The sequence below is a fragment of the Paenibacillus sp. USDA918EY genome, assembly GCF_009870825.1.
Taxonomy (GTDB): Bacteria; Bacillota; Bacilli; order Paenibacillales; family Paenibacillaceae; genus Paenibacillus_AQ; species Paenibacillus_AQ albilobatus.
On the sequence record NZ_WTWY01000025.1, the window covers coordinates 1 to 55,581 of the forward strand.

General features: G+C 50.8%; 69 protein-coding genes, 1 rRNA gene and 1 other annotated feature (1 of these 71 only partly in view). Of the genes, 68 read left to right on the plus strand and 2 right to left on the minus strand.

Annotation, left to right across the window (positions count from 1 at the left end; all coding sequences use genetic code 11):
• Positions 1-140 precede the first annotated feature (140 nt).
• Positions 141-257 (plus strand): 5S ribosomal RNA (gene rrf / locus GQY55_RS28645).
• 118 nt (positions 258-375) lie between these two features.
• Here the strand turns inward: rrf and GQY55_RS31680 are convergent.
• Complete coding sequence (locus tag GQY55_RS31680; RefSeq protein WP_236575940.1) at positions 376-654, minus strand: hypothetical protein; 279 nt, start codon at positions 652-654, stop codon at positions 376-378.
• 92 nt (positions 655-746) lie between these two features.
• Here GQY55_RS31680 and GQY55_RS28650 point away from each other — a divergent pair, with 92 nt between their 5' ends.
• The 8 genes from GQY55_RS28650 (at position 747) to pssA (ending at position 10,579) form a co-directional block, all read left to right on the plus strand.
• Complete coding sequence (locus tag GQY55_RS28650) at positions 747-1,919, plus strand: GNAT family N-acetyltransferase (protein WP_160045348.1); 1,173 nt, start codon at positions 747-749, stop codon at positions 1,917-1,919.
• Between the two features lie 539 nt (positions 1,920-2,458).
• Positions 2,459-2,920 carry a CtsR family transcriptional regulator gene (locus GQY55_RS28655; protein WP_160045349.1) on the plus strand — a complete coding sequence of 154 codons (462 nt, stop codon included), beginning with the start codon at positions 2,459-2,461 and terminating at the stop codon, positions 2,918-2,920.
• A gap of 28 nt (positions 2,921-2,948) precedes the next feature.
• On the plus strand, positions 2,949-3,473 hold the full coding sequence (locus GQY55_RS28660; protein WP_160045350.1) for a UvrB/UvrC motif-containing protein: 525 nt from the start codon (positions 2,949-2,951) through the stop codon (positions 3,471-3,473).
• 24 nt (positions 3,474-3,497) lie between these two features.
• The gene (locus GQY55_RS28665) at positions 3,498-4,559 is read left to right on the plus strand and encodes a protein arginine kinase (protein ID WP_160045351.1); all 1,062 of its coding nucleotides are present in this window, start codon (positions 3,498-3,500) and stop codon (positions 4,557-4,559) included.
• Positions 4,560-4,626: 67 nt separating this feature from the next.
• Entirely contained in the window at positions 4,627-7,071 is a 2,445-nt protein-coding gene (gene clpC / locus GQY55_RS28670) for an ATP-dependent protease ATP-binding subunit ClpC (protein ID WP_160045352.1), read from the plus strand.
• Positions 7,072-7,338: 267 nt separating this feature from the next.
• Positions 7,339-8,706, plus strand: coding sequence for a DNA repair protein RadA (gene radA / locus GQY55_RS28675; RefSeq protein WP_160045353.1), 1,368 nt, complete (start codon positions 7,339-7,341; stop codon positions 8,704-8,706).
• A gap of 13 nt (positions 8,707-8,719) precedes the next feature.
• Positions 8,720-9,796, plus strand: coding sequence for a DNA integrity scanning diadenylate cyclase DisA (gene disA, locus GQY55_RS28680; RefSeq protein ID WP_160045354.1), 1,077 nt, complete (start codon positions 8,720-8,722; stop codon positions 9,794-9,796).
• A 54-nt stretch (positions 9,797-9,850) separates the two neighbouring features.
• Positions 9,851-10,579: a CDP-diacylglycerol--serine O-phosphatidyltransferase gene (pssA, locus tag GQY55_RS28685; protein WP_160045355.1), complete on the plus strand. Its 729-nt coding sequence runs from the start codon at positions 9,851-9,853 to the stop codon at positions 10,577-10,579.
• A gap of 94 nt (positions 10,580-10,673) precedes the next feature.
• On the opposite strand, the gene GQY55_RS28690 is transcribed toward pssA, so the two are convergent.
• Positions 10,674-11,069: a DUF1573 domain-containing protein gene (locus tag GQY55_RS28690; RefSeq protein WP_160045356.1), complete on the minus strand. Its 396-nt coding sequence runs from the start codon at positions 11,067-11,069 to the stop codon at positions 10,674-10,676.
• Between the two features lie 207 nt (positions 11,070-11,276).
• Between GQY55_RS28690 and GQY55_RS28695 the strand changes: the two genes are divergently transcribed.
• From GQY55_RS28695 to rpsI, 59 genes are all read left to right on the plus strand, one after another.
• Positions 11,277-12,353, plus strand: coding sequence for a PIN/TRAM domain-containing protein (locus GQY55_RS28695; RefSeq protein WP_160045357.1), 1,077 nt, complete (start codon positions 11,277-11,279; stop codon positions 12,351-12,353).
• A 60-nt stretch (positions 12,354-12,413) separates the two neighbouring features.
• The gene (ispD, locus tag GQY55_RS28700; protein WP_268895085.1) at positions 12,414-13,115 is read left to right on the plus strand and encodes a 2-C-methyl-D-erythritol 4-phosphate cytidylyltransferase; all 702 of its coding nucleotides are present in this window, start codon (positions 12,414-12,416) and stop codon (positions 13,113-13,115) included.
• A complete protein-coding gene (gene ispF / locus GQY55_RS28705) occupies positions 13,116-13,604 on the plus strand; it encodes a 2-C-methyl-D-erythritol 2,4-cyclodiphosphate synthase (RefSeq protein WP_160045358.1) in 489 nt (162 codons plus the stop codon).
• 349 nt (positions 13,605-13,953) lie between these two features.
• Entirely contained in the window at positions 13,954-15,417 is a 1,464-nt protein-coding gene (gltX, locus tag GQY55_RS28710) for a glutamate--tRNA ligase (RefSeq protein WP_160045359.1), read from the plus strand.
• A gap of 538 nt (positions 15,418-15,955) precedes the next feature.
• Positions 15,956-16,639 carry a serine O-acetyltransferase gene (gene cysE, locus GQY55_RS28715; protein ID WP_160045360.1) on the plus strand — a complete coding sequence of 228 codons (684 nt, stop codon included), beginning with the start codon at positions 15,956-15,958 and terminating at the stop codon, positions 16,637-16,639.
• A 167-nt stretch (positions 16,640-16,806) separates the two neighbouring features.
• A complete protein-coding gene (gene cysS / locus GQY55_RS28720) occupies positions 16,807-18,213 on the plus strand; it encodes a cysteine--tRNA ligase (RefSeq protein ID WP_160045361.1) in 1,407 nt (468 codons plus the stop codon).
• Positions 18,210-18,680: a Mini-ribonuclease 3 gene (locus GQY55_RS28725; protein ID WP_160045362.1), complete on the plus strand. Its 471-nt coding sequence runs from the start codon at positions 18,210-18,212 to the stop codon at positions 18,678-18,680. The genes cysS and GQY55_RS28725 overlap by 4 nt, the downstream gene beginning before the upstream one ends.
• A gap of 17 nt (positions 18,681-18,697) precedes the next feature.
• Complete coding sequence (gene rlmB / locus GQY55_RS28730; RefSeq protein WP_160045363.1) at positions 18,698-19,441, plus strand: 23S rRNA (guanosine(2251)-2'-O)-methyltransferase RlmB; 744 nt, start codon at positions 18,698-18,700, stop codon at positions 19,439-19,441.
• 6 nt (positions 19,442-19,447) lie between these two features.
• Positions 19,448-19,969 (plus strand): NYN domain-containing protein, encoded by a 522-nt coding sequence (locus GQY55_RS28735; protein ID WP_160045364.1) that lies wholly within the window; start codon positions 19,448-19,450, stop codon positions 19,967-19,969.
• 162 nt (positions 19,970-20,131) lie between these two features.
• Positions 20,132-20,776: an RNA polymerase sporulation sigma factor SigH gene (gene sigH, locus GQY55_RS28740; RefSeq protein ID WP_036712530.1), complete on the plus strand. Its 645-nt coding sequence runs from the start codon at positions 20,132-20,134 to the stop codon at positions 20,774-20,776.
• A gap of 395 nt (positions 20,777-21,171) precedes the next feature.
• On the plus strand, positions 21,172-21,321 hold the full coding sequence (gene rpmG, locus GQY55_RS28745; RefSeq protein ID WP_076176720.1) for a 50S ribosomal protein L33: 150 nt from the start codon (positions 21,172-21,174) through the stop codon (positions 21,319-21,321).
• A gap of 21 nt (positions 21,322-21,342) precedes the next feature.
• Positions 21,343-21,534 (plus strand): preprotein translocase subunit SecE, encoded by a 192-nt coding sequence (gene secE / locus GQY55_RS28750; protein ID WP_036712533.1) that lies wholly within the window; start codon positions 21,343-21,345, stop codon positions 21,532-21,534.
• Between the two features lie 30 nt (positions 21,535-21,564).
• A complete protein-coding gene (gene nusG / locus GQY55_RS28755) occupies positions 21,565-22,098 on the plus strand; it encodes a transcription termination/antitermination protein NusG (RefSeq protein WP_160045411.1) in 534 nt (177 codons plus the stop codon).
• Between the two features lie 69 nt (positions 22,099-22,167).
• The gene (gene rplK, locus GQY55_RS28760) at positions 22,168-22,593 is read left to right on the plus strand and encodes a 50S ribosomal protein L11 (protein ID WP_036712539.1); all 426 of its coding nucleotides are present in this window, start codon (positions 22,168-22,170) and stop codon (positions 22,591-22,593) included.
• An 89-nt stretch (positions 22,594-22,682) separates the two neighbouring features.
• A complete protein-coding gene (gene rplA / locus GQY55_RS28765; protein WP_160045365.1) occupies positions 22,683-23,375 on the plus strand; it encodes a 50S ribosomal protein L1 in 693 nt (230 codons plus the stop codon).
• A gap of 70 nt (positions 23,376-23,445) precedes the next feature.
• Positions 23,446-23,606 (plus strand) — a sequence feature (ribosomal protein L10 leader region).
• A gap of 107 nt (positions 23,607-23,713) precedes the next feature.
• Complete coding sequence (gene rplJ / locus GQY55_RS28770; RefSeq protein ID WP_160045366.1) at positions 23,714-24,217, plus strand: 50S ribosomal protein L10; 504 nt, start codon at positions 23,714-23,716, stop codon at positions 24,215-24,217.
• A gap of 68 nt (positions 24,218-24,285) precedes the next feature.
• Complete coding sequence (gene rplL / locus GQY55_RS28775; protein ID WP_160045367.1) at positions 24,286-24,651, plus strand: 50S ribosomal protein L7/L12; 366 nt, start codon at positions 24,286-24,288, stop codon at positions 24,649-24,651.
• 141 nt (positions 24,652-24,792) lie between these two features.
• Entirely contained in the window at positions 24,793-25,398 is a 606-nt protein-coding gene (locus GQY55_RS28780; RefSeq protein WP_160045368.1) for a class I SAM-dependent methyltransferase, read from the plus strand.
• A 357-nt stretch (positions 25,399-25,755) separates the two neighbouring features.
• Positions 25,756-29,301 carry a DNA-directed RNA polymerase subunit beta gene (rpoB, locus tag GQY55_RS28785; protein ID WP_160045369.1) on the plus strand — a complete coding sequence of 1,182 codons (3,546 nt, stop codon included), beginning with the start codon at positions 25,756-25,758 and terminating at the stop codon, positions 29,299-29,301.
• Between the two features lie 80 nt (positions 29,302-29,381).
• Positions 29,382-32,996 carry a DNA-directed RNA polymerase subunit beta' gene (rpoC, locus tag GQY55_RS28790; protein WP_160045370.1) on the plus strand — a complete coding sequence of 1,205 codons (3,615 nt, stop codon included), beginning with the start codon at positions 29,382-29,384 and terminating at the stop codon, positions 32,994-32,996.
• A gap of 186 nt (positions 32,997-33,182) precedes the next feature.
• Positions 33,183-33,434: a ribosomal L7Ae/L30e/S12e/Gadd45 family protein gene (locus GQY55_RS28795; RefSeq protein WP_160045371.1), complete on the plus strand. Its 252-nt coding sequence runs from the start codon at positions 33,183-33,185 to the stop codon at positions 33,432-33,434.
• Positions 33,435-33,597: 163 nt separating this feature from the next.
• A complete protein-coding gene (gene rpsL / locus GQY55_RS28800) occupies positions 33,598-34,017 on the plus strand; it encodes a 30S ribosomal protein S12 (protein WP_036712553.1) in 420 nt (139 codons plus the stop codon).
• Between the two features lie 48 nt (positions 34,018-34,065).
• Complete coding sequence (rpsG, locus tag GQY55_RS28805; RefSeq protein WP_160045372.1) at positions 34,066-34,536, plus strand: 30S ribosomal protein S7; 471 nt, start codon at positions 34,066-34,068, stop codon at positions 34,534-34,536.
• Positions 34,537-34,586: 50 nt separating this feature from the next.
• Entirely contained in the window at positions 34,587-36,668 is a 2,082-nt protein-coding gene (fusA, locus tag GQY55_RS28810) for an elongation factor G (RefSeq protein WP_160045373.1), read from the plus strand.
• 112 nt (positions 36,669-36,780) lie between these two features.
• Positions 36,781-37,971, plus strand: coding sequence for an elongation factor Tu (gene tuf, locus GQY55_RS28815; RefSeq protein WP_160045374.1), 1,191 nt, complete (start codon positions 36,781-36,783; stop codon positions 37,969-37,971).
• Positions 37,972-38,317: 346 nt separating this feature from the next.
• Entirely contained in the window at positions 38,318-38,626 is a 309-nt protein-coding gene (gene rpsJ / locus GQY55_RS28820; protein WP_005544556.1) for a 30S ribosomal protein S10, read from the plus strand.
• Positions 38,627-38,668: 42 nt separating this feature from the next.
• Positions 38,669-39,292 (plus strand): 50S ribosomal protein L3, encoded by a 624-nt coding sequence (gene rplC / locus GQY55_RS28825; RefSeq protein WP_160045375.1) that lies wholly within the window; start codon positions 38,669-38,671, stop codon positions 39,290-39,292.
• 26 nt (positions 39,293-39,318) lie between these two features.
• Positions 39,319-39,942, plus strand: a complete 624-nt coding sequence (gene rplD / locus GQY55_RS28830; RefSeq protein ID WP_160045376.1) for a 50S ribosomal protein L4 — start codon at positions 39,319-39,321, stop codon at positions 39,940-39,942.
• The gene (gene rplW / locus GQY55_RS28835; protein ID WP_160045377.1) at positions 39,942-40,235 is read left to right on the plus strand and encodes a 50S ribosomal protein L23; all 294 of its coding nucleotides are present in this window, start codon (positions 39,942-39,944) and stop codon (positions 40,233-40,235) included. The genes rplD and rplW overlap by 1 nt, the downstream gene beginning before the upstream one ends.
• Before the next feature lie 12 nt (positions 40,236-40,247).
• Positions 40,248-41,078 (plus strand): 50S ribosomal protein L2, encoded by an 831-nt coding sequence (rplB, locus tag GQY55_RS28840; protein ID WP_160045378.1) that lies wholly within the window; start codon positions 40,248-40,250, stop codon positions 41,076-41,078.
• A 69-nt stretch (positions 41,079-41,147) separates the two neighbouring features.
• Positions 41,148-41,426 (plus strand): 30S ribosomal protein S19, encoded by a 279-nt coding sequence (gene rpsS / locus GQY55_RS28845; protein ID WP_160045379.1) that lies wholly within the window; start codon positions 41,148-41,150, stop codon positions 41,424-41,426.
• 35 nt (positions 41,427-41,461) lie between these two features.
• Complete coding sequence (rplV, locus tag GQY55_RS28850) at positions 41,462-41,794, plus strand: 50S ribosomal protein L22 (protein ID WP_076176740.1); 333 nt, start codon at positions 41,462-41,464, stop codon at positions 41,792-41,794.
• Between the two features lie 13 nt (positions 41,795-41,807).
• Entirely contained in the window at positions 41,808-42,473 is a 666-nt protein-coding gene (gene rpsC, locus GQY55_RS28855) for a 30S ribosomal protein S3 (protein WP_036712579.1), read from the plus strand.
• 2 nt (positions 42,474-42,475) lie between these two features.
• Entirely contained in the window at positions 42,476-42,910 is a 435-nt protein-coding gene (gene rplP / locus GQY55_RS28860; RefSeq protein ID WP_036712583.1) for a 50S ribosomal protein L16, read from the plus strand.
• Positions 42,900-43,097, plus strand: coding sequence for a 50S ribosomal protein L29 (gene rpmC / locus GQY55_RS28865; RefSeq protein ID WP_036712586.1), 198 nt, complete (start codon positions 42,900-42,902; stop codon positions 43,095-43,097). Before rplP ends, rpmC begins: the two co-directional genes overlap by 11 nt.
• Positions 43,098-43,140: 43 nt before the next feature.
• Positions 43,141-43,407 carry a 30S ribosomal protein S17 gene (gene rpsQ / locus GQY55_RS28870; RefSeq protein ID WP_160045380.1) on the plus strand — a complete coding sequence of 89 codons (267 nt, stop codon included), beginning with the start codon at positions 43,141-43,143 and terminating at the stop codon, positions 43,405-43,407.
• Between the two features lie 38 nt (positions 43,408-43,445).
• A complete protein-coding gene (gene rplN, locus GQY55_RS28875) occupies positions 43,446-43,814 on the plus strand; it encodes a 50S ribosomal protein L14 (protein ID WP_160045381.1) in 369 nt (122 codons plus the stop codon).
• 81 nt (positions 43,815-43,895) lie between these two features.
• Positions 43,896-44,249 (plus strand): 50S ribosomal protein L24, encoded by a 354-nt coding sequence (rplX, locus tag GQY55_RS28880; protein WP_160045382.1) that lies wholly within the window; start codon positions 43,896-43,898, stop codon positions 44,247-44,249.
• Positions 44,250-44,280: 31 nt separating this feature from the next.
• Positions 44,281-44,823, plus strand: a complete 543-nt coding sequence (gene rplE, locus GQY55_RS28885) for a 50S ribosomal protein L5 (protein WP_160045383.1) — start codon at positions 44,281-44,283, stop codon at positions 44,821-44,823.
• 45 nt (positions 44,824-44,868) lie between these two features.
• Positions 44,869-45,054: a type Z 30S ribosomal protein S14 gene (locus GQY55_RS28890; protein WP_013312154.1), complete on the plus strand. Its 186-nt coding sequence runs from the start codon at positions 44,869-44,871 to the stop codon at positions 45,052-45,054.
• Between the two features lie 32 nt (positions 45,055-45,086).
• A complete protein-coding gene (gene rpsH, locus GQY55_RS28895; RefSeq protein WP_160045384.1) occupies positions 45,087-45,485 on the plus strand; it encodes a 30S ribosomal protein S8 in 399 nt (132 codons plus the stop codon).
• A 30-nt stretch (positions 45,486-45,515) separates the two neighbouring features.
• Positions 45,516-46,058: a 50S ribosomal protein L6 gene (gene rplF, locus GQY55_RS28900; RefSeq protein WP_160045385.1), complete on the plus strand. Its 543-nt coding sequence runs from the start codon at positions 45,516-45,518 to the stop codon at positions 46,056-46,058.
• Positions 46,059-46,141: 83 nt separating this feature from the next.
• Positions 46,142-46,510 carry a 50S ribosomal protein L18 gene (gene rplR, locus GQY55_RS28905; RefSeq protein ID WP_160045386.1) on the plus strand — a complete coding sequence of 123 codons (369 nt, stop codon included), beginning with the start codon at positions 46,142-46,144 and terminating at the stop codon, positions 46,508-46,510.
• A gap of 26 nt (positions 46,511-46,536) precedes the next feature.
• Complete coding sequence (gene rpsE, locus GQY55_RS28910) at positions 46,537-47,034, plus strand: 30S ribosomal protein S5 (RefSeq protein ID WP_036712609.1); 498 nt, start codon at positions 46,537-46,539, stop codon at positions 47,032-47,034.
• A 12-nt stretch (positions 47,035-47,046) separates the two neighbouring features.
• Entirely contained in the window at positions 47,047-47,232 is a 186-nt protein-coding gene (gene rpmD, locus GQY55_RS28915) for a 50S ribosomal protein L30 (RefSeq protein WP_160045387.1), read from the plus strand.
• Positions 47,233-47,279: 47 nt separating this feature from the next.
• Positions 47,280-47,720: a 50S ribosomal protein L15 gene (rplO, locus tag GQY55_RS28920; RefSeq protein ID WP_036712615.1), complete on the plus strand. Its 441-nt coding sequence runs from the start codon at positions 47,280-47,282 to the stop codon at positions 47,718-47,720.
• Positions 47,720-49,018, plus strand: coding sequence for a preprotein translocase subunit SecY (secY, locus tag GQY55_RS28925; protein WP_160045388.1), 1,299 nt, complete (start codon positions 47,720-47,722; stop codon positions 49,016-49,018). The genes rplO and secY overlap by 1 nt, the downstream gene beginning before the upstream one ends.
• A gap of 89 nt (positions 49,019-49,107) precedes the next feature.
• Positions 49,108-49,752 (plus strand): adenylate kinase, encoded by a 645-nt coding sequence (locus GQY55_RS28930; RefSeq protein ID WP_160045389.1) that lies wholly within the window; start codon positions 49,108-49,110, stop codon positions 49,750-49,752.
• 5 nt (positions 49,753-49,757) lie between these two features.
• The gene (map, locus tag GQY55_RS28935) at positions 49,758-50,504 is read left to right on the plus strand and encodes a type I methionyl aminopeptidase (RefSeq protein ID WP_160045390.1); all 747 of its coding nucleotides are present in this window, start codon (positions 49,758-49,760) and stop codon (positions 50,502-50,504) included.
• A gap of 11 nt (positions 50,505-50,515) precedes the next feature.
• A complete protein-coding gene (locus GQY55_RS28940) occupies positions 50,516-50,830 on the plus strand; it encodes a KOW motif-containing protein (protein WP_373309307.1) in 315 nt (104 codons plus the stop codon).
• Positions 50,831-50,832: 2 nt separating this feature from the next.
• Positions 50,833-51,048 (plus strand): translation initiation factor IF-1, encoded by a 216-nt coding sequence (gene infA, locus GQY55_RS28945; protein WP_006212898.1) that lies wholly within the window; start codon positions 50,833-50,835, stop codon positions 51,046-51,048.
• A gap of 229 nt (positions 51,049-51,277) precedes the next feature.
• Entirely contained in the window at positions 51,278-51,391 is a 114-nt protein-coding gene (gene rpmJ / locus GQY55_RS28950; RefSeq protein WP_003322638.1) for a 50S ribosomal protein L36, read from the plus strand.
• 21 nt (positions 51,392-51,412) lie between these two features.
• On the plus strand, positions 51,413-51,781 hold the full coding sequence (rpsM, locus tag GQY55_RS28955; protein ID WP_160045392.1) for a 30S ribosomal protein S13: 369 nt from the start codon (positions 51,413-51,415) through the stop codon (positions 51,779-51,781).
• Between the two features lie 19 nt (positions 51,782-51,800).
• Positions 51,801-52,196 carry a 30S ribosomal protein S11 gene (gene rpsK / locus GQY55_RS28960; RefSeq protein ID WP_127606489.1) on the plus strand — a complete coding sequence of 132 codons (396 nt, stop codon included), beginning with the start codon at positions 51,801-51,803 and terminating at the stop codon, positions 52,194-52,196.
• A gap of 136 nt (positions 52,197-52,332) precedes the next feature.
• Entirely contained in the window at positions 52,333-53,277 is a 945-nt protein-coding gene (locus GQY55_RS28965; protein WP_127606487.1) for a DNA-directed RNA polymerase subunit alpha, read from the plus strand.
• A 33-nt stretch (positions 53,278-53,310) separates the two neighbouring features.
• Positions 53,311-53,676 (plus strand): 50S ribosomal protein L17, encoded by a 366-nt coding sequence (rplQ, locus tag GQY55_RS28970; RefSeq protein ID WP_036712632.1) that lies wholly within the window; start codon positions 53,311-53,313, stop codon positions 53,674-53,676.
• A gap of 243 nt (positions 53,677-53,919) precedes the next feature.
• Positions 53,920-54,696 (plus strand): tRNA pseudouridine(38-40) synthase TruA, encoded by a 777-nt coding sequence (gene truA, locus GQY55_RS28975; RefSeq protein WP_160045393.1) that lies wholly within the window; start codon positions 53,920-53,922, stop codon positions 54,694-54,696.
• A 185-nt stretch (positions 54,697-54,881) separates the two neighbouring features.
• The gene (rplM, locus tag GQY55_RS28980) at positions 54,882-55,319 is read left to right on the plus strand and encodes a 50S ribosomal protein L13 (RefSeq protein WP_160045394.1); all 438 of its coding nucleotides are present in this window, start codon (positions 54,882-54,884) and stop codon (positions 55,317-55,319) included.
• A gap of 20 nt (positions 55,320-55,339) precedes the next feature.
• Positions 55,340-55,581 carry the 5' portion of a 30S ribosomal protein S9 gene (gene rpsI / locus GQY55_RS28985; protein ID WP_160045395.1) on the plus strand. Its footprint extends 151 nt past the window's final position, so only the first 242 of its 393 coding nucleotides appear in the window; the start codon lies at positions 55,340-55,342; its stop codon lies beyond the right edge, outside the window.

Sequence of the window (55,581 nt, forward strand, 5' to 3'; positions counted from 1 at the left end):
AAATATTAAAACGCAAAACGTTTCGTATCTAGTTTTCAGGTGATCAAACATCTGAACGATTTTGAAGCTGCATGTCCCTTCTAAGGATGGATATTTTGCCGGTGAGTAATCATCGAAGCAAAGGCAGCGCAAAAATCCCGTTTGGTGGCGATGGCGGAGGGGTTCCACGCGTACCCATCCCGAACACGACCGTTAAGCCCTCCAGCGCCGATGGTACTTGGACCGAAGGGTCCTGGGAGAGTAGGACGTTGCCAAGCGAAGGACCACTGTTGATGTATAATCGACGGTGGTTTTTTTATTTTGCTGTGAATAATAAAATTGCATGATTAAGTAACAGTGGATAACACGCCGCAAGATCGCACAAAACTAGCAATTTCAAACGCGTTTTCGTTCACATTGTCCAGGGTTGGCTGTGGATGAACGCGGATCATGCCGGATCATCCACAGCATGATTGGCAATGCCGCCGCAATTTCAATTTTGTACACAAACTTATCCCATCCGTGCACATGTATCCTCCATTTCGCTCGAAATTCCGTCCACAAATTCACAAATTCATCCCCAACATTCACAGGTGTAGCTTCGGTTTTGACCATTAAAGACCGTTTTTGCATTTTGCATCCCAAATCTTGTGGGCAATTCATTGACTTTGCCATGCCCGTTTGACATACTCGATGTGTAATCCACAGGTATTTGCTAATGATTTGTTCATTAAAGTTTTTCGAATACATAGGCGAGGTGAAATGGGATGGAAATCAGAACATTGAAACCCGAGGAATTCGATGCCTCGATGGAACTGGGCGAATATGCCTTCCAATACCGGGTGACCGCGGAGGAAAAGGAAAAAGCCAGAAAACGGTTTAGACCCGAAAATACATGGGGCATATTCGACGAGGATGGACGTTTAAGCGCCAAGCTGGGCTTGCTGAACGTGGACATTTTCGTCAATGGCCGAAAAATGCCGATGTCGGGGGTTGCGGGTGTAGCTACATGGCCGGAAAACCGCAGGCAAGGGCTGGTCAAACAACTGCTTACGCACTCTCTTAAGTTCATGAACGAATCGGGCAAGCTGGTGTCCATGCTGCATCCGTTTTCGTTTGCGTTTTACCGTAAATACGGCTGGGAAATGTTCAACGATTATAAAAAGTACGTCATTCCGACCGAGAAACTCCCCGCCAAGCAGGTGACCGAAGGAACCGTTCGCCGCGACGTCAAGGATATTCCCGTTTTGAACCGGATTTATGAAGCGTACGCGAGCCGGTATAACGGCATGATGGTTCGGAGCGAGGACCGGTGGAAGCATGCGATTTTGGGTGACGAGGACCATACCGCCGTCTTTTACGATGCATCGGGAGAACCGCAAGGTTTTCTGTTGTATAAAGTCGAAAAGCAGGAAATGGAAGTGCATGAGTTTGTCTGGCTGACGGAAGAATCCAGAAGGGCCTTATGGACGTTTATCTGCAATCATGATTCGATGATCAAACAAGCCGTGCTCGCTCAAATGCCGATGGACGACGGATTGACGTATATGCTGGCGGATCCCCGGATTACGCAGGAAATCATTCCTTTCGGAATGGCCCGAATCGTGAATGTTGCCGGCTTTATCGAGGCGTATGCATTCCAGGGCACCGGGGAGGAGCAGACATGGACGGTTCGGCTCCAGGATCCTTACGCCCCATGGAACGAAGGGAATTGGCGTATTACCGTCTCTCCTGAGGGAAATGCTGCCGTATCGAAAGAAGACGAAGGGGAACCGGCCCAGCTGAGCTGCGACATTCAAACGCTGACAACGCTGATGTTTGGCTACAAGCGTCCCGGGGAATTGGTGAACATGGGCAGATTAGCCGGTGATCCGGAGGCCGCTGCGATGTTGGAACGGGTCATCCCTGCCGGCCGGACGTTTTTGCTGGACTTTTTCTAAAAAATAGTTACTGATCAAGACTTTCCCGCAGGAGCGCGGGGGAGTTTTTTTATACAATCCGCTCGATTTGAAACGCCCAACGCTGAATTTCTTCAGCACCCAAGGGATGGAATGGAGCAAAAAGGTCAAAAATGATATCAGATGATTAAACGATGTTCGAAAAGTCAAAGGCGAAAAATACCGTTTGCGGCGTAATTTAAGGCTTGCCCCTTGGCAAAACGCGAGAATGTGTTATAATATAGTCAAAGAAAGTCAAAGTCAATTGCTGATCAAATTTGCATATCCTGTTGGAATCGCACAGTTTATGTATGATCTGAATTGTCTGAAGTTACACTAACCATGCCGCGCTGCATCATATGCAGCCATGGTTGGCCGTTCATTTTATGCGGTTCGCATACCGATCCTTTGGTTAATTTGGTTGTATATCCCAAAGGGATCGGACGCGCATCTGTAACCGGCTTTCTAATAGCAGTACGGGGATTTTGCCCGTGAACCGGTTTGGGTTTGGCAAAATCCTGAACTAAAGTGGAGGATGAACGATGCGTAATATCTCTGATGTTATTGAACAATATCTGAAGAGTATTTTGCATGAGAGTCCCGACGGGTTGATCGAAATACAGCGCAACGATTTGGCGGACCATTTTTCCTGCGTACCTTCCCAAATCAACTATGTCATAAGCACACGGTTTACGCTGGAAAAAGGTTATCTCGTGGAAAGCAAGCGCGGAGGCGGCGGTTACATCCGGATCAGGCGTATCAGTCTGCCGCAATATTCGGCGCTTCATACTCATCTGCATCAGACGATTGGCGATACCATAGACCAGACGGTCGCGGAAGGGCTCATTTACCAGCTGGAGGAGGCCCGGTTACTGACCAAACGGGAAGCAAACATGATGCGGGCGGCCGTTTCCAGAGAGGCGTTGATGATCAAACTTCCGTACAGGGATGAATTGCGTGCAAGAATCATGAAGGCGATGCTGATTTCTTTGTTAGGCAAATGAGTCTACGGAGAAAAGGAGGTACAGCGATATGTTATGCCAAGAATGCGGCAAAAGACCCGCAACGCTCCATTTCACCAAAATCGTAAACGGCGAAAAAAATGAATTCCACATTTGCGAAACTTGCGCAAGGGAAAAAGGAGAGATGCTCCCCGGCACGTCGGGTGGGTTCTCGATACACAGCTTGCTATCAGGGCTGCTCGATTTTGATTCCGCGGGCAAAGGGATGACCAGCAGCGTCAAGACGCCCCAATCCCTGCGGTGCGAGGAATGCGGCATGACGTATTCCCAGTTCAGCAAAATCGGCCGGTTCGGCTGCAGCTCCTGTTATAAATATTTTGGCGACCGCCTCGATCCTTTGTTCAAAAGGGTGCACGGGAACACCGTCCATGTCGGCAAGGTACCGAAAAGAAGCGGCAGCCGGATTCAATTGAAACGTCAAATCGACGATCTGAAACTCGAGCTTCAGCGGCGGATCCAACAGGAGGAATTTGAGGAAGCCGCCCAGCTTCGGGATCGAATCAGAACGCTTGAAAAAGAAATGGCAGGACAGTAATGTACGCTTAAGGAGGAATGCGTGATGCCCAATCTCAGGTTTACCGAGAAAGCGCTGAGCGAATGGATGCGGGGGACGGCAAGCGACTCCGATATCGTGATCAGCAGCCGGGTACGGATCGCACGGAACCTGCAGCACATGCCCTTCCCCCTCTTGGCAACGCGCCAGCAGTCGGAGGAAGTGCTGAATCGGCTGGCCAAAGTGGCGGATACACAGGCGATCAAGTCCTTGGGGACGTTTTATACCGTTAAGCTGGATGAGATCGAGCCGATCGACAAAAGGGTGCTGGTCGAAAAACACCTGATCAGCCCAAGCCTCGCGAACGAGTCCCAGAACGGGGCCGTCATGATCAGCGAGGATGAGTCGGTCAGCATCATGATTAACGAAGAAGACCATCTTCGCATCCAATGTCTTTATCCGGGTTTTCAGGTCCGCGAGGCGTGGGAAAAAGCGACGGCCATCGACGACCAATTCGAGGCTGAGGTGGATTACGCTTTTGACGACAAGCGCGGCTACCTGACCAGCTGTCCGACCAACGTGGGGACGGGACTTAGGGCATCGGTGATGATGCATCTGCCGGCGCTTGTCATGACGCAGCAGATTAACCGGATTTTGTCCGCGGTCTCCCAAGTCGGCTTAACCGTTAGAGGAATTTACGGCGAGGGCAGCGAAGCAATAGGGAACCTGTTTCAAATCTCCAACCAGATCACGCTCGGGCAAACCGAATACGAAATCATCGATAACCTGCACAGCGTCGTGCTGCAGATCATCGAACACGAGAAAAATGCGCGGACGCGTCTCATGAACGATTCCCGTCTCCGCATTACGGACCGGATCAAACGGTCTTACGGCATTTTGTCTTACGCGGAGGTCATGGATTCCAAAGAGGCTGGACAGCGGCTCTCGGACGTGCGTCTGGGGATTGACTTGGGGATCGTACAGGGGCCTTCCATTCCGGTGATGAACGAACTGAACGTTATGACGCAGCCGGGTTTTTTGCAAAAAAAATACGGTCACGACATGAACAGCGAGGAACGCGACATTTACCGGGCAAGGTTGATTCGCGAGACTCTGGCGAAAGCCTGAGCCGAAGATTTAGACTGAAAAGCAAACAAGAATTCGATATATTTCAAACTCATGGAGGTGCAGGAGAATGATGTTCGGAAGATTTACGGAACGCGCTCAAAAAGTGCTGGCACTCGCTCAGGAGGAAGCCGTTCGTTTGGGACATAACAACATCGGCACGGAGCATATTTTGCTCGGGCTGATTCGCGAGGGTGACGGCATTGCCGCGAAGGCATTGATCGGACTTGGCCTCGGACTCGAAAAAATCCAGGATGAAGTGGAAACGCTCATCGGCAGAGGGCAGGAGCAGCCGACCAATATCGCCTACACTCCGCGCGCCAAAAAAGTCATTGAGTTGTCCATGGACGAAGCCCGCAAGCTGGGACATACCTACGTAGGCACGGAGCATATCCTGCTCGGACTGATCCGCGAAGGGGAAGGCGTTGCGGCCCGCGTATTGAACAATTTGGGCATCAGCTTGAACAAAGCGCGCCAGCAAGTGCTGCAGCTGCTTGGAAGCAGCGAGGCGGTATCCAGCCATCACGGCTCCCAGGCTAACGTCAGCACGCCGACGCTGGACTCTTTGGCCCGCGACTTAACGGCCATTGCCAAGGAAGGCAACCTGGATCCGGTGATCGGCCGCAGCAACGAAATTGAACGCGTCATTCAAGTGCTTAGCCGCCGCACCAAAAACAATCCGGTGCTGATCGGCGAGCCTGGGGTAGGTAAAACCGCGATCGCGGAAGGCCTCGCCCAAAAAATTATCAACAACGAAATTCCGGAAACGCTGCGCGACAAACGTGTTATGACGCTGGATATGGGGTCGGTTGTTGCCGGCACCAAATACCGCGGCGAATTCGAAGACCGCCTGAAAAAAATTATGGATGAGATCCGCCAAGCCGGCAATATCATCCTGTTCATCGACGAGCTGCATACGCTGATCGGCGCAGGCGGCGCGGAAGGCGCCATCGACGCCTCGAACATTCTGAAGCCTTCGCTGGCCCGCGGCGAGCTGCAATGCATCGGCGCCACGACGCTGGACGAATACCGCAAATACATTGAAAAAGATGCCGCTTTGGAACGCCGGTTCCAGCCGATTATGGTGGATCAGCCTTCTCCGGAAGAAGCGATTCAAATCCTGTTCGGACTGCGCGACCGTTACGAAGCCCATCACCGCGTGAAAATTACGGACGAAGCGATCGTGGAGGCCGTGAAGCTGTCCGACCGCTACATTTCCGACCGGTTCCTGCCGGATAAAGCGATCGACCTCATCGACGAGGCGGGCTCCAAAGTAAGGCTGCACACGTACACGATCCCGCCGAATCTGAAAGAGCTGGAAAGCCGCCTCGAAGACATCCGCAAGGAAAAGGATTCGGCGGTGCAAAGCCAGGAATTCGAAAAGGCGGCTGCGCTTCGCGACACCGAGCAGAAGATCCGCGAAGAGCTTGAAACCACGAAAAACCAATGGAAAGAAAAACAAGGCCGCACCGACTCCGAGGTGACGCCGGAGGATATCGCGCAAGTGGTATCGAACTGGACCGGGATCCCGGTGCGCAAGCTGAAGGAAGAAGAGACCGAACGCCTGCTGAACATGGAGAATATTCTTCATGAGCGCGTCATCGGCCAGGAAGAAGCCGTCAAGGCCGTCAGCCGGGCTGTACGCCGCTCCCGCGCCGGCCTGAAGGATCCGAAACGTCCGATCGGATCGTTTATATTCCTCGGCCCTACCGGGGTAGGTAAAACCGAGCTGGCCCGCGCGCTCGCGGAAGCGATGTTCGGCGACGAAAATGCGGTGATCCGAATCGACATGTCCGAATACATGGAGAAACACTCCACGTCGAGACTGGTCGGAGCGCCTCCGGGATACGTCGGATACGAAGAAGGCGGCCAGCTGACCGAAAAAGTGCGCCGCAAGCCGTATTCGGTAGTGCTTCTCGACGAGATCGAAAAAGCGCATCCGGAAGTATTCAATATTCTGCTGCAGGTGCTTGAAGACGGACGCCTGACCGACTCCAAAGGCCGCGTGGTCGATTTCCGCAACACGCTGATCATCCTGACTTCCAACGTTGGGGCGGAAGCGATCAAACGGAACTCCACGCTCGGATTTACGGCGGTCAACGATGCCGGCGCCGATTACAACAACATGAAGGACAAAGTGATGGGCGAGCTGAAGAAAAGCTTCCGTCCGGAATTCCTGAACCGGATCGACGAAATTATCGTCTTCCACTCGCTGGAAGAGAAGCATATCGCCGAAATCGTTTCGTTGATGGCCGAAGAGCTGCGCAAACGGCTGCGTGAATACGACGTGGACTTTACGCTGACCGACAAGGCCAAAGCGTTCCTGGCGAAGGAAGGATACGATCCGGCCTTCGGCGCTCGTCCGCTGCGCCGGGCGATTCAGAAGCATATCGAGGACCGCTTGTCCGAAGAGCTTCTGACGGGCAAAGTGTCCAAGGGCGATTCGCTTGTGATCGATGAAGAAAACGGCGAGCTGACGGTAAGAAAAGCAGACAACGTGTCGGCCACGTCCTAAGAGTAAAGGAAAATAAAATTAATGTAAGGGGATTGACCCGCCGCTGATCATGAGCGGCAGGTCAATCCCCTTTTTAGATGCCGAATGAACAAGTTTGGCTCATACGTTCTATTGTTCTTGCAGATCGTCGAAAGACGCTCTGAAACACATGTAAACTTTTTGCAAATACTTTACGATAAAACTTAATAAATGGTAAAATTAAAATAATGCCAATTTTCTGAGTGGTCGACAAATTCAGACAAAATCCATCACCAACAAGGAGAGGTCATGGCTAAAACAAAAACGAAATTTTATTGCACGGAATGCGGCTATGAGGCTGCCAAATGGTATGGTAAATGTCCCGGTTGTCAAGCTTGGAATACCATGGTGGAAGAAACTGAAAGCGTCATTAAAACGCAGGGAATGAATTCTCCGCTGTTTCATAGTAAAGAAAAGGCGCTTTCGATCATAGATATAGAGAGCAGCAATGAAGCGCGCGTGCACACCGGTATCGGCGAATTGAACCGCGTCCTTGGCGGCGGGATCGTGCCGGGCTCGCTCATTTTGGTCGGCGGAGACCCTGGGATCGGGAAATCGACGCTGCTGCTGCAAACCTCGCATGCATTAACGACATCCGGTCTGCGCGTTCTCTATATATCCGGCGAGGAATCGGTGCGGCAAACCAAACTTCGCGCGGATCGGCTCGGGGCGTTGTCTCCGGAGCTGTACGTGCTTTGCGAGACGAACATGGATCTGATCGAGGAAGCGATCAACAGCATTCAGCCTCAGTTTCTCGTGATCGACTCCATCCAAACCGTGTACATTCCCGAGGTGACAAGCGCACCGGGCAGCGTGGCCCAGGTGCGGGAATGCACAGCCCGGTTTATGCGAGTTGCCAAAGGCATGGGCATTGCAACGGTGCTTGTCGGGCATGTTACGAAGGAAGGAGCCATCGCGGGTCCGAGACTGCTTGAACATATGGTGGACTGCGTATTGTATTTCGAGGGAGAGCGGCATCATACGTACCGTCTGCTTCGGGCGGTTAAAAACCGTTTCGGGTCGACGAACGAGATCGGCATTTTCGAAATGAACGAATCCGGGCTGACGGAAGTGGGCAACCCGTCCGAGCTGTTTTTATCCGAACGTCCGCTTGGCGTTGCCGGTTCGACGGTGGTCGCCAGCATGGAAGGAACCCGTCCGGTTTTGGTCGAGCTCCAGGCGCTCGTATCCGCGACGCATTTCCCGTCGCCGCGCCGGATGTGTACGGGCGTGGACCATCACCGGATGGGCCTCATTATCGCCGTGCTGGAAAAGCGGATGGGCATGTTTTTGCAGAACCAGGATGCATATTTGAACGTAGCGGGCGGCGTGAAGCTGGATGAACCGGCGGTCGATTTGGCGATTGCCGTCAGCATCGCCTCCAGCTTTCGAGATATTCCGACAAAACCGTATGACGTCATGTTCGGCGAGGTAGGCTTGACCGGCGAGGTCCGGGCGGTCTCGCGCGCCGAGCAGCGGGTAAGGGAAGCCGAGAAGCTTGGTTTCAAACGGATTATCATGCCGGAAAAAAGCTTAAAGGGGTGGAAGCATCCCAAAGGAATTGAAATCATTGGCATCAATACCGTGGCAGATGCGCTAGCGGTCGCGTTAGATTAGGGGGCATAAAGAGATGAAGGAACCGAGCCAATTGGATAAAATGAACGACCTGCTCAAGCTGGTCGCACCGGGCACTCCGTTTCGGGACGGCCTGGAAAACGTGCTGCGCGCCAAAACCGGAGGTCTGCTGGTCGTCGGCTACAGCCCGGAAGTCATGGAAGTGGTCGACGGCGGCTTTTCGATCAACTGCGATTTTTCGCCGAACTATTTATACGAGCTCGCCAAAATGGACGGAGCGATCATATTAAGCGAGGACCTGAAGCGGATTTTGTACGCCAACACCCAGCTGATTCCGGATTCCTCCATTTCCTCGACCGAAACGGGTATCCGCCATCGCACCGCCGAGCGTGTCGCCAAGCAGACCGGCAAACTGGTGGTGTCGATTTCCCAACGCCGCAACATTATCACGTTGTATCAAGGCACGCTCCGATATGCGCTGAAGGAAATCGGCGTTATTTTGACGAAGGCGAACCAGGCGCTTCAGACGCTCGAAAAATACCGCGCGGTTTTGAACCAGTCGCTCACCAACCTGTCTGCATCGGAATTCGAAGAACTGGTAACCGTTCCCGAGGTCGTCAACGTCATTCAGCGGGTTGAGATGGTGCTGCGGATCAAAATGGAAATCAAGCGCTATATCAATGAGCTGGGCAACGAAGGCCGGCTGATCAGCATGCAGATGGAAGAGCTCGTCAGCAATATGGAAGAGGAAGCGTGGCTTCTGTACAAGGATTACGCCCGGGAAGACAACGACGAAAAAATCCGCGAAATCATTGCCGGACTGAAGCGGGCCACGGACGATGAACTGCTCGACATTCATTATGTCGTGCGGCTGCTCGGCTACCCGATCTCCGCGGCGAACTCGGAGGAGTCCATCGCACCGCGCGGATACCGCATCCTGAACAAAATTCCGCGGCTGCCGAACGTCATCATCCATAACTTGGTCGAGCAATTCGGAGAGCTGCCGCACATCATGATGGCAACCATTGAAGAATTGGATGAAGTGGATGGAATTGGCGAAGTCAGAGCCCGCAACATTAAGGAAGGTTTGAAACGTTTACAGGAACAAGTATTCATTGACAGACAAATTTAAATGCCATACAATCAAGGGATGATACGGGGGTACTAAAAAATTCGAGGTGAAAAAATGTTTACGAAATCAATTCCGAACATGTTTACGTTAGGTAACTTGTTTCTCGGAATGGTAGGAATTATGCTGGCTTTCGACAACAAATTAAGCTTGGCGGCCATCATGATTATTATTGCGATGCTTTGCGACGGATTGGACGGCCGGGTGGCCCGGGCGCTCAATGCACAAAGTGAATTCGGCAAGGAACTGGATTCTCTCTCGGATGTCATTTCTTTTGGTGTAGCACCCGCACTTATCATGTATGTTACTTCTTTCCACGGCATGCACCATGCGCTTATTTGGACCGTAACGGCCATTTTTCCGATTTGCGGCGCGCTGCGTTTGGCGCGATTTAACGTTCAATCCGGGATTCCGGGATATTTTATTGGATTGCCTATACCGGCTGCAGGTGGCGTTTTGGCCACGTTGTCGCTGTTTCATAAAGAAATTTCGGCCCCTTACATGATTATCGGCATGTTGATTCTGTCTTATCTGATGGTCAGCACGGTGAAGTATCCGAACTTCAAAAAGGTGGGGCTCCCGAAAAAAGCCGTGATGTACGCCCCCGTCGTCATCATCGCGGGAGTCGCCGTCGCCGTTATTTTTCCGGATCAACTATCCAAGCTTATTTTCGTTCCGCTGGTTCTTTATGCAGCCTACGGATTGAAGCAAAACGTGGAGAGGCTGACCCGCAGACGCCATCAAGATCAAACGACGGAGCAAAAAGTGTTCAACGATCATTCATAGCCGCAAAAATAAAAAGCATTTATTTCCCGCTGCTCGCAGCGGAAATAAATGCTTTTTTGTTTGCCTTGTATTCCATAACGGGATTGCCACAAGTCTATGACAGATTAAACAAGCCAAGCGTAGAACATTTTTGCGATTCCTTCTGGACGACTTCGTCCATGTTGATGCCCAGCAGGTTGCATAAAGCCGACATGTAGAAAATGTTGCGCCCCAGTTCGGCGCTGATGATTTCCCTGCAATTTTCGCATAACTCGCCGCGGACATGGGTACGAACGACGTCCTTGGCCTCTTCAAGGCTCACTTCGGACTCAAAGGACTGTTTGGTGGCATGGAGTTCGATGCAGCCGCAGTCCGTAACGGCCTTGGCGACAGCCCGGTTGACGGATGCGCTGCTTTGCCCGTTTTTGGACAACACATCCAGCAGACTGCGGTGACGGAGCAACAATTCGGAAACCTGATCCTGAAAAGCCTGTAAACTTGGTGCGCTCATTTTCCTTTTCACCTCTAGCATAAGAATTGAGTTCATTATATGCCAGGCATTTGCCCATTTTCAACCAAAAATGACACGTCCTTCAGAAGCGTATTCGATACCCGCGATAGAAAAATTTGGGTCCCTCAGGATTATGAGCGCCGAATTTGGACCATACTGCTAAGGAAATATGTATAACTGATACAGTTTAAGGAGGTGTGGGAACTTATGCTGAGAAAATTCATCGTGGCGTTTGCCGGATTGTGCGGCGCTTGGGCGGGTTATACCCTTCATCAATCAGCCGGATGGACGTTCCCGAATTTAGGTATTGATCAATCCGTATGGGGACGTTTGATGTTCGCAGGACTTGGAGCAATTTTATTTCTGTTGATAGGTTCTCTGTGCGCCCACGCGCTTGCGGCACGTTTTCAATCGATGATTCAGACGCTGGCGGGCATGCCGATGAACGATCTGGCGGCTGGGGCCGCCGGATTGACCGGAGGGCTGCTGCTGTCGCTCCTGATCTACCCGAGCCTGGCATGGGCGGGCAAAGCGGGCGAGCTTGCCGCCGTGGGATTAACCCTTTTTTGCGGATATATGGGTTTCCGGATCGGCCTGGACAAAAAAGACGAGCTGGCCACGCTGTGGACCTCGGGACGGTGGAGCAAGGGCGACGCATACGAGGACCGGAAAATCGAAGAGCATAAGATTTTGGATACCAGCGTCATCATCGACGGGCGGATCGCGGATATTTGCAAAACCGGCTTTATCGAAGGCACGATCGTCATCCCCGAATTCGTGCTGGAAGAGCTGCAGCATATCGCGGATTCGTCGGATTTGCTCAAACGCAACCGCGGCCGCAGAGGGCTGGATATTTTGAACAAAATCCAAAAGGAGCTGGATGTCCGGGTGCTGATCTACGAAGGGGATTTCGAGGAGATTTCCGAGGTCGACAGCAAGCTGGTCAAGCTGGCCAAGGTTCTTCAGGGGAAAGTTGTCACCAATGATTTCAACCTGAACAAAGTGTGCGAGCTGCAAGGCGTGTCGGTTCTGAACATCAACGATCTGGCCAACGCCGTAAAACCGGTCGTCCTGCCGGGAGAGGAAATCATGGTGCAGGTCATCAAGGACGGAAAAGAACATGGCCAAGGCGTAGCCTATCTGGACGACGGAACGATGATCGTGGTTGAAGGCGGGCGCGATTATATCGGCAGCATGATGGAAGTGCTGGTGACAAGCGTGCTGCAAACTTCTGCAGGCCGGATGATTTTCGCCAAACCGAAACTGTTGGAAAAAGCCCAGTAAAAGGGGTATGATGGGGGTATACATTTTTTCTTTCGGTTGATCGAGGAGGCAAATTGCAGCTTGGACACTCAAAATCGCGTGGGCGTCGTGGTGGTTTCCGCGGGCAGAGGCTCGAGAATGGGAACCCGCGAAAGCAAGCAGTACCTGCTGCTTGAGAACAAGCCCATCATTATGCATACACTGGAAGTCTTCGACCGGATGCCGCTGGTACACGAAATCGTGCTGGTCACCGGGGCGGAAGACGTCGAGCGGTGCGCCGGGTGGATCGCCCATTACGGGCTTCGCAAGGTCGTTAACATCGTGCCGGGCGGCAAAGAAAGACAGCAATCCGTTTATAAAGGCTTGTTAGAAATCAGCACGGAATGGGTAATGGTTCATGACGGCGTCAGACCGTTCATCGAACCGGAACGAATCGAAGCATGCTATCAAAAAGCCCTGCTTGCCGGGGCGGCGGTGCTTGCGGTTCCCGTGAAGGATACGATCAAGCAGGTGAGCGGTTCGGGAATGATCGAAGCGACCCCCGACCGCCGGAGTCTGTGGGCAATCCATACCCCACAGGCTTTTCGTCTTTCCGATTTGCTAAAGGCGCACGAGCAGGCGGAAGCCGACGGTTTTGCCGGAACGGACGATTCGATGCTCGTGGAACGGATGGGCATTCCGGTCGCGGTCGTCGAAGGCAGCTACACCAACATCAAGATCACGACGCCGGAAGACTTGGAATATGCCGCATTTATGTTAAAACGTGGGGAGAGAGAAGGATAGATGATACGAGTAGGACAAGGATTTGACGTGCATCAGCTTGTGGAAGGCAGGCCGTGCATTATCGGGGGAGTCACCATCCCTTACGACAAGGGCTTGCTTGGCCATTCCGACGCCGACGTGCTGCTGCATGCGGTGACGGATGCGATTCTCGGCGCGCTGGCGCTCGGCGATATCGGCAAACATTTTCCGGATACCGATCCCGCCTTCAAGGACGCGGACAGCTTGAAGCTGCTGCTTCATGTATGGGGGATGGCCAAGGAGCGGGGATACCGGCTCGGGAACATCGATTCCACGATCATCGCCCAAAAGCCGAAAATGGCGCCGTACATCCCGCAAATGGTTGACGTCATCGCACGCGCCCTCGAAGCGGAGCCGGAGCAGGTGAACGTCAAGGCGACGACGACCGAGCAGCTCGGTTTTACAGGACGCGGCGAAGGAATCGCGGCCCAATCGGTTGTCTGCCTTGTCAAAGATGTGCTATCATCTTGAAGGATTTTTGAGTAGAGAAGCGTAAGTAAACGGTTCATTGCCGGTTAGTTGAATCGTTACAGTGAAAGTAGCGAAGGGGGCGGAATCGATTCTTTCGAAATTGAAAGCTTCTTGAAAAAAAGCTGCTTCGGACGCATACGCTAGCGGTCGCCTAAAAGCTTTCCGAAGGAAAGCTAGCATCGAAAGCATAAGCTTTGTCTCCGGATTTCTACCGTGTTGGAAATCTTGATCATGAAATTTGGAGACAACAGCGATCGGAAGAACGATTCGTAACCGTAGCGGTCACTTTGCACTATATGAACTAAATTGCAGATCGAACCGAGTAAACACAAAGCGGAGGGGTATGACCATGACTGATAAAGTTCGCGTACGGTACGCACCGAGTCCCACGGGACATTTACATATCGGAAACGCCAGAACGGCGCTGTTTAACTATTTGTACGCCCGTAACCAGGGCGGAGACTTCGTGATCCGGATCGAGGATACCGACGTCAAGCGGAACATTGCCGGGGGCGAGGAGAGCCAGCTGAAATATTTGAAATGGCTCGGACTCGATTGGGACGAAAGCATCGATATCGGCGGCGGCTACGGACCTTACCGTCAAACGGAACGTCTCGACATCTACAACAAATACACGCAGCAGCTGCTGGACAGAGGGCTTGCTTATTACTGCTACTGCACGGAAGAAGAGCTGGAAAAGGAGCGGGAAGAGCAGATCGCGCGCGGCGAAACTCCCCGTTATTCCGGCAAGCATCGTAATTTGACCGAGGAGCAGCGGAAAGCATACGAAGCGGAAGGACGCGTCGCAAGCATCCGTTTCCGCGTTCCCGACGACAAGACGTATACGTTCGACGACATGGTTAAAGGAACGATTTCGTTTAATACCCAGGATACCGGCGATTTCGTCATCGTAAAAAAAGACGGCATTCCGACATACAACTACGCGGTCGTCATCGACGATCACCTGATGGAGATCAGCCACGTGCTGCGCGGGGAAGACCATATCTCCAACACGCCGCGGCAGCTGATGATCTACGAAGCGCTCGGCTGGGAGCCGCCGCGTTTCGGCCATATGACGCTGATCGTCAACGAACATCATAAAAAGCTCAGCAAACGGGACGAATCGATCATCCAGTTCATCGAGCAGTACGATCAGCTCGGCTATTTGCCGGAAGCGCTGGTCAACTTCATCGCCCTTCTCGGCTGGTCGCCGGAAGGAGAAGAGGAAATTTACAGCCTGGAAGAATTGATCAAAATCTTCAATCCGGACCGGCTGTCGAAAAGCCCGGCGGTGTTCGACCAGAACAAGCTGGCGCACCTCAACAACGCATACATTAAAAAAGCGGATCCGGAGCGTATTGCGCAGCTTGCCATTCCGCATCTGCAAAAAGCGGGCCGTCTGCCTGCAGACCTTAACGCCGAACAGGAAGCATGGGCGAAAAAGCTGGTTGCCTTGTATCAAGAGCAAATGGTGGCCGCTTCGGACATCGTCGAATTGTCGGCCATGTTTTTCCGCACCCATCTGGAAGTGGACGCCGAAGCCCAGCCGATCCTGGGCGAAGAGCATGTACCGACCGTGCTGAAGGCGTTGCTTGCGAAAATCGAAGCTTCCGAGGAGTACTCGGCGCCTCATATCGCCGCTTTGATCAAAGAGGTGCAGAAGGAAACGGGCTTTAAAGGCAAGCAGCTCTTTATGCCGATCCGCGTGGCGCTGACGGGCCAGATGCATGGACGCGACCTGAACGAAACGATTTATTTGCTCGGCAAAGATCGCGTCATCGAACGTTTGAGATCGCATATCAAAGGAGCTTGATCGCGGGCGGCCGTCCGCGGAACGAGCCCAAATGCCGAAAACTTTCTTGTCAGCCCGACGTATTTTCGGCTATAATAACTACCAAAATAAGATCTATAAAGCCTGTCTATAAGAGCAGGCCGAACATAGACGAAGTGATGAAGAAGCGATGAGCAGGAGAAGTACGCTTTAGCCTCGGGCATTTACCAGAGAGGATAACCTCATGGAGATTTTGCTTTCCATGCTGGCTGGAAGTTATCCATATGCCGGCTGCGGAAATGCGCCTGTGAGCTGCATGGATGAGCGGTTTCGTTTTTGAAGCCGTTAGACTGTGCCGGAAGGCCCCCGTTATCGGGCAATCGAGTGGAATCTGAAGCCGCGTGCATATGAAGTTGCCATGCACCCGTGCTCAGGTTCAAGCAGAGTGGAACCGCGTATCAAACGCCTCTGCAGCGAAAGCTGCCGGGGCGTTTTTTGGTCTTCAGGCAAGCCGCCGAACGGGCGGCAGCCTGTGCTTATGGGAGCGAAGGAAGAGAAGAGGACAAAGAGGGGAACGGACATGTTCAAAAGAATCAGATCGGATATCCAGACGGTATTTGAAAACGATCCGGCCGCCCGAAGTTTGTTCGAGGTGGTATTCACCTATTCGGGGTTGCATGCCATCTGGGCCCACCGGATCGCACATAAGCTGTACACCCGACGATGGTTCACCCTTGCCCGTGCCATTTCGCAGTTCAGCAGATTCATGACGGGGATCGAAATCCATCCCGGCGCAAAAATCGGCAACCGGCTTTTTATCGACCACGGCATGGGCGTGGTGATCGGGGAAACCTGCGAAATCGGCGACGATGTCGTCATTTACCAGGGCGTAACGCTCGGCGGTACGGGGAAGGAAAAAGGGAAGCGGCATCCAACGATCGGCAACAACGTCGTCATTGCTTCCGGTGCCAAGGTTCTCGGTTCTTTTAAAGTGGGCGACCAAAGCAACATTGGAGCCAATTCCGTCGTGCTGAAGGAAGTACCGCCCAACAGTACGGTCGTCGGCATTCCGGGCCGGATCGTGAAGCAGGACGGCCGCCGCGTCGACCGCCTCAGCCATCAGCTTCCGGACCCGATCGTCGACTCGCTCCGCAGCATGCAGGAGGAAATCAACCGGCTTCGAAAGGAACTCGAACACCTGACAAACGAACGCGGCGATCTGGTTCGAATCAACGCCGTCCCAAGCCGGGAGCAAGGGGAATGACCTCTGCCGGGGGAATGGGGGTTAACGCCGAACCGGCATAATGCCGGGGTGTCCGGTTTATTTTTGGCGATATTCCGGTTTCGCTCTTGCAATGGCTTTACAGCTTTTAGTTTATAATAAGAAATGAGGATTTTGGCATAAAATCCCGAATGAAAGGAAATGTGACTATGGCGCTTCAAATATATAATACGTTGACACGCTCCAAAGAAGAGTTCGTTCCGATGGAACCCGGAAAAGTAAAAATGTACGTATGCGGCCCCACCGTCTATGACTACATTCATATCGGAAACGCGCGTCCCATGATCTTTTTCGACGTCGTTCGCACGTATCTCGAGCAGATCGGCAACGAGGTGAACTATGTCGTCAACTTCACGGACGTGGACGACAAGCTGATCCGGAAGGCGGAGCAGACGGGAAGAACCGTGCCGGAGGTCGCCGATACGTTTATCAAGGCTTATTACGAGGATTTGGAAGGACTCGGCATCGAAAGAGCGACCGTTAACCCGCGCGTGACCGAAAACATGGACAATATCATCGCTTTCATCCGCGAGCTGGAGGAAAAGGGCTTTGCTTACGAAAAAGGCGGCGACGTCTTTTATCGGACGAACAAGTTCCCGGATTACGGCAAGCTGTCGCACCAAAAGCTGGATGAACTGCAGTTCGGCATCCGCATCAACGTCGACCAGCGGAAGGAAAGCCCGGAGGATTTCGTGCTTTGGAAAGCGGCGAAGCCGGGCGAAATTTACTGGTCCAGCCCATGGGGCGACGGACGCCCGGGTTGGCATATCGAATGCTCGGCTATGGCCCGCCGCTATTTGGGAGACACGATCGATATCCACGGGGGCGGACAGGATTTGCAGTTCCCGCACCACGAATGCGAGGTGGCCCAGTCGGAAGCGTTGACGGGCAAAACGCTGGCCCGCTATTGGATGCATAACGGCTACATCAAAATCAACAACGAAAAAATGTCGAAATCGCTCGGCAACGGCATCCTCGTAAAGGATCTGCGCAAGGAATTCAAAAAAGAAGCGATTCGTTATTTCATGCTTTCGACCCACTACCGCAACCCGCTGAACTTCAACGCCGAAACGATGGATCAGGCGATGAACAGCGTGGAGCGCATCGCCAATGCCGTCTCCAACCTGAAGCACCGCCTCGAAACGGTAACGCCTGACGGGCATGGAGCGGTCCGCGAGGAGTTAAAGCAGAAGCTGGACGGGATTTTGCAGCAGTATTACGAGAAGATGAACGACGATTTTAATACGCCGGACGCGATCACCACGCTTTTCGAATGGGTGAATGAAGCGAATTTGCTGCTGAAGGAGCCTGTCGTCAATCCGGAAGAGCTGAAACTGATGTTGTCTGCCTTTGAACAATTAAACGCGGTGCTCCGTCTGTATGCCGGCGAAGAAAACGAACTTTTGGATGAGGAAGTGGAGAAGCTCATCGCGGAACGGACCCAGGCCCGCAAGGAGAAAAACTGGAGCCGTGCCGATGAAATCCGCGATCTATTGGCAGCGCAAGGAATCGTGCTGGAGGATACGGCGCAGGGCATGCGCTGGCGCCGGAAATGAGCGGCCGGGACAACGGAGGGCTGCCGCCGGAAGCGGGCGCGGAATGGGCGGGCTGGTTCGAATACCCGCCTTCCAGGCAGCCCCGGCTGATTCCCCCGATCGTGCTCGCGTACATCGGGGATGCCGTTTATGAAGTGGCGGTCAGGCAATACCTGATTTCCAAGCCGAACCTGAAGCCGAACCAGCTTCACCATCAGGCGACCGGCATCGTATCCGCAAAGGCGCAAAGCCGGATTTTGGCCGCGCTCGAAACGGTCCTGACGGACGAGGAGAAGGACGTCGTAAGACAGGGACGCAACGCCAAGTCCGGCACCATTCCCAAAAACGCGAACGTGCTCGAATATCGTCACGCCACCGCATTCGAAAGCCTGATCGGATATTTGTATTACACGCAGCGGCATGACCGGATGCGGGAGCTGATCGGGATGGGGATCGATTATATGGAGCAGCAAAGGCACATCAAATAAAGCTTGTGGAGGATAACATGGAGGAAGAAATTATCGGCGGGAAGCATTCGGTCATCGAAGCGCTGAAATCCGGCCGCACGATCAATAAAATATGGGTTGCGGAAAACGCGCAAAAACATTTGACGCAGCCGATCGTCATCGAGGCGAAAAAGCTCGGCGTGATCATTCAGCACGTGGACAAGCGCAAGCTTGACCAGTTGGCGCCGGGCGTCCAGCACCAAGGGGTCGTGGCTCAGGTCGCCCCTTACGCCTACGCCGAAGTGAAGGACATTTTGCAGGCCGCCGAAAGCAAAGGCGAGCCGCCGTTCATTTTGCTTTTGGACGAGATCGAGGATCCGCACAATTTGGGGTCGATCCTGCGTACGGCCGACTGCACCGGCGTGCATGGCGTCATCGTTCCGAAACGCCGCTCGGCGCAGGTCACCGCGACCGTGTCCAAAACTTCCGCGGGCGCGGCTGAATACGTTCCCGTTGCCCGAGTCACGAACTTGGGGCAAACCATCGACTCCTTGAAGGAAAAAGGGATTTGGGTCGTTGGCACGGACGTATCGGCCGCGGCGGGCATTTACGAAACGAACGTCTTTGACGGCCCCGTAGCCATCGTGATCGGCAATGAAGGCAAGGGCATGGGGCGGCTGATCCGCGAAAAATGCGACGTTCTGGTCAAGCTGCCGATGAACGGACGGATCAACTCGCTGAACGCCTCCGTGGCCGCCGGCGTTGTGATGTACGAAGTATTGCGTCGCCGCGCCCAAGGTTAACGCAGGATGGCGGATTTGCGGGATGTGCTCCTGGTGGACGGCTACAACATGATCGGAGCTTGGCCGTCTCTTGCGAAGCTGTCGCAAATCAGCATGCAGGAGGCGCGCGACGAGCTGCTGGGCAAGCTGGCGGACTATCAGGCTTTTACCGGCCGCAAAGTCATCGCGGTCTTCGATGCGTACCGGGTTCCGGGCCTTGGCAAAGCTTTTTCCCAAAGCAAAATCCAAGTTTTCTTCACAAAAGAGAAGGAAACTGCCGATGAATGTATAGAGCGGCTTGTCGGAGAGCTCAGTCTCCGCAGCCGCAAAATCTATGTGGCCACCAGCGATTTCATCGAACAGCATGTCATCTTCGCCCGCGGCGCGCTGCGGCTTTCGGCCCGCGAACTTTTGAACGAGGTCGAAAACTGCGAGAAGGCGATCCAGCAAAGGATTGAGCGGGAGCATGCTCCGAAGACGCGAAATACGTTGGACAGCAAGCTTAAACCGGAGCTTCGGGAAATATTCGAAAAGTGGCGCAGGCAATAACAGAAAATGGCAGTGATTACAAATTTGCATCTCTTGACAATTTTGTTAGTCGTGTTCTTTTTTAGGTAATACGTGGTTGACGGTGCCAACCGCCATCATTTATACTGTTCGTATATTTCACAGAGTAACGGGTACCTTGCGTTGCAGCCGGGGGGATTCTTGGTGAGTGTAGACCTCAAAGAATTAACGTTGTCGGATTACGAGTACAAGTCGGATGAGGACGTTGTCGAATATTTTCGTGAAGGCGATAGCGAGGCGCTTGAGTTCTTGATTAACAAGTACCGGAATTTCGTGCGCGCCAAAGCCAGGTCTTACTTTTTGATCGGCGCCGACCGGGAGGATATCATTCAGGAAGGCATGATCGGCCTATACAAATCGATCCGTGATTTTCGGGTGGACAAGCAGTCTTCGTTCAAAGCTTTCGCCGAGCTGTGCATCACGCGGCAGATCATTACGGCGATCAAGACGGCGACGAGACAGAAGCACATTCCGCTGAATTCCTATGTCTCTTTGGACAAGCCGATTTACGATGAAGATTCCGACCGGACGCTGCTTGACGTCATTTGCGGTTCGCAGGTGTCGGACCCGGAGGAACTGATCATCAACCAGGAAGAGTTCGTAGGTCTGGAGGACAAGATGTCCGAGATTTTAAGCGACCTGGAACGCAAAGTGCTGATGCTGTATTTGGACGGCCGCTCCTATCAGGAGATTGCGGTTGACCTTAAGCGTCATGTGAAATCGATTGACAACGCACTGCAGCGTGTCAAACGCAAATTGGAACGTTATTTGGAAGTTCGCGACAATTAGACGCTTGGAACGAAAAGGCTCTGTACGGAGTCTTTTTTTTCACAATCGGACAATGATCGGGTTTAAGCGTCCCAGGAATGAATCATAATGGTAAATGATTGCAGGGCGGCTTTCGAGAGAAAAAAAGGCTTGAAAATACTAGGGATGAAGCGGTCCCGGCGTGCCGGGAACAGGGCCATTCTTTCGTTGACACGGTTTGACCCTTATGATAAAGTGTTTTAGGTAGGCCTAAATTCGCGTGTTTTAGTGGATGATCAAGCAAAGACCAATAGGTTTTTGTTTATTATTCATTTCGCAGGAACGGTTTTTTCTTTTCAGCAATGAAGGGCTTGGGCTGTTCTACAAGGAAATAATGAGCCTTCTGAAAAGAAGGACGTCTTCGGGAGGTGCACAGCATGCGGGTAATTATCACTTTGGCTTGTACAAACTGCAAACAAAGAAACTACACAACTACCAAAAACAAGCGAAATCACCCCGACCGCATGGAGATGAAGAAATTTTGCAAGTTTTGTAACGAGCAAACTCCTCATCGCGAAACCAGATAGTTTTTTGGAGGTGTAGTCGGCGTGAAAAGTAGTTTCAAGTCTCTGTTTTCCTTTTTCTCTGAAAGCTGGGCGGAGCTCAAAAAAGTTCGCTGGCCTAATCGTAAAGAGCTGACGAATTATACTCTGATCGTCCTCGGCACCATTGTATTCGTCACGATTTATTTTTGGGTTCTGGATATCGGCATTTCCGCTGTGATCGAAGCGATTATTTAAGAAGGGTCCCGGTGGCTTGATATGGAAACTATGGAAAAAAGATGGTACGTTGTTCATACCTATTCCGGGTATGAGAACAAGGTCAAGGCCAATTTGGAGAGACGCGTCGAGTCCATGGGCATGGAAGACAAGATATTCCGCGTTCTTGTTCCGATGGAAGAAGAAGTGGTAAACAAGGACGGCAAGAAAAAAACCGTCATGAGAAAGGTTTACCCGGGATATGTCTTGGTTGAAATGATCCAAACCGACGACTCCTGGTATGTTGTTCGCAACACGCCTGGGGTAACGGGATTTGTCGGTTCGACAGGTTCGGGTTCCAAGCCGACGCCTTTGCTTCCGGAAGAAGTGGATCAGATTCTGAAGCATATGGGCATGGAAGAACCAAAACCGAAAATCGAATTCGATATCAAGGAATCCGTGCGGATCAAAGTTGGTCCATTTGCGAATTTTGTGGGCTCTGTAGAGGAAATTCTCGCCGACAAGAGCAAACTCAAAGTTCACGTCAACATGTTTGGACGGGAAACCCCGCTTGAGCTGGATTATACTCAGGTGGAGAAGATATAAATATTTCTTCAGGTTTCTTGTGGGAGGGGCCAAGCGTCCCGTTAACCACTTTTGAAGGAGGTGTCTTACATGGCAAAAAAGGTAATCAAAATGGTAAAACTGCAAATTCCTGCAGGTAAAGCGAATCCGGCGCCGCCAGTAGGTCCAGCATTGGGTCAAGCAGGTGTCAACATCATGGCATTCTGTAAAGAATTCAACGCTCGTACCGCCGACCAAGCTGGTCTGATCATTCCGGTTGAAATTTCGGTATTTGAAGACCGTTCCTTTACGTTTATCACCAAAACTCCACCGGCTGCAGTTCTGCTTCGCGTAGCTGCTAAAATCGAGAAAGGTTCCGGCGAACCTAACAAGAAAAAGGTGGCAACGGTTAAACGTGACAAGGTTCGTGAAATCGCTGAAACCAAAATGCCTGACCTGAACGCCGCTTCCGTTGAAGCTGCTATGCGCATGGTCGAAGGTACTGCCCGCAGCATGGGCATCACGATCGAAGACTAATTTTATTTTCGGTTTTTCTGCGACAACCGGTCATTGGGGCCGGTATATGTGGGAGGAATTTCCGTTAAAACCACAAAGGAGGAACAAACATGGCGAAACATGGTAAGAAATATGTTGAAGCTGCCAAGCTGATTGACAGCGAAGCATTTTACGAGCCAGCAGAAGCCGTTGAGCTTGTGAAAAAGGCTGCGACTGCCAAATTCGACGAAACCGTTGAAGTTGCAGTTCGTTTGGGCGTAGACCCACGTAAACAAGACCAAGCCGTTCGCGGCGTCGTTGTCCTGCCTCACGGCACGGGTAAAACGCAGCGCGTGCTGGTATTTGCAAAAGGTGACAAAGCGAAAGAAGCGGAAGCGGCTGGCGCGGATTATGTTGGCGATCAGGACATGATCAACAAAATCCAACAAGGCTGGTTCGAATTCGATGTCTGCGTAGCTACACCTGACATGATGAGCGAAGTCGGTAAACTGGGCCGTCTGCTCGGCGGTAAAGGCCTCATGCCTAACCCTAAAGCAGGTACGGTTACATTCGATGTTGCCAAAGCGGTTCAAGAGATCAAAGCGGGTAAAATCGAATACCGTCTGGATAAAGCAGGTCAAATTCACGCTCCAATCGGTAAAGTATCCTTTGATGCGGCGAAACTGAATGAGAACCTCAAAGCTCTCATCGACGCCCTCAACCGTGCTAAACCGGCAGCTGCAAAAGGCGTTTATCTGAAAGGGATCGCAGTATCCTCGACGATGGGCCCAAGCGCTCGCGTGAACACAGCTTCTTTCAGATAAGAAAAATAACGTTGACTTCCGTCGCGTTATCTGATAATCTGTAAAAGTTGTTGTGAAAGAACTGACCCACTAAAGTTGAATATGCTTACCGTAGACAGTAGGTGCCCCATAAAGGCTTAATTTCCTACCGAGGTGTTGTGATAGAATAAGGATGGTTGCTCCTGACGTTCGTGTGGACAATCATCATTTATCAGGCCTTCGTGATTCTACGGAGGCTTTTTACATGCCTAGAATCATTAGGGACGGGAAGCAAGTCAGACTTTTCATCCAAACGATTGCAGTACATGTTCCGGCCGTCTTCGGACACCGGACAGCGAAACTTTCAGGAGGTGTGAACATTGGCAAACGCAAAAGTGATTCAAGCGAAACAAGAAGCAGTGGAAGCAATCACGGCTAAGCTGCGCGGAAGCGCAACAACCGTCGTTGCCGACTACCGTGGATTGAACGTTGCCCAAGTAACCGAACTGCGTAAGCAGCTTCGCGAAGCCGGCATCGAATTCCAGGTTCTCAAAAACACATTGCTGCGTCGCGCTACCGCTGCTGCCGAGCTGTCAGAACTGGACGAAGCATTGACCGGTCCTACAGCGATCGCGTTCAGTGGTGACGATGCCGTGGCTCCAGCGAAAATCCTTAACGATTTTGCTAAGAAAAACGATGCATTGAAATTGAAAGGTGGCGTGGTCGAAGGCCGTGTCGTTGGCGTTGACGAAGTCAAAGCGCTGGCGGAACTGCCATCCCGCGAAGGTCTCCTTTCCATGCTCCTCAGCGTGCTTCAAGCTCCTGTGCGCAACTTCGCGCTTGCAGTTAAAGCCGTTGCAGAGAAAGAAGAACAAGGCGCGTAAGCATCTGTTACTTCGTGCAATATGAAATACAACCACAAAAACTTTAATTATAAAATGGAGGTTTAACCATGAGTAAAGAGCAAATCTTGGAAGCAATCAAAGGCATGACTGTTTTGGAACTGAACGATCTGGTTAAAGCAATCGAAGAAGAATTCGGCGTAACCGCTGCAGCTCCAGTTGCTGTAGTAGGCGGCGCTGCTGGCGGTGCTGAAGCTGCTGAGCAAACTGAGTTCGACGTAATCCTGGCTAACGCTGGCGCTTCCAAAATCAACGTTATCAAAGCGGTTCGCGAAATCACTGGCCTCGGCTTGAAAGAAGCTAAAGACCTCGTTGACAACGCACCAAAACCACTGAAAGAAAAAGTGGGTAAAGAAGAAGCTGACTCCATCAAAGCTAAATTGGAAGAAGCAGGCGCTACTGTAGAAGTGAAGTAATTCCTTCTTGCGCTGTGAATGAACATAACAAACCCCTTGAAAATTCAAGGGGTTTGTTTTTGTAAAGGGCTCTCCCTTGATTGAAATGAAGCCAAACGGGAGAATCTGTAAAGGAAAGACGAGAAGATGCGGAGGGATGGCATGTCACAGCATTATTATTCGAACCAGCCGGAAGCCGGCCACGATCGGCGCGAGCTGACGGAAAAACTGCGCGGTCAGACCTTCCGGTTTATAAGCGACGCCGGCGTATTTTCGAAAAAAGGGGTCGACTACGGGAGCAAAGTACTGATCGAAGCGATGGATATTCCAAAGCATGCCGAAGTTTTGGACGTGGGCTGCGGGTACGGCCCGATCGGTTTTGCGGCTGCAAGGCTTGCCGGCAGCGGTCATGTGACCATGCTTGACGTGAACTCCCGTGCGGTAGCCCTGGCAAAAGAAAACGCAAAGCTGAACGGCATTCAAAACGTAACCATTCTCGAAAGCGATTTGTTTGCGGCTGTCCAAGGGAAAATCTTTGACGTGGTGCTGACCAACCCGCCGATCCGTGCCGGGAAAGAAACGGTGCATACGATTTTCGAACAGGCTTATGCGCATTTGAAAAGCGGAGGTTCTTTATGGATCGTCATTCAGAAGAAGCAGGGGGCGCCTTCGGCGAAAGCGAAGCTGGAGAGTCTCTTTGGTCAAGTCGAAGAAGTGACGAAGGATAAGGGGTACCGGATTTTTAAGGCTACAAAAACTTCTCAATGAATTGCAATAGGACTATTGACTTGGAAAAACTGATGTGATATTATTATAAAATGTCAGTATTAGGATAGGCTTCTTGTCTTTAGTTGACTGAAATGTCAATAGTTTTTATGCGGAGAGATGCATAAACAAGAGCATGTTCACGTATAATATGTACATTTTGGGCAAATCTACAGGATATGAAGCCACTTCCGTGTTTAGCTAGGAAGACCATGGATAAGTTGCTCTTTGTTCGAAAGCATTCGGGTAAGGGCTTTTCTTTATTTGTGGATGAATCCTCTGCATGAATCCATTATAAGGTTCCAAACAGAGGTTCGCAATCAATTTTTGAAGTGAGTAGACATGAGGGGTGAGTTAAAGTTGGCAGGACATCTTGTTCAGTATGGTCGACGCACTCGGCGAAGTTATGCGCGAATTAATGAAGTACTTGAGGTTCCGAACCTGATCGAAATCCAACAAAAATCATACGAATGGTTTTTGGAGGAAGGATTGCGCGAAATGTTCCAGGATATCTCGCCAATTCAGGATTTTACGGGAAATTTGGTGCTGGAGTTCATTGACTACAGCCTTGGTGAACCGAAATACACCGTCGATGACGCGAAGGAACGCGACGTGACGTATGCGGCGCCTTTGCGGGTGAAGGTGCGGCTCATCAACAAAGAAACCGGAGAAGTCAAAGAACAGGAAGTATTCATGGGTGATTTTCCTCTGATGACGGAAACCGGTACGTTTATCATCAATGGCGCAGAACGGGTCATTGTCAGCCAGTTGGTACGCTCTCCTAGCGTCTACTTCAGCACGAAAGTCGATAAAAACGGCAAAAAGACCTACACCGCGACGGTCATCCCGAACCGCGGCGCATGGCTTGAACTGGAGACGGATGCGAAGGACATCATGTATGTCCGTATTGACCGTACCCGCAAAATTCCGGTTACCGTTTTGCTGAGAGCGCTTGGTTTCGGCAGCGACGCCGAAATTTTGGACCTGCTCGGTAACGACGAATATATTCGCAACACACTTGACAAGGACAACACCGACTCGACGGAAAAAGCGCTCATCGAGATTTACGAACGCCTCCGTCCGGGCGAACCGCCTACGCTGGACAATGCGAAAAGCCTCCTCGTAGCGCGTTTCTTCGATCCAAAAAGATATGATCTGGCCAATGTCGGCCGTTATAAAATCAATAAAAAGCTGCACATCAAAAACCGCCTGTTCAACCAGCGCCTTGCCGAATCGCTGATCGATACCCAAACGGGCGAAATCATCGCGGAAGCCGGACAAATGGTTGACCGCCGTTTGCTGGACGAGATTTTGCCGCATCTGGATACGATGGTCGGCCATAAAACCTACCATGTGTCCAACGGCGTGCTCGATGCCAACGACATTCCGCTGCAAACGATCGACGTATTTTCGCCGATCGAAGACGGCAAAGTCGTGAAAGTCATCGCGAACGGCAACATCGACAAATCGGTGAAGCACATTACGCCTGCTGATATTATTTCCTCGATCAGCTACTTTATTAACTTGCTGCACGGCATCGGCAACACGGACGACATCGACCATCTGGGCAACCGTCGTCTCCGTTCCGTCGGCGAATTGCTGCAAAACCAGTTCCGTATCGGCTTGTCCCGTATGGAACGCGTAGTCCGCGAAAGAATGTCGATCCAGGACGCGAACGTGATCACGCCGCAGGCTCTGATCAATATTCGTCCGGTTATCGCTTCGATCAAGGAGTTCTTCGGAAGTTCCCAGCTTTCGCAGTTTATGGACCAAACGAACCCGCTTGCGGAATTGACGCATAAACGCCGTCTGTCCGCGCTCGGACCGGGCGGTTTGACGCGTGAGCGCGCGGGCTTCGAAGTCCGCGACGTCCATCACAGTCACTACGGCCGGATGTGTCCGATCGAAACGCCGGAAGGTCCGAACATCGGTTTGATCAACTCCCTGTCGACGTTCGCCCGCATTAACGAGTACGGCTTCATCGAAGCTCCATACCGTTGGGTCGATCCGAAGACGGGCGTGGTCACCGATCATATCGATTACCTGACCGCCGATGAGGAAGACAACTATGTCGTCGCCCAGGCGAACGCGGCGTTGAAAGAAGACGGAACGTTTGCGGAAGATATGGTTATCGTTCGTTACAACAAGCAGTCCGACAACATTTTGCCGATGCCGAGCGACCGGGTCGACTACATGGACGTATCTCCGAAGCAGGTTGTGTCCGTCGCGACGGCTCTCATTCCGTTCCTCGAGAACGACGACTCCAACCGTGCGCTCATGGGATCGAACATGCAGCGTCAGGCGGTGCCGCTGCTCGTGCCGAAAGCTCCTCTGGTCGGAACCGGCATGGAGCACAAAGCCGCGAAGGATTCGGGCGTATGTATCGTTTCCAAGCACGACGGCATCGTGGAACGTTCCAGCGCCGACGAGATTTGGGTACGCCGGATCGAAACTGTGGACGGCAAAGAAGTCAAAGGCGATATCGTTAAACATAAATTGCACAAATTTATGCGTTCCAACCAAGGAACATGCATCAACCAGCGCCCGATCGTCAAAAAAGGCGACATCATCAAAAAAGGCGACATCCTGGCGGACGGACCTTCCACCGAAATGGGCGAACTCGCTCTCGGACGCAACGTCGTCGTTGCGTTCATGACTTGGGAAGGTTACAACTACGAGGATGCCATCCTGCTGAGCGAGAAGCTGGTTAAAGAGGACGTGTACACTTCGATCCACATCGAGGAATACGAGTCCGAAGCCCGCGATACCAAGCTTGGACCTGAAGAAATCACCCGCGACATTCCTAACGTAGGTGAAGATGCGCTCAAGAACCTTGACGAGCGCGGCATTATTCGCATCGGTGCCGAAATCAGCGCCGGCGACATCCTGGTCGGTAAAGTAACGCCGAAAGGCGTAACGGAACTGACTGCGGAAGAACGTCTCCTGCACGCGATTTTCGGCGAAAAAGCCCGCGAGGTTCGCGACACGTCCCTTCGCGTACCGCATGGTAGCGACGGCATTATCGTTGACGTCAAAGTGTTTACCCGCGAGAACGGCGATGAGCTGCCTCCTGGCGTAAACCAGCTGGTTCGCGTGTACATCGCCCAGAAGCGCAAAATTTCCGAGGGCGACAAAATGGCCGGACGTCACGGTAACAAAGGTGTCGTGGCCCGGATCCTTCCGGAAGAAGATATGCCGTTCCTGCCGGACGGCACGCCTGTACAGGTCGTGCTGAACCCGCTCGGCGTACCTTCGCGGATGAACATCGGGCAGGTGCTCGAAGTCCATTTGGGCTTTGCGGCGATGCAGCTCGGCATTCACGTGGCAACGCCGGTATTCGATGGAGCCAACGAATACGACGTATTCGACACGATGGAAGAAGCAGGCATGCAGCGCAACGGTAAGACCGTGCTGTATGACGGCCGTACCGGCGAGCGTTTCGAACGCGAAGTTACCGTCGGCGTCATGCACATGATCAAACTCGCGCACATGGTTGACGATAAAATCCATGCCCGTTCCACGGGTCCTTACTCTCTCGTTACGCAGCAGCCTCTGGGCGGTAAGGCTCAGTTCGGCGGCCAGCGCTTCGGGGAGATGGAAGTGTGGGCGCTGGAAGCCTACGGCGCGGCGTACACGCTCCAAGAAATCCTCACCGTCAAATCCGACGACGTGGTTGGCCGGGTGAAGACGTACGAATCGATCGTCAAAGGCGAAAACGTTCCGGAACCGGGCGTTCCGGAATCGTTCAAAGTCTTGATCAAAGAGCTCCAGTCTCTCGGTATGGACGTGAAGATCCTGAGCGGCGACGAGCAGGAAATCGAGATGAAAGAGCTCGATGACGACGATGATACTGCAGGCGATAAACTAAGCCTCAATTTGGAAGGCACGGAAGTCGGAGTAGAATAAGTTCGTGGATGGACGGCGGACGGGGCAAACCCGTCTGCCTCATTCGCGGATTAAATCAATAGGACTAGGAGGGTTGCTCCTTGTTGGACGTAAACAATTTCGAATTCATGAAAATCGGGCTTGCATCCCCGGAAAAAATTCGTTCATGGTCCCGCGGAGAAGTAAAAAAACCGGAAACCATCAATTACCGTACGCTGAAACCGGAGAAGGAAGGCCTGTTCTGCGAACGGATTTTTGGACCGCAAAAAGACTGGGAATGCCATTGCGGCAAATATAAGCGTGTCCGTTACAAAGGCGTAGTCTGCGACCGCTGCGGCGTCGAAGTGACCCGCTCGAAAGTGCGCCGTGAACGGATGGGCCATATTGAGCTGGCAGCTCCCGTTTCCCATATCTGGTACTTCAAAGGCATTCCGAGCCGTATGGGTCTCGCTTTGGATATGTCTCCAAGATCTCTCGAGGAGATCATCTACTTTGCATCTTATGTCGTTACGGACCCAGGAGATACGCCTCTGGAGAAGAAACAGCTTCTGTCCGAAAAAGAATACCGCAGCTACCGTGAAAAATACGGTTACGGATTCCAAGCGGGCATGGGCGCCGAAGCCATCAAAAAGCTGCTTCAAGATCTGGACGTGGAAAAAGAGCTTGAATTCCTGAAAGAAGAGCTTCGCACCGCTCAAGGCCAACGCCGCAACCGCGCGATCAAACGCCTTGAAGTAATCGAAGCGTTCCGCAATTCCGGCAACAAGCCGGAATGGATGATCATGGACGTCCTTCCGGTCATTCCTCCGGAACTTCGTCCGATGGTACAGCTGGACGGCGGACGTTTTGCAACGTCTGACTTGAACGACCTGTACCGCCGCGTCATCAACCGTAACAACCGTCTGAAACGCCTGCTTGATCTGGGCGCTCCGGACATCATCGTGCAAAACGAAAAACGGATGCTGCAGGAAGCGGTAGACGCCTTGATCGACAACGGCCGCCGCGGCCGTCCTGTTACCGGTCCGGGCAACCGTCCGCTCAAATCCCTCAGCCATATGCTTAAAGGTAAGCAAGGACGTTTCCGCCAAAACCTGCTCGGTAAACGCGTCGACTACTCCGGCCGTTCCGTTATCGTCGTAGGTCCGTACCTGAAAATGTATCAGTGCGGCCTGCCGAAGAAAATGGCTCTTGAGCTGTTTAAACCGTTTGTCATGAAAGAACTGGTCAACAAAGGCCTTGCTCATAACATTAAAAGCGCGAAGCGCAAAGTGGAACGCGTAAGCCCGGAAGTATGGGACGTGCTTGAGGAAGTCATCAAGGAACATCCGGTACTGCTGAACCGTGCCCCTACGCTTCACCGTTTGGGTATTCAAGCATTCGAACCGATTCTGGTCGAAGGCCATGCGATCCGTCTGCATCCGCTCGTATGTACGGCGTACAACGCCGACTTCGACGGCGACCAAATGGCGGTGCACGTGCCGCTGTCCGCCGAAGCTCAAGCCGAGGCGCGTCTGTTGATGCTCGCATCCGGCAACATCTTGAACCCTAAAGACGGCAAACCGGTCGTTACCCCTTCCCAGGACATGGTCCTCGGTTCCTTCTATCTGACGATGGACAACAAGGAAGAAAAAGGTTCCGGCATGATTTTGGGTTCGATCAACGAAGCGGTTTCCGCTTATCAACGCGGATCGGCAGGTTTGCATGCGCGCGTAGCCATTCCGGTTAAAGCGCTCGGCAAAACCAGCTTTACCGAAAAACAGCAAGACGCGATGCTCATGACGACGGTCGGACGCATCATTTTCAACGAAATTTTCCCAAGCAGCTTCCCGTATATCAACGAAGCGACCCGCGACAACCTGTTCAACGGTACGCCTGAGAAATATTTCGTTTACGAAAAAGGCGCGGACATCCGCGAACGTATGAACGAGCTGCCTGTAAGCAGCGCCGTCGGCAAGGAGTACCTGGGCCAAATTATCGCCCGCTGTTTCGAAATTTACCATACGACGGAAACCTCCGTTATTTTGGATAAAATCAAACAACTCGGATTTACGTATTCGACCCGTGCCGGCGTAACGGTTGCGGTGGCGGACGTTATCGTGCCTGACGAAAAACAAGAGATCCTGAAAGAATCCGAAGAGAAGGTTGCGGTCGTTACCAACCAGTACCGCCGCGGTCTGATCACCAACGAAGAACGTTACGACCGGGTTATCGACATTTGGTCCAAAGCCAAGGACGATATTACGGACGTCCTCATGAAATCGATGGATCGCTTCAACTCCATCATGCTCATGGTCGACTCCAAAGCGCGGGGTAACAAATCGCAGATCACTCAGCTCGGCGGTATGCGGGGTCTGATGGCCAACCCGTCCGGCCGGATCATCGAACTCCCGATCAAGTCGAACTTCCGCGAAGGCCTGACCGTCCTCGAGTACTTCCTGTCCACGCACGGCGCGCGGAAAGGTCTGGCGGATACGGCACTCCGTACGGCGGACTCCGGTTACTTGACCCGCCGTTTGGTCGACGTTGCCCAGGACGTGATCGTTCGCGAGGAAGATTGCGGTACGGATAAAGGTATCACAGTTAGCCGTATCCAAGACGGTAAAGAGATTATCGAGGATCTTTACGACCGCATCGAAGGTCGTTACTGCTTCGAAACGGTTCGCCATCCGGAAACGAACGAAATTTTGGTGAACCGCAACGAGCTGATCGACTCCGATAAAGCGAACCTGATCGTGAACTCCGGAATTACGAAACTGCAAATCCGCTCCGTGCTCAGCTGCCGCGCCCGCCATGGCGTATGTAAGAAGTGCTACGGACGAAACCTGGCTACAGGCAAATTCGTGGAGATCGGCGAAGCAGTCGGCATCATCGCCGCGCAATCCATCGGTGAACCGGGAACCCAGCTTACCATGCGTACGTTCCACACCGGTGGTGTCGCAGGGGACGATATCACGCAAGGTCTTCCGCGTATCCAGGAGCTGTTTGAAGCCCGTAATCCGAAAGGTCAGGCGACAATCAGCGAAATCGACGGCGTCGTTAAGGAAATTCGCGAAGCGAAAGACCGCCGCGAAATCGAAATTCAAGGCGAAGCCGAAACCAAGGTGTACTCCGTCACTTACGGTTCCCGTTTGCGCGTGCAAGAGGGAATGGAAATCGAAGCAGGCGACGAGCTCACCGAAGGTTCGATCGACCCGAAAGAAATGCTGCGCATCAAAGGTATCCGCGGCGTGCAGAACTATATCCTCCAGGAAGTTCAGCGCGTTTACCGGAACCAGGGCGTAGAAATCAACGACAAACACGTCGAAGTCATGATCAAGCAGATGCTGCGCAAAATCCGTATCGTCGATGCGGGAGATACGCCGCTTCTGCCGGGATCGTTCGTCGATATTTACGAATACGAAACGGCCAACAAAGAAGCGATCCTTTCGGGCAAAGAACCGGCTGTCGCAAAACCGGTCCTGCTGGGTATTACGAAAGCATCGCTTGAAACCGACTCGTTCCTGTCCGCGGCTTCCTTCCAGGAAACGACCCGGGTGCTCACCGACGCCGCCATCAAAGGCAAAGTCGACCAGCTGCTCGGCCTGAAGGAAAATGTCATCATCGGTAAGCTGATCCCTGCGGGTACCGGTATGAACCGTTACCGCAACGTCAGATTCGATGACCCGAACGCGGAAGAAGACGGCTCGAAAGAGCTGGAAACGGCTAACGTAGAATAACGTTCCAAACAAAAGCGGCCTGCGAGGGCGGACGGTTTGACCGACCGCTCTCGCAAAAAGCTTTTTTTGAATGATTTTCCTAGCGAAAATTAATAGCGGATCTTCTTGACATCGGCGAATGCAGGTGCTAATATATCAAAGGTGCGTGAGTAGCAACATCCCTGTGCTTTTGGAGGAATCGTTAAGATGTCTAATGATAAAGGATTACAGGATGCTCATGTGAAAATCGGGGCCAAACAGACCATGAAACTTGTGGAGCTGGGCCAAGCCGCAGAGGTTTATGTGGCTGAGGATGCGGAATACCGGCTTATTTCGAAGATTGAAGCTCTGTGCAATAAGCACGGCGTGAAAATCACCTATGTGGACACCATGCAGCATTTGGGGAAAGCATGCGGAATCGAAGTGGGCGCAGCCATGGCTGCCATCGTGAAACCATAGCGATATGGAAAGCAAGTTCATACGGTAAGAAACGTTTTTGTTAGATAAGCCCGGCTTATCTCGGCAAAAACTTTTCATTTGTTCTTTTATGAACCGCCTGGGTCTGTGGACTTAAAAAGAGGTTTGTAAGGAGAATGAACATATTGGAAGGGGGTGGCTAACAATGCCAACAATTAACCAACTGGTTCGCAAAGGACGTCAAGCAAAAATCTACAAATCGAAGTCCCCTGCTCTGCAGAAAGGATACAACGCTTTGAAGCGTGAAGATACGGATTTGAGCGCTCCTCAAAAACGTGGGGTTTGCACCCGTGTAGGTACGATGACTCCGAAAAAACCGAACTCCGCACTTCGTAAGTATGCCCGTGTTCGCTTGACGAACCGCATCGAGGTGACAGCTTACATTCCGGGGATCGGTCACAACCTGCAAGAGCACAGCGTGGTATTGGTTCGCGGCGGACGGGTAAAAGACCTTCCGGGTGTACGTTACCATATCGTTCGCGGCGCGCTTGATACGGCTGGTGTAAACAACCGCATGCAGGCTCGTTCCAAGTACGGCGCTAAGCGTCCAAAAGCAAAAAAATAAGCGGAAAGCCGCTTTAGTAAATTCATGACGTAAGAAAGGGGGATATCCATGCCACGCAAAGGTCCAGTTGCCAAAAGAGACGTGCTGCCAGATCCGGTGTACAACAGCAAGCTGGTTACTCGTCTGATCAACCGCATCATGCTGGATGGTAAGAGAGGTGTTGCTCAAAGCATTCTTTACAACGCGTTCAACTTGATTCAAGAACGTACGGGTAAAGATCCTATGGAAGTGTTTGAAGCAGCCATCAAAAATATCATGCCAGTACTGGAAGTTAAAGCTCGCCGTGTCGGTGGTGCGAACTACCAGGTGCCTATCGAAGTGAAGCCAGAAAGACGTACGTCTTTGGGTCTTCGTTGGCTCGTAAACTACTCCCGCACCCGCGGTGAGAAAACGATGGAAGAGCGTTTGGCTGCAGAGATCATCGATGCATCCAACAACACAGGCGCTTCCGTCAAGAAACGCGAAGACACGCACAAAATGGCTGAGGCAAACAAAGCGTTTGCTCACTACCGCTGGTAGGATTCAGTTCATCATATATTACACTTCAATTTTGAAGGGAGACTATTTTCATGGCAAGAGAGTTCTCCTTGAAAAATACACGTAATATCGGGATCATGGCGCATATTGACGCTGGTAAAACCACCACCACAGAACGGATCTTGTTCTACACAGGCCGTACGCACAAAATCGGTGAAGTACACGAGGGTGCGGCTACGATGGACTGGATGGAGCAGGAACAGGAGCGCGGGATCACGATTACTTCCGCTGCGACGACCGCTTCTTGGAAAGGCCACCGCGTCAATATCATTGATACCCCAGGGCACGTTGACTTCACAGTCGAAGTTGAACGTTCCCTTCGTGTATTGGATGGGGCAGTAGGCGTTTTCAGTGCGAAAGAGGGCGTTGAGCCTCAGTCTGAAACCGTATGGAGACAGGCTGATCGTTACGGCGTACCACGGATCGCATATGTAAACAAAATGGATATTATCGGTGCCGACTACCTGAACGTTGTTAAAGATATGCGTGAACGTCTGCAAGCGAACGCGGTTGCGATTCAATTGCCGATCGGCGCAGAAAACGACTTCAGAGGCATCATCGACCTGATCGAACAAAAGGCTTATATGTACAAAGACGATCTGGGTCAAAACATCGAAGAAACCGAAGTTCCAGCCGAGTTCAAAGACAAAGTCGAAGAACTTCGCGCTGAACTGATCGAGAAAGTTGCAGAACTCGACGAAGAATTGACGATGAAGTATCTGGAAGGTGAAGAAATCACCGTTCCTGAACTGAAAGCAGCACTTCGCAAAGGTGTTGTAGAAGTTAAGATCTTCCCGGTTGTCTGCGGCTCTTCTTACCGCAACAAAGGGGTTCAGCTTGTGCTGGACGCTGTTGTTGATTACTTGCCTGCTCCTACGGACGTTCCTTCGATCCAAGGTCATCTTGAAGACGGAACCGAAGTTGAACGCCACTCTTCCGACGAAGAGCCGTTTGCGGCTTTGGCATTCAAAATCATGACAGACCCTTACGTTGGTAAATTGACATTCTTCCGCGTATATTCCGGTATTCTTCAATCCGGATCTTACGTATTGAATGCTACCAAAGGCAAACGTGAACGCATTGGCCGTATTCTTCAAATGCATGCGAACAGCCGTCAAGAAATCACTGAAGTTCACGCTGGTGATATCGCGGCTGCCGTAGGTTTGAAAGATACGGGCACAGGCGACACGCTTTGTGACGAAAAAGCTCCGGTAATTCTCGAATCGATGAACTTCCCTGAACCGGTTATCGAGATTGCCGTTGAACCTAAAACCAAAGCCGACCAAGATAAAATGGGCGTTGCTTTGGGCAAATTGACAGAAGAAGATCCTACGCTGCGCGCTCATACGGATGAAGAAACCGGTCAAACGATTTTGGCTGGTATGGGTGAACTTCACCTCGATATCATCATCGACCGCATGCGTCGCGAATTCAAGGTAGAAACCAACGTGGGTAAACCACAGGTTGCTTACCGCGAAACCTTCCGTCAACCTGCTCGCGTCGAAGGCAAATTCGTTCGTCAGTCCGGTGGTCGTGGTCAATACGGTCACGTATGGGTTGAGTTCGAACCTTTGGAGCCAGGTACGGGCAGCCAGTTCGATAGCAGAATCGTCGGTGGCGCCGTTCCAAGAGAATATATCCAGCCTGCACTGAATGGTATCGAGGAAGCCATGAAGAATGGTGTACTCGCCGGCTTCCCGCTTGTAGACATTAAAGCTACAATCGTAGACGGTTCCTACCATGATGTCGACTCCAATGAAATGGCGTTTAAGATTGCCGGTTCCATGGCGCTTAAAGCAGCTAAGGACAAATGTAGTCCTGTTCTGCTCGAGCCAATCATGAAAGTCGAAGTTACGGTCCCTGAGGAATACATGGGCGACGTAATGGGTATGCTCAACTCCCGCCGTGGACGGATCGAAGGTATGGATTCCCGTTCCGGTGCTCAAATCATCCGTGCGAAGGTGCCTCTGTCCGAAATGTTCGGATACTCGACGACACTTCGTTCCGGTACCCAAGGACGCGGCGTGTTCTCCATGGAAATCTCCCACTACGAAGAGGTTCCTAAGAACATCGCTGAAGAGATTATCTCCAAGTCCAAAGGCTCTGCCGAGTAATAAGTTTTTCGTTTTTAAGACTGGCCGGACCATCAACATCCAAGAAACCCTGCATAAATGCCGGCCAGCATAAACATACACATTTATTCCATTTAAGGAGGAATTGTTCAAAATGGCAAAGGCTAAATTTGAACGTACTAAACCGCACGTTAACATCGGCACGATCGGTCACGTTGACCATGGTAAAACTACTTTGACTGCAGCGATCACAACTGTATTGTCCAAAAAATACGGTGGCGCTGCCGTAGCATTCGACCAAATCGACAAAGCTCCAGAAGAGCGCGAACGCGGTATCACGATCTCTACTGCACACGTAGAATACGAAACTCCTGCTCGTCACTATGCACACGTTGACTGCCCAGGACACGCCGACTACGTTAAAAACATGATCACCGGCGCAGCTCAAATGGACGGCGCAATCCTGGTTGTATCCGCAGCTGACGGCCCAATGCCGCAAACTCGCGAACACATCCTGTTGTCCCGCCAAGTAGGCGTTCCTTACATCGTTGTATTCTTGAACAAATGCGACATGGTTGAAGACGCTGAACTTCTTGAACTGGTTGAAATGGAAGTGCGCGATCTCCTGAGCGAATATGAATTCCCAGGCGACGACACTCCAATCATCCAAGGTTCCGCTCGTGAAGCTCTGCAAAACCCAGACGGCGAGTGGGCTGAAAAAATCGTTGAAATGTTCAACATCATCGACGAGTACATCCCAACTCCAGAACGCGACACTGACAAGCCTTTCCTTATGCCAGTCGAAGACGTGTTCTCCATCACTGGCCGCGGTACCGTTGCTACTGGCCGCGTAGAGCGTGGAACAGTTAAAGTCGGCGACGAAGTTGAAATCGTTGGTATCGCTGAAGAAACGAAGAAATCCGTCGTTACCGGCGTTGAAATGTTCCGCAAATTGCTTGATTCCGCTCAAGCAGGCGACAACATCGGTGCTCTTCTTCGCGGTGTAGACCGTAAAGAAATCGAACGCGGTCAAGTACTTGCTAAACCGGCTTCCGTAAACCCGCACACTGAGTTTACTGCTCAAGTTTACGTACTGACTAAAGAAGAAGGCGGACGTCACAAGCCTTTCTTCACTGGATACCGTCCACAGTTCTACTTCCGTACAACGGACGTAACGGGTATCATCAACCTGCCAGAAGGAACTGAAATGGTTATGCCTGGCGACAACATCACTGTAACTGTACAACTGATCTCCCCAATCGCGATCGAAGAAGGAACGAAATTCTCCATTCGCGAAGGCGGACGTACGGTTGGCGCTGGTGCGGTAGCAAGCATCATCAAGTAATGATCCTAGAATGAATTCGCTTCTTTGAAGCTCAAGAATTCTTCGATTTCAAATAAAGGCGCAAGCCTTACGATATGCAACATTGTGCTGGAACGAGTAACATTGTGATGTAAACGCAAGGATCGCAAAAGGCGCTTCTTTTTCCGGGAAGTGCCTTTTGCTTTTTTTCATATTAAAGCTTGCATTACGCCCATTCTTTCTATATAATAGTGAATGTTGTTCTGAGACGTTGCGATGATGTGAGAGGTTACTGACACACCCGGCCCCTTTGCCATGGAGCAGTGTGTTAGAAAATTTTCACGGAGTATGTCCGATACCAAATTGGGCGATAGAAGGAGGGACTAAAATGGCAAAGCAAAAAATTCGTATTCGTTTGAAAGCTTACGATCACAGAATTCTTGATCAATCCGCTGAGAAAATCGTTGAGACTGCGAAACGTTCTGGTGCAGGTGTATCCGGACCGATTCCGCTTCCGACTGAAAAACAAATCATTACCATTCTCCGTGCGGTACACAAGTATAAGGATTCTCGGGAGCAATTCGAAATGCGCACTCATAAGCGCCTGATCGACATTGTGAACCCAACTCCACAAACTGTGGATGCTCTTATGCGCTTGGACCTGCCGTCCGGTGTAGATATCGAAATCAAACTGTAATTTCCGAACCAAAGGGATTAAGAAGGGAAAAGAGGTGTCAACATGAAAGGTATCTTAGGAAAAAAACTCGGAATGACTCAAGTATTTACCGCTGAAGGTAATGTAATTCCTGTAACTGTAGTGGAAGCAGGTCCTTGCGTTGTTCTGCAAAAGAAAGATGTCGAGAACGATGGATACGAAGCGATCCAAATCGGTTTTTCCGACAAAAAAGAGAAAAGTGCCAATAAACCGGAAGCAGGACATGCCAAAAAGGCTAATACTGCACCTAAGCGCTACGTTCGCGAAATCCGCGGTGTTGACCTCGGAGCATACGAGGTTGGCCAAGAGCTGAAAGCTGACATTTTTGCGGAAGGCGAGTATGTTGACGTAACAGGCACGTCCAAAGGTAAAGGTTTCCAAGGCGTTATCAAACGTTGGGGACAAAGCCGCGGACCAATGGCTCACGGTTCCCGTTACCATCGCGGACCTGGTTCCATGGGCTCCATTCAAGCAAACCGTGTTCCTAAAGGCAAACACCTTCCAGGACATATGGGTCATGTGACCGTAACGGTTCAAAAGCTTGAGGTTGTTAAAGTTGACGCAGAACGCAACGTGCTGCTGATCAAAGGCGCTATCCCAGGCCCTAAAAACAGCTTCGTGAAAATTAGTGAAACGGTGAAAAAATAATCACCTAAGGAAAGGAGGAACAATAAATGCCAAAAGTATCCGTGTTTAACGTTAGCGGAAGCCAAGTTGAAGAATTGGAACTGAACGAAGCGGTATTCGGTATTACGCCAAACGTTCATGTCATGAACCAAGCGGTATTGCTGCAAAGAGCATCTTTGCGTCGCGGTACGCATAAAGTGAAAGGCCGTTCTGAAGTACGCGGCGGCGGACGTAAGCCTTGGAAACAAAAAGGCACAGGCCGCGCTCGTCAAGGTTCGATCCGTGCACCACAATGGAAAGGCGGCGGTACTGTGTTCGGCCCAACGCCACGCAGCTACTCGTTCAAGCTTCCTAAGAAAGTTCGTCGTCTGGCGATCAAATCCGCGTTGTCTTCCAAAGTGATCGACAACAACATCATCGTTCTGGATGCACTTGCGTTGAACGCTCCTAAAACCAAGGAATTCGCAACCATCCTGAACAACCTGAAAGTGGAACGCAAAGCTCTGATCGTGGCTCCTAGCTATGATGATAATGTGGCTCTTTCCGCTCGTAATATTCCTGGTGTGAAATTCGTAGCGGCAGACGGCATTAATGTTCTTGACGTACTTCTGTACGACAAGCTGATCATTACGAAAGAAGCAGTTCAGAAGGTAGAGGAGGTGCTCGCGTAATGAAAGACCCTCGTGATATTATCAAACGTCCGGTGATTACGGAACGTACGGCCGACTACATGAGCGACATGAAATATGCTTTTGAAGTTGACATCCGTGCCAACAAAACCGAGATCAAGCAAGCCGTTGAGTCTATTTTCAAAGTGAAAGTGACTAACGTTAATACTATGCGCGTCCCAGCGAAGCCAAAACGTTATGGCCGCTACAACGGTTACACGACCGAGTGGAAAAAAGCCATCGTAACGCTGAGCCAAGACAGCAAGCCGCTTGAGTTTTTTGAATCTGTAGAGTAAGGAGGAGTAAACGTGCCTATTAAAAAGTATAAACCGACTTCCCCGGCAAGACGTAACATGTCTGTCTCTACGTTCGAAGAGATCACGACAAACCAGCCGGAGAAATCGTTGCTTGCGCCGCTGAGCAAAAAAGCCGGCCGCAACAACCAAGGTAAAATTACTGTTCGTCACCACGGCGGCGGACATAAGCGTAAATACCGCATCATCGATTTCAAACGTACGAAAGACGGCATACCAGGTACCGTTGCTACGATCGAGTATGATCCGAACCGTACTTCCAATATCGCTCTGATCCACTATGCAGACGGAGAGAAGCGTTACATTCTCGCTCCAAAAGGTCTGAAAGTCGGAGATAAGATCGAATCCGGCCCTAACGCCGACATCAAAATCGGTAACGCACTTCCGCTGGAAAACATTCCGGTAGGTACCGTTATCCACAACATCGAACTGCAGCCAGGCAAAGGCGGACAATTGGTTCGCGCTGCCGGTACGGAAGCTCAGCTTCTTGGTAAAGAAGAAAAATACGTATCCGTACGTTTGTCTTCCGGCGAAGTTCGCAAGCTTCTGAAAGTTTGCCGCGCAACGATCGGTTCCGTGGGCAACGGAGACCATGAATTGGTCAAAATCGGTAAAGCAGGCCGCAGCCGCTGGCTCGGACAACGTCCTGAAGTTCGCGGTGTCGTCATGAACCCTAACGATCACCCTCACGGTGGTGGTGAAGGCCGCGCTCCAATCGGACGCAAATCGCCTATGTCTCCATGGGGCAAACCAACCCTTGGTTACAAAACGCGTAAAAAAGGAAAAGCTTCTGACAAATATATCGTTCGCCGCCGCACAAAATAATGCACGCTGTGCATAACTTTGTGAAGTGCCGAAAGTAACGAGAGATTGGACGAAGGGAGGATTTTATAGATGAGTCGCAGTTTGAAAAAAGGACCTTTCGTTGATGGGTACCTGCTGAAAAAGGTAGAAGTGATGAACGAGTCGAACAAAAAGGCTGTTATCAAGACTTGGTCCCGCCGCTCTACGATTTTCCCGCAATTTATCGGTCACACGTTCGGTGTATATGATGGACGCAAGCACGTTCCTGTATACGTAACGGAAGACATGGTAGGTCACAAGTTGGGCGAATTCGCGCCGACGCGTACTTACAAAGGTCATACGGACGATGACAAGAAAACAAGAAGATAAATTTGAAGCTCTTTGTTTGAGAGGAGGTAAAACAAATGGAAGCAAAAGCACATGCCAGATCGATCCGGATTGCTCCTCGTAAAGTCAAGCTCGTGGTTGACTTGATCCGCGGTAAGCAAGTTGGCGAGGCCATCGCGATTCTTCGCCACACTCCAAAGTCGGCTTCCCTGGTCGTAGAGAAGCTGCTGAACTCGGCGATCGCCAATGCTGAGCATAACTACTCGATGGACATTAACAATTTGGTTGTTAGCCAGGTTTTCGTGAACCAAGGGCCAACCATGAAGAGATTCCGTCCACGCGCCATGGGCCGTGCGAGCCGAATCAACAAGCGCACCAGCCACATTACTTTGGTGGTATCTGAAAAATAAGGAGGGATAACGTGTGGGCCAAAAGGTAAATCCAGTCGGACTCCGGATCGGTATTATCCGTGATTGGGAATCGAAATGGTATGCAGGCAAAGATTTCGGAAATCTTTTGCTGGAAGACGTTAAAATTCGTGAATACCTTAAAAATAAATTGAAAGACTCTGCCGTATCTCGCATCGAAATCGAAAGAGCGGCAAACCGTGTGAACGTAACGATCCACACTGCGAAACCAGGCATGGTTATCGGTAAAGGTGGTTCTGAAGTCGAAGTGCTGCGGAACCAAGTTACGAAAATTGCAGGCGGCAAAAAAGTTCACATCAACATTTCTGAAATCAAGCAAGCGGACATGGACGCTATTCTGGTTGCAGAAAGCATTGCACAACAATTGGAACGCCGCGTTTCTTTCCGTCGTGCACTGAAACAAGCAATCCAAAGAACGATGCGTGCAGGCGCTAAAGGTATCAAAACTCAAGTCAGCGGACGTCTTGGCGGCGCTGAAATCGCTCGTACAGAAGGCTACAGTGAAGGAACTGTTCCACTTCATACACTTCGTGCTGACATCGACTACGGTACAGCTGAAGCGCATACGACTTACGGCCGTATCGGCGTAAAAGTATGGATCTATCGTGGAGAGGTTCTTCCTACAGCTAAGAAACAAGTAGCTCAGGAAGGAGGCAACTAATCATGTTGGTACCAAAACGTGTAAAACACCGCAAGCAACAGCGCGGTCACATGAAAGGTATGGCAAAAGGCGGCACTGAAGTGAGCTTCGGCGAATACGGATTGCAGGCTTTGGAGCCATCCTGGATTACGAACCGCCAAATCGAAGCAGCGCGTATCGCGATGACTCGTTACATCCGCCGCGGTGGTAAAGTTTGGATTAAAATTTTCCCGGATAAGCCGATCACTCAAAAACCTCTTGAGGTTCGTATGGGTAGCGGTAAAGGTAACGTTGAAAAATGGGTGGCAGTAGTCAAACCAGGCAAGATTATGTTTGAACTTGGAGGCGTGCCAGAGGAAGTTGCTCGCGAAGCGATGCGTCTCGCCGCTCACAAGCTGCCGATCAAAACGAAGTTTGTGAAACGTGAAGAATTGGGTGGTGAAGCAAATGAAAGCTAATGATCTGCGTAACTTGACCACTGCAGAAATTGAGCAAAAGATTGCGGGCTTTAAAGAAGAACTCTTTAACCTCCGTTTTCAATTGGCTACCGGACAGCTTGATAACCCGACTCGGATCCGTGATGTGCGCAGGGAAATAGCTCGTGCTAAAACCGTCATCCGTGAAAGAGAACTTGGGATTAGTTAATTGATGCAGTCATTTTTGCCTGTATTCAGGAAGGAGGCTAACGATGAGCGAAGAACGCAATGCTCGTAAAGTGCAAATCGGTAAAGTTGTCAGCGACAAAATGGATAAAACCATCGTCGTAGCTGTTGAAACTTACAAGAAACACGATCTCTATCACAAGCGCATTAAATACACGAAAAAATTTAAAGCGCATGACGAGAACAACACTGCACAAATCGGAGATACCGTTAAAATCATGGAAACTCGTCCAATCTCCAAAGACAAACGCTGGAGACTGGTAGAAGTCGTTGAAAAAGCGGTTATCATCTAAAGATATAGCGACAGTTTTCCCGAAAGGAGGAAATTTCAATGATTCAACCATTTACACGTCTGCAAGTAGCTGACAATTCCGGTGCGAAGGAACTGATGTGTATCCGCGTATTGGGAGGAACAGGACGTCGTACTGCAGCAATCGGCGATTTGATCGTTTGTTCCGTAAAACAAGCAACACCAGGCGGCGTTGTCAAAAAAGGTGACGTAGTCAAGGCTGTTGTCGTTCGTACGAAACGTTCCGTACGCCGTAAGGACGGATCTTACATCGCATTTGACGAAAACGCAGCGGTTGTTGTTAAAGAAGACAAGAGCCCACGCGGAACTCGTATTTTCGGACCAGTGGCACGCGAACTTCGTGATAAAGACTTCATGAAAATCGTTTCCTTGGCACCGGAAGTTATCTAAGACTGAATGGATCGGATAACCGATAGAATAGATCGTTCCAAGTTATCTTGCCAAAGCGGCAAGCTGCAGGAGGTGTAACAAATGCCAAAAGTGAAAAAGGTTCTGGAATCCCACAACAACAAGCTTCACGTCAAAAAAGACGACACGGTTATGGTGATCAGCGGTAAAGACAAAGGCAAAAAAGGCCGTGTCATTGCAGCTTATCCTCGTGAAAACCGCGTGCTGGTGGAAGGCGTGAACATGGTGAAAAAACACCAAAAGCCTAACCAAATGAACCCGCAAGGCGGAATCATCGAACAAGAAGCGCCAATCCACGTATCCAACGTGATGCATCTTGATCCGAAGAGCGGCAAAGTAACCCGTATCGGTTATAAAGTGCTCGATAACGGTAAAAAGGTTCGCGTAGCGAAAAGATCCGGAGAAGTTATCGACTAATCGAGAGCTAAAGAAAGGAGGTTTATGATTCATGGCAGCAAGAATGAAAGAACGTTTCCTGAACGAAATTACTCCTGCTTTGATGCAGAAGTTCAACTATTCGACGGTAATGCAAGTACCTAAAGTCGAGAAGGTTGTCATCAACATGGGTGTGGGTGATGCCGTATCCAACTCGAAAGTGCTTGATTCCGCAGTAAATGATATGCAGCTGATCGCTGGTCAAAAACCGGTTATCACTCGTGCGAAAAAATCCATCGCTGGATTCAAATTGCGTGAGAATATGCCGATCGGTGTGAAAGTAACGCTGCGCGGTGAGCGCATGTATTACTTCCTGGACAAATTGTTCAACATCACCCTTCCACGCGTGCGCGACTTCCACGGCGTGTCCACGAAAGCATTCGACGGACGCGGAAACTACACGCTTGGCCTCAAGGAGCAACTGATCTTCCCTGAGATCGAGTACGATAAAGTGGATAAAGTCCGCGGCATGGACATCGTTATCGTAACGACGGCTAAAACTGACGAAGAGTCCCGCGAGCTGCTCGCTCAATTGGGAATGCCTTTCGCGAAGTAATCGCGAATCCATTTCTCCGAAAATTTTTAGGAGGTGTCAGGCTAAGTGGCAAAAACTTCGATGAAAGTAAAACAACAACGTACGCCTAAATTCAAAGTTCGTGCTTACACACGTTGCGAACGTTGTGGTCGTCCACATTCGGTACTGCAAAAGTTCAAAATTTGCAGAATTTGTTTCCGTGAATTAGCTTATAAAGGCCAGATTCCTGGCGTGAAAAAAGCAAGCTGGTAAGAAGTTTATAATCGGGAAGGAGGTTCACACACATGACTATGTCTGATCCAATTGCAGATATGCTTACTCGTATTCGTAACGCGAACACTGTGCGTCACGAAACAGTTGAGATGCCTGCTTCGACGATGAAAAAACAAATCGCTGAAATCCTGAAGCGTGAAGGTTTCATCCGTGATGCAGAATATATCGAAGACAACAAACAAGGGATTATCCGTGTTTTCCTGAAATACGGTCCTAACAACGAACGCGTTATCTCCGGGTTGAAGAGAATCAGCAAACCAGGTCTGCGCGTATACACGAAGAGCAACGAAATTCCTCGTGTACTCGGCGGTCTCGGCATTGCGATTATCTCCACTTCTAAGGGGATTATGACCGACAAAGAAGCTCGTCAATCCAAAGCTGGCGGAGAAGTTGTCTGCTACGTTTGGTAATACACGTCACAGAACAAGGAGGTGCAACACATGTCCCGTATTGGTCGCAAACCAATCGCAGTACCTAGCGGTGTGGATATCACACTGAGCAACAGCGTAATCACTGTTAAAGGACCTAAAGGCTCTTTGACTCGTGAACTTCACAAAGATATGAAAGTAACGGTTGAGAACAACGAAATCGTCGTTGAACGCCCATCAGACAACAAACTGCATCGTTCCCTTCACGGCACGACCCGCAGCGTTGTCAACAACATGGTAAGCGGCGTAACCGAAGGATTCTCGAAATCTCTGGAACTTGTTGGGGTCGGATATCGTGCAAACAAGGCCGGAGAGAAACTGGTCCTGAACGTTGGTTACTCTCATCCGGTTGAAATCACTCCAGAACCGGGTATTGAATTCGAAGTGCCTGCAAATACGAAAATCATCGTTCGCGGGATCGACAAAGAGCGCGTAGGTGCATACGCCGCTAAAATCCGTTCCGTTCGCGAACCTGAACCGTATAAAGGCAAAGGGATTAAGTACGAAGGCGAACGCATTATCCGTAAGGAAGGTAAAGCTGGTAAGAAGAAATAAGCTTTCTAAGCTTACCGGTCTTTTGCCTTGTGCGTCTTAAAGTGAAGCTGTAATGGCAAACTGAAAGGAGTGAAAAGGAAGTCATGATTACAAAACAGGATAAGAACAAAGCACGTGTCAAACGTCATCTGCGTGTACGCAAGAAAATCCAAGGTACTGCAGCTCGTCCACGTTTGAACGTATTCCGTTCTTCTAAACATATCTATGCTCAACTGATCGATGACGTTGCAGGCGTAACGCTTGTATCCGCGTCTACGGTTGACAAAGAACTGAGCGGTTCCGTGAAAAACGGCGGCAGCGTGGAAGCAGCTCGTCAAGTCGGCGAATTGGTTGCAAAACGTGCGAAAGAAAAAGGACACACAGCGGTTGTATTCGACCGTGGAGGATATCTGTATCATGGACGGATTCAAGCCCTGGCTGAAGCGGCACGCGAAGCAGGCTTGGAATTCTAAGAATTTCTAAAAAGGAGGTAAACGACTTGCGTGTAGATCCGAACACTTTAGAACTGACTGAAAGAGTTGTAAATATTAACCGCGTAGCTAAAGTTGTAAAAGGCGGACGCCGTTTCAGCTTCAGCGCACTGGTTGTAGTCGGCGACGGCAAAGGCTGGGTCGGTGCAGGTATCGGTAAAGCCGGTGAAGTACCTGACGCGATCCGCAAAGGCATCGAAGATGCGAAGAAAAACTTGATCCACGTTCCGATCGTAGGAACAACCATTCCTCACCTGGTTACCGGCCACTTTGGCGCTGGACGCGTTCTGTTGAAACCAGCTTCCGAAGGTACCGGAGTTATCGCCGGCGGTCCTGTTCGTGCAGTACTCGAGCTGGCTGGCGTAGGTGACATCTTGACAAAATCTTTGGGTTCTTCGAACTCCATGAACATGGTCAACGCGACTCTGGAGGGCTTGTCCCGTCTGAAACGCGTTGAAGAGGTTGCCAAACTTCGTGGCAAATCTGTCGAAGAGCTGCTCGGTTAAGGAGGGAATGTCATGGCTAAACTTCAAATTACCCTCGTCCGCAGTGTGATCGGTCGTCCTGAAACTCAGCGTACTACCGTGAAAACTCTCGGCTTGCGTAAAATCAACTCCAGCGTGGTGCACAACGACAATCCCGCGATTCGCGGTATGATCAACAAAGTAAGCCATCTGGTATCTGTAAAAGAAATTGAAGGTTAATCTCACAGGCAGATTAACCTACAAATATTAAGGAGGTGCAACGAACGATGAAGTTACATGAACTTACTTCTGCTGCGGGTTCCCGTAAAGACCGCAAGCGCGTAGGTCGCGGTACAAGTAGCGGTACGGGCAAAACATCCGGTCGCGGTCACAAAGGTCAAAACGCTCGTTCCGGCGGCGGTGTACGTCCTGGATTCGAGGGTGGCCAAAACCCGCTGTATCGTCGTTTGCCAAAACGTGGTTTTGTAAATCCTACCCGGAAAGAGTATGCGATTGTTAACATCGAGGAACTGAACAGCTTTGCAGAGGGCACAGAAGTTACTCCTGAAATTTTGGTGGAGAGCGGCGTAGTGAAAAACACGAAAAGCGGCATCAAAATTCTTGGCAACGGTGAAGTGACCGTGAAGTTGACTGTAAAAGCAAACAAGTTCTCTCAATCTGCGGTAGAGAAGATCGAGGCTGCCGGCGGTAAAACCGAGGTGATCTAATGTTTAAGACCCTGAAGAATATATGGCGGGTTGAGGACCTACGAAAAAGAATTTTGTTTACCTTGTTAGTGCTGATCATTTATCGTATTGGTTCATTCGTCCCTGTTCCTGGCGTCAATAAAGATGTCCTGGAACAGACGAATCAGCAAGGTTCAGAATTGTTTGGTCTCTTAAACACGTTCTCAGGGGGAGCACTGCATCAGTTCTCTATCTTTGCCCTCGGGATCGTGCCGTATATTACCTCGTCCATTATCGTGCAATTGCTCTCGATGGACGTGATTCCGAAGCTGGCCGAGTGGGCAAAACAAGGCGAGCACGGGAAAAAGAAATCGGCTCAATTGACCCGGTATGGTACGATCGTGTTGGGTCTCATCCAAGCATTTGCGATGTCCGTCGGTTTTAACCGTTTGTACGGTACGCAGATGATTCCCAACGCCACTTTCGTGGATTACTTGCTGATTGCGATCGTGTTAACGGCAGGTACCGCGTTCTTGATGTGGCTGGGTGAGCAAATTACGGAAAAAGGAATCGGCAACGGTATTTCCATCTTGATCTTCTCCGGGATTGTCGCCAACATTCCGACATATATCCGTTCTACGGCTCAATCCAATTTCATTCAAGAAGGCCAGGCCTTTATGAATACGCTGAAAACGGTGATCCTCCTGATTGTTATCGTGGCGATTATCGTGGGTGTCATCTACATCCAGCAGGCGATTCGTAAAATTCCTGTGCAATATGCCAAACGTGTGGTCGGTAACAAGATGTACGGTGGTCAGAATACGCACATCCCATTGAAAATCAATGCGGCCGGCGTTATTCCAGTCATCTTCGCCGTATCCCTGCTGCAGTTCCCTACCATTATCGCGGGCTTCTTTAACAAGTATCTTTGGGCCCAATGGATCCAAACAAACTTGAGATATGATTACCCTCTTGGTATGGTTCTGTATGTCCTGATGATCATCGGTTTCACGTTCTTCTACACCTTCGTGCAGATGAACCCGAACCAGATGGCAGACAACATGAAGAAAAACGGCGGCTATATCCCGGGCATTCGCCCAGGTAAAGCGACCGAGAAATATCTGACCCGCGTAATGTCCCGGCTTACCATGACCGGTGCACTTTTCCTGGCTGCTATTTCTCTCTTGCCGATCGGCCTCGGTACGCTGGCGCAATTGCCTAGCGCAGTTAAAATCGGGGGTACTTCATTTCTGATCGTCATCGGGGTTGCGCTCGATACGATGAAGACCATCGAAAGTCAGTTGATCAAACGCCACTACAAAGGTTTCATCAATAAATAAGTAATAGGTTCCGGTGAAGTCGTTTTGGCGCTTCCCGGCAACTTATTGCCTTGTTTCTTGTAAGGAGCAAGTCGGAGGGAGAGAGAAACGTGAACATACTATTCATGGGCCCTCCTGGGGCAGGGAAAGGAACGCAGGCAGAAGTCATTGTCAATGAATTCGGCATTCCCCACATTTCCACCGGCGATGCGTTTCGTCTGGCGATTAAACAGGGAACACCTATTGGGGTTAAAGCCAAAGAATACATGGACCAAGGGCTTTTGGTACCGGATGATGTCACGATCGGCATCGTGGAGGAACGTCTGCAGCAGTCCGATTGCGAAAAAGGTTTTTTATTGGACGGCTTTCCAAGAACTCTTTCGCAAGCGGAAGCGCTGGATGATATCCTAGGCAGACTGAATACCAAGCTGGATCATGTCATCAATCTGAAAGTGGACCGCGACAAGCTGCTCGCCCGCTTGACGGGACGGCGGATTTGCAAAAGCTGCGGCGCCACGTACCATGTGATCTTCAACCCTCCTAAACAGGAAGGTGTTTGTGATAAATGCGGAGGCGAGCTGTATCAGCGCTCGGATGACAACGAAGAGAGCGTCGGTACCCGTCTGGACGAATATATCAACAAAACAGCACCACTCCTTGCATTTTATGAGAACAAAGGTCTTTTGCGTCAGATCGATGGTGATCAAGAAATCGATGCGGTATCGAAAGAAATCGTATCGGTGCTGCGAGGTTAGTCGTAATGATCATTTGTAAGTCCGAAACGGAACTCGGCTTTATGCGGGAAGCAGGGCGAATCGTGGCGGAAACGCACCGTCTTATGGCAAAGCACATCGAACCGGGCATCACGACCGGGGAACTGGACGCTATTGCTGACCACTACATTCGCAGTCAGAATGCACTGCCGTCTTTTAAGGGCTACAATGGTTTTCCTGCCAGCATTTGCGCTTCAGTCAATGATCAGTTGGTGCACGGATTTCCCGGCAAACGCAAATTAAACGAAGGCGACATTGTTACGCTAGACATCGGTGCGCAGTACCGTGGTTACCATGGAGACTCCGCTTGGACCTATCCTGTAGGCAAGATCTCGGAGGAAGCCCAGCGTCTGCTGGACGTTACCGAACAATCTTTGTACGCAGGCTTGGAGCTTGTCAAACCAGATGTGCGCCTGTTCACGATCTCACATGCCATCCAACGCGTCATCGAAGACGCCGGCTTCTCGGTTGTTCGGGAGTATGTCGGACACGGAGTTGGGGCAGAACTGCATGAAGAACCGCAAATTCCGAACTTTGGCGTTCCGGACCGGGGCCCGCGGCTCAAACCCGGCATGGTGCTGGCGATTGAACCGATGGTCAATGCCGGATCCCGTTATGTCAAAACGCTGGAAGATAATTGGACGGTCGTTACGGTCGACGGTTCCTTGTGTGCCCATTTTGAGCATACGGTAGCCGTTACTGCCGATGGTCATGAAATTCTCACAAAACTCTGATATGTAGGTGATTGTTCTTGAGTCATCAAAGCACCCTGCAAATCGGCCAGATTGTGAAGATCCTGAAAGGCAAAGACGCCGGACAGGTGGCCGTGGTCGTATCCATCGAAGACAGCAGGTTCGTGTATATTGCGGACGGGAACAAACGGAAGTTTGATCAGAGAAAGAAGAAAAACCTTCTTCATCTGGAGCCCCAGTCCTTCATTAGCAGCGAGGTCGCAAACAGTTTAAATGAAAGCGGTCGGGTCACAAACGGAAAACTGCGTTATGCGGTGATGAAGTTTATGAAGTCCACCGAAACCCATGCTGAAGAGAAAGGAGACTGACTGTGGCCAAAGAGGATGTTATTGAAGTGGAAGGCACGGTCATCGAGCCGCTGCCGAACGCAACGTTCAAAGTTGAGCTTGAGAACGGTCATCAAATTCTTGCCCATGTTTCCGGTAAGCTGCGGATGCACTTTATCCGTATTCTGACAGGCGACAAAGTGGTCGTACAGCTATCGCCTTATGATTTAACCAAAGGCCGTATAACGTACCGCAAGTAAATTTTACCGTTTCTTTCATTAGGTTGCCCTGGATGTTATGATCCTATAGGGCGCTTGAAAATGTTTGACCGCAGGTTTACACTTGTAAAGTCCTGTTGATCTAAATATGAATTTGCTTCCTTCACGATGGGGGTAAATTCTCTGAAGAGAGTTTTGCGTAAAGCAAAGCTTTAGTCAATCCTTACGAAGCGAGTTTTGTTTTTTGCAAAACTTGAGGGAGGTAATTAACATGAAGGTAAGACCTTCTGTAAAGCCTATTTGCGAAAAATGCAAAGTCATTCGCCGCAAAGGGACTGTAATGGTTATCTGTGAAAATCCGAAGCACAAACAAAAACAAGGTTAAGAGAAGGGGGTGTAGCGTAAAATGGCTCGTATAGCTGGTGTGGATTTGCCACGTGACAAACGCGTTGAGATCGCCTTGACTTATATTTTCGGAATCGGTAAAACGACTTCCCAGAAAATTCTGAGCGAAACAGGCATCAATCCGGACACTCGTGTTCGTGATTTGACGGAAGATGAAGTCAGCAAACTGCGTGAAACGATCGACAAAACGGTTAAGGTTGAAGGTGACCTGCGTCGTGAAATTTCCTTGAATATTAAACGTCTCGTTGAGATCGGCTGCTATCGTGGAGTGCGTCATCGCCGCGGTCTGCCGGTTCGTGGACAACGTACTAAAACGAATGCTCGTACACGGAAAGGCCCTCGTCGTACTGTAGCGAACAAGAAGAAATAAGAAGGGGGGATAAAAGACAATGGCTAAACCGAAAAAAGTCGTACGTACTAAACGTCGTGACCGCAAAAATATTGAATCCGGAGTGGCTCATATCCGTTCCACGTTCAATAACACTATCGTAACGATTACGGATCCTCATGGAAACGCGATTTCCTGGGCAAGCTCCGGCGGCCTTGGATTCAAAGGTTCCCGTAAGTCGACTCCGTTCGCAGCTCAAATGGCTGCTGAATCCGCGGCTAAAGCTGCTATGGAACATGGAATGAAATCGGTAGAGGTTATGGTTAAAGGTCCAGGTGCTGGCCGTGAAGCAGCGATCCGCTCTTTGCAAGCTGCTGGTCTGGAAGTCAACCTGATCAAAGACGTAACTCCAGTTCCGCACAACGGTTGCCGCCCGCCTAAGCGTCGTCGTGTCTAATTGAAGCAAACCTGAGAAAATGTGGTATATTTCCGGCACAATCTGCTAATAATGGTTGTTTAGGCATACTACATGATAACACAAGGGTAAGGTAACAGTTTCAAATAGGAGCGACGCTTGAAGGAGGGGTACTTGCGTGATTGAAATCGAAAAGCCGAAAATTGAGACCGTAGACGTCAGTGAAGACGGGGCCTATGGCAAGTTTGTAGTAGAACCGCTTGAGCGTGGATATGGTACGACGTTGGGGAACTCCCTTCGCCGGATCCTTCTCTCCTCGCTGCCAGGCGCAGCCGTAACATCCGTCCAAATCGACGGCGTGCTGCACGAGTTCTCAACGGTTCCGGGCGTAATGGAAGACGTGACGGAAATTATTCTGAACCTGAAGGCTCTTTCCCTGAAAATTCATTCCGATGAGGAGAAAGTCCTCGAGATTGATGCAGAGGGCGAAGGAGTCGTGACGGCAGGAGACATCCGGGCGGACAGCGACGTTGAAATTCTCAACCCAGACCTGCATATTGCTACCATGGGGCCAGGTTCGAGACTTCACATGCGTATTTTTGCTAACCGCGGTCGTGGCTATGTCCAAGCAGATAAGAATAAACGTGATGATCAACCGATTGGCGTCATCCCGGTCGATTCTATCTATACCCCGATTAGCCGCGTCAACTATGGCGTGGAGAATACGCGGGTTGGTCAAGTGACCAACTACGACAAATTGACGCTTGAAATCTGGACTGATGGCAGCATTCGTCCGGAAGAGGCGGTAAGCCTCGGCGCCAAAATTTTGACCGAGCATTTGATGCTGTTCGTCGGCTTGACCGATGAAGCGAAAGATGCGGAAATCATGGTCGAAAAAGAAGAAGACAAAAAAGAAAAAGTGCTTGAAATGACGATCGAAGAGCTGGATCTCTCTGTTCGTTCCTACAACTGCCTCAAACGTGCCGGCATCAACACGGTACAAGAGCTGACTACCAAAACGGAAGAAGACATGATGAAAGTCCGCAACCTGGGCCGCAAGTCTTTGGAAGAAGTACAGGAAAAGCTCGAGGAACTTGGACTGGGACTTCGTACAGAAGAATAGCATCTTAGATTCGTTAGCGAAGGAGGGGAAAACATGGCATACCAAAAGTTGGGCCGCGATTCCAGCGCACGTAAAGCTTTGTTCCGTGACCTGGTAACCGACCTGTTCTTATATGAGCGCATTCAAACAACGGAAGCGAAGGCGAAGGAAGTCCGTTCCATCGCTGAGAAACTGATCACGAAAGCGAAGAAGGGTGACCTTCATGCTCGCCGTCAAGTGGCAGCATTCGTTCGTCGTGAAACGGTTGACGGAGAGCAAGACGCTATCCAAAAACTGTTCAGCGAGCTGGCTACCCGTTACGCTGAGCGTCCAGGCGGATACACTCGTATCCTGAAGCTCGGACCTCGCCGCGGTGATTCCGCGCCTATGGTTTATCTGGAACTGGTTGACCGCGCGTAAACAGGTGAGGATGGGGAAAGGGGGGAAGGAATCGCATGATTCTGATCGAACCCTTTTTTTCACGTCCGGGGCCTGAATACGGAATAAGATTGTTCTTATCCGCATAACAGGCCCCGATTCGTGTTCCATGAACAATACCTTGGAACGGCTTCGCCGTGAATTACGGCGGAGCCGTTTTATGTTTGCGCATCAAGCGGCGAGCCGTTCAAGTTCGTAGCAGACGCAAGTTCAGGAGGATGGGGAATGCGCAACATATGCATGAAAGTCAGCTATGACGGTACGAATTACAACGGTTTTCAAACGCAGCCGGATGGAAACGCCATTCAGGATCATTTGGAGAAGGCCATTAAAATGCTGACGGGCGAGCAGGTGAAGATACACGCATCGGGTCGCACGGACGCCGGCGTTCATGCGGTCGGTCAGGTGTTTCATTTTCATACGGAATCCCAAATTCCGGTGGAACGATGGTGCCTGGCGCTGAACTCCAGACTCCCTCACGACATTATGGTCACCGAGGCCAGGGAGGTTCCGCTCGATTTCCACTCCAGAAGGAACGCGAAGCGTAAGACGTACCGTTACACCATCAATGCCAATCAGTTCCCGGATCTGTTCCGCAGGAATACGGAACTCCATCATCCCGGCAGGCTGAATGTCGAGGCGATGTCCGAAGGACTGCAGCATTTGATTGGGACCCATGACTTTACTTCATTTGCTTCGCGCCACTCTACCAAGCCTTCTCATATTCGCACGGTATATGATGCCCATATCGAAAGGGATCAATCCATGTGCCGTCCGGGGACCCGGGATCAGGGCTTGATCCATGTCTATATTACGGGAAACGGTTTTCTGCAGCATATGGTCCGCATTATTGTGGGCACATTGCTGGAAGTGGGGAAAGGCCGAAAAAAGCCGGAGGATATCGCATCGATCCTGAAGGCGCAGAACCGGATGAAGGCTGGCCCGACGGCCGAATCGAAGGGGCTCATGTTATGGAACGTGGAATATGAGAATTTCGATTAAAAACATTGAAAATCGGCTTGCGATTTGTCTGCCTATACTGTAAAATAAAAGTTGTGTTTTCTTATGGCTCTCCCACAGCCCCCAGTAAGAAGACGACAAACTTAACATAACAAATTGACTTACTTTTGATAACAAAGATGAACGAAGATAAATGATTTTCGGACGATTACAAGGAGGAACTATTCATGCGTACCACCTATATGGCGAAGCCAAATGAAGTTGAGCGCACTTGGCACATCATCGATGCCGAAGGCAAAACGCTTGGACGTTTGGCGAGCGAAGCAGCTGCTTTGATCCGCGGCAAACACAAGCCACAATTCACACCTCACGTTGACGGCGGCGATTTCGTTGTCATCATCAACGCTGAGAAAATCCATTTGACAGGCAAAAAACTGCAAAATAAAAAATACTATCGTCACTCGCTGCATCCAGGCGGTCTGAAAGTGACCAACGCTCAAGACCTGCTGAACAGCAAACCTGAACGTGTATTGGAATCCGCTGTTCACGGCATGCTTCCTAAAACTCGCATGGGCGAAAAAATGAAGCTGAGATTGAAAGTATATGCAGGCACCGAACATCCACATGCAGCACAAAAACCAGAAGTTTACGAACTTCGCGGATAATTAAAAGGAGGACAAGTTTCATGGCACAAGTACAATACTATGGGACAGGTCGTCGTAAACATTCGGTAGCACGTGTTCGCCTTGTACCGGGTGAAGGACGCATCGTCATCAATAAACGCGACATCAACGAATATTTCGGTTTGGAAACCCTCAAACTGATCGTGAAGCAACCGCTGGCTCTGACTGAAACGATCGGACAATACGACGTGCTCGTCATCGCTAACGGCGGCGGCATCTCTGGTCAAGCAGGCGCAATCCGTCA

What these genes read in the sequence shown, in the direction of transcription:
- GQY55_RS31680 (WP_236575940.1), bottom strand. Translation starts at nt 654, where the DNA reads ATGGCAAAGTCAATGAATTGCCCACAAGATTTGGGATGCAAAATGCAA.
- GQY55_RS28650 (WP_160045348.1), top strand. Translation starts at nt 747, where the DNA reads ATGGAAATCAGAACATTGAAACCCGAGGAATTCGATGCCTCGATGGAA.
- GQY55_RS28655 (WP_160045349.1), top strand. Translation starts at nt 2,459, where the DNA reads ATGCGTAATATCTCTGATGTTATTGAACAATATCTGAAGAGTATTTTG.
- GQY55_RS28660 (WP_160045350.1), top strand. Translation starts at nt 2,949, where the DNA reads ATGTTATGCCAAGAATGCGGCAAAAGACCCGCAACGCTCCATTTCACC.
- GQY55_RS28665 (WP_160045351.1), top strand. Translation starts at nt 3,498, where the DNA reads ATGCCCAATCTCAGGTTTACCGAGAAAGCGCTGAGCGAATGGATGCGG.
- clpC (WP_160045352.1), top strand. Translation starts at nt 4,627, where the DNA reads ATGATGTTCGGAAGATTTACGGAACGCGCTCAAAAAGTGCTGGCACTC.
- radA (WP_160045353.1), top strand. Translation starts at nt 7,339, where the DNA reads ATGGCTAAAACAAAAACGAAATTTTATTGCACGGAATGCGGCTATGAG.
- disA (WP_160045354.1), top strand. Translation starts at nt 8,720, where the DNA reads ATGAAGGAACCGAGCCAATTGGATAAAATGAACGACCTGCTCAAGCTG.
- pssA (WP_160045355.1), top strand. Translation starts at nt 9,851, where the DNA reads ATGTTTACGAAATCAATTCCGAACATGTTTACGTTAGGTAACTTGTTT.
- GQY55_RS28690 (WP_160045356.1), bottom strand. Translation starts at nt 11,069, where the DNA reads ATGAGCGCACCAAGTTTACAGGCTTTTCAGGATCAGGTTTCCGAATTG.
- GQY55_RS28695 (WP_160045357.1), top strand. Translation starts at nt 11,277, where the DNA reads ATGCTGAGAAAATTCATCGTGGCGTTTGCCGGATTGTGCGGCGCTTGG.
- ispF (WP_160045358.1), top strand. Translation starts at nt 13,116, where the DNA reads ATGATACGAGTAGGACAAGGATTTGACGTGCATCAGCTTGTGGAAGGC.
- gltX (WP_160045359.1), top strand. Translation starts at nt 13,954, where the DNA reads ATGACTGATAAAGTTCGCGTACGGTACGCACCGAGTCCCACGGGACAT.
- cysE (WP_160045360.1), top strand. Translation starts at nt 15,956, where the DNA reads ATGTTCAAAAGAATCAGATCGGATATCCAGACGGTATTTGAAAACGAT.
- cysS (WP_160045361.1), top strand. Translation starts at nt 16,807, where the DNA reads ATGGCGCTTCAAATATATAATACGTTGACACGCTCCAAAGAAGAGTTC.
- GQY55_RS28725 (WP_160045362.1), top strand. Translation starts at nt 18,210, where the DNA reads ATGAGCGGCCGGGACAACGGAGGGCTGCCGCCGGAAGCGGGCGCGGAA.
- rlmB (WP_160045363.1), top strand. Translation starts at nt 18,698, where the DNA reads ATGGAGGAAGAAATTATCGGCGGGAAGCATTCGGTCATCGAAGCGCTG.
- GQY55_RS28735 (WP_160045364.1), top strand. Translation starts at nt 19,448, where the DNA reads ATGGCGGATTTGCGGGATGTGCTCCTGGTGGACGGCTACAACATGATC.
- rpmG (WP_076176720.1), top strand. Translation starts at nt 21,172, where the DNA reads ATGCGGGTAATTATCACTTTGGCTTGTACAAACTGCAAACAAAGAAAC.
- nusG (WP_160045411.1), top strand. Translation starts at nt 21,565, where the DNA reads ATGGAAAAAAGATGGTACGTTGTTCATACCTATTCCGGGTATGAGAAC.
- rplK (WP_036712539.1), top strand. Translation starts at nt 22,168, where the DNA reads ATGGCAAAAAAGGTAATCAAAATGGTAAAACTGCAAATTCCTGCAGGT.
- rplA (WP_160045365.1), top strand. Translation starts at nt 22,683, where the DNA reads ATGGCGAAACATGGTAAGAAATATGTTGAAGCTGCCAAGCTGATTGAC.
- rplL (WP_160045367.1), top strand. Translation starts at nt 24,286, where the DNA reads ATGAGTAAAGAGCAAATCTTGGAAGCAATCAAAGGCATGACTGTTTTG.
- GQY55_RS28780 (WP_160045368.1), top strand. Translation starts at nt 24,793, where the DNA reads ATGTCACAGCATTATTATTCGAACCAGCCGGAAGCCGGCCACGATCGG.
- GQY55_RS28795 (WP_160045371.1), top strand. Translation starts at nt 33,183, where the DNA reads ATGTCTAATGATAAAGGATTACAGGATGCTCATGTGAAAATCGGGGCC.
- rpsL (WP_036712553.1), top strand. Translation starts at nt 33,598, where the DNA reads ATGCCAACAATTAACCAACTGGTTCGCAAAGGACGTCAAGCAAAAATC.
- rpsG (WP_160045372.1), top strand. Translation starts at nt 34,066, where the DNA reads ATGCCACGCAAAGGTCCAGTTGCCAAAAGAGACGTGCTGCCAGATCCG.
- fusA (WP_160045373.1), top strand. Translation starts at nt 34,587, where the DNA reads ATGGCAAGAGAGTTCTCCTTGAAAAATACACGTAATATCGGGATCATG.
- tuf (WP_160045374.1), top strand. Translation starts at nt 36,781, where the DNA reads ATGGCAAAGGCTAAATTTGAACGTACTAAACCGCACGTTAACATCGGC.
- rpsJ (WP_005544556.1), top strand. Translation starts at nt 38,318, where the DNA reads ATGGCAAAGCAAAAAATTCGTATTCGTTTGAAAGCTTACGATCACAGA.
- rplC (WP_160045375.1), top strand. Translation starts at nt 38,669, where the DNA reads ATGAAAGGTATCTTAGGAAAAAAACTCGGAATGACTCAAGTATTTACC.
- rplD (WP_160045376.1), top strand. Translation starts at nt 39,319, where the DNA reads ATGCCAAAAGTATCCGTGTTTAACGTTAGCGGAAGCCAAGTTGAAGAA.
- rplW (WP_160045377.1), top strand. Translation starts at nt 39,942, where the DNA reads ATGAAAGACCCTCGTGATATTATCAAACGTCCGGTGATTACGGAACGT.
- rpsS (WP_160045379.1), top strand. Translation starts at nt 41,148, where the DNA reads ATGAGTCGCAGTTTGAAAAAAGGACCTTTCGTTGATGGGTACCTGCTG.
- rplV (WP_076176740.1), top strand. Translation starts at nt 41,462, where the DNA reads ATGGAAGCAAAAGCACATGCCAGATCGATCCGGATTGCTCCTCGTAAA.
- rplP (WP_036712583.1), top strand. Translation starts at nt 42,476, where the DNA reads ATGTTGGTACCAAAACGTGTAAAACACCGCAAGCAACAGCGCGGTCAC.
- rpmC (WP_036712586.1), top strand. Translation starts at nt 42,900, where the DNA reads ATGAAAGCTAATGATCTGCGTAACTTGACCACTGCAGAAATTGAGCAA.
- rpsQ (WP_160045380.1), top strand. Translation starts at nt 43,141, where the DNA reads ATGAGCGAAGAACGCAATGCTCGTAAAGTGCAAATCGGTAAAGTTGTC.
- rplN (WP_160045381.1), top strand. Translation starts at nt 43,446, where the DNA reads ATGATTCAACCATTTACACGTCTGCAAGTAGCTGACAATTCCGGTGCG.
- rplX (WP_160045382.1), top strand. Translation starts at nt 43,896, where the DNA reads ATGCCAAAAGTGAAAAAGGTTCTGGAATCCCACAACAACAAGCTTCAC.
- rplE (WP_160045383.1), top strand. Translation starts at nt 44,281, where the DNA reads ATGGCAGCAAGAATGAAAGAACGTTTCCTGAACGAAATTACTCCTGCT.
- rpsH (WP_160045384.1), top strand. Translation starts at nt 45,087, where the DNA reads ATGACTATGTCTGATCCAATTGCAGATATGCTTACTCGTATTCGTAAC.
- rplF (WP_160045385.1), top strand. Translation starts at nt 45,516, where the DNA reads ATGTCCCGTATTGGTCGCAAACCAATCGCAGTACCTAGCGGTGTGGAT.
- rplR (WP_160045386.1), top strand. Translation starts at nt 46,142, where the DNA reads ATGATTACAAAACAGGATAAGAACAAAGCACGTGTCAAACGTCATCTG.
- rpmD (WP_160045387.1), top strand. Translation starts at nt 47,047, where the DNA reads ATGGCTAAACTTCAAATTACCCTCGTCCGCAGTGTGATCGGTCGTCCT.
- rplO (WP_036712615.1), top strand. Translation starts at nt 47,280, where the DNA reads ATGAAGTTACATGAACTTACTTCTGCTGCGGGTTCCCGTAAAGACCGC.
- secY (WP_160045388.1), top strand. Translation starts at nt 47,720, where the DNA reads ATGTTTAAGACCCTGAAGAATATATGGCGGGTTGAGGACCTACGAAAA.
- map (WP_160045390.1), top strand. Translation starts at nt 49,758, where the DNA reads ATGATCATTTGTAAGTCCGAAACGGAACTCGGCTTTATGCGGGAAGCA.
- rpmJ (WP_003322638.1), top strand. Translation starts at nt 51,278, where the DNA reads ATGAAGGTAAGACCTTCTGTAAAGCCTATTTGCGAAAAATGCAAAGTC.
- rpsM (WP_160045392.1), top strand. Translation starts at nt 51,413, where the DNA reads ATGGCTCGTATAGCTGGTGTGGATTTGCCACGTGACAAACGCGTTGAG.
- rpsK (WP_127606489.1), top strand. Translation starts at nt 51,801, where the DNA reads ATGGCTAAACCGAAAAAAGTCGTACGTACTAAACGTCGTGACCGCAAA.
- rplQ (WP_036712632.1), top strand. Translation starts at nt 53,311, where the DNA reads ATGGCATACCAAAAGTTGGGCCGCGATTCCAGCGCACGTAAAGCTTTG.
- truA (WP_160045393.1), top strand. Translation starts at nt 53,920, where the DNA reads ATGCGCAACATATGCATGAAAGTCAGCTATGACGGTACGAATTACAAC.
- rplM (WP_160045394.1), top strand. Translation starts at nt 54,882, where the DNA reads ATGCGTACCACCTATATGGCGAAGCCAAATGAAGTTGAGCGCACTTGG.